General features: G+C 57.5%; 41 protein-coding genes and 3 tRNA genes. 25 read left to right on the plus strand and 19 right to left on the minus strand.

The annotated features are described in order from the left end of the window. Positions 1-107: 107 nt before the first annotated feature. Entirely contained in the window at positions 108-854 is a 747-nt protein-coding gene (gene lpxH, locus ALO80_RS08055; protein ID WP_055008598.1) for a UDP-2,3-diacylglucosamine diphosphatase, read from the minus strand. Beyond that, positions 851-1,354 carry a peptidylprolyl isomerase gene (locus ALO80_RS08060; protein ID WP_055008599.1) on the minus strand — a complete coding sequence of 168 codons (504 nt, stop codon included), beginning with the start codon at positions 1,352-1,354 and terminating at the stop codon, positions 851-853. Before ALO80_RS08060 ends, lpxH begins: the two co-directional genes overlap by 4 nt. A gap of 208 nt (positions 1,355-1,562) precedes the next feature. Between ALO80_RS08060 and ALO80_RS08065 the strand changes: the two genes are divergently transcribed. Both ALO80_RS08065 and cysS read left to right on the plus strand, forming a co-directional pair. After that, complete coding sequence (locus tag ALO80_RS08065; RefSeq protein ID WP_055008600.1) at positions 1,563-3,257, plus strand: glutamine--tRNA ligase/YqeY domain fusion protein; 1,695 nt, start codon at positions 1,563-1,565, stop codon at positions 3,255-3,257. 19 nt (positions 3,258-3,276) lie between these two features. After that, positions 3,277-4,659 carry a cysteine--tRNA ligase gene (cysS, locus tag ALO80_RS08070; protein ID WP_055008616.1) on the plus strand — a complete coding sequence of 461 codons (1,383 nt, stop codon included), beginning with the start codon at positions 3,277-3,279 and terminating at the stop codon, positions 4,657-4,659. Between the two features lie 106 nt (positions 4,660-4,765). Here the strand turns inward: cysS and ALO80_RS08075 are convergent, their stop codons facing one another. Further along, entirely contained in the window at positions 4,766-6,619 is a 1,854-nt protein-coding gene (locus ALO80_RS08075; protein WP_055008601.1) for a sigma-54-dependent Fis family transcriptional regulator, read from the minus strand. A 300-nt stretch (positions 6,620-6,919) separates the two neighbouring features. Between ALO80_RS08075 and ALO80_RS08080 the strand changes: the two genes are divergently transcribed. Genes ALO80_RS08080 through ALO80_RS08090 form a run of 3 tightly spaced genes read left to right on the plus strand, consistent with a single transcriptional unit; the run spans position 6,920 to position 9,988 of the window. Next, complete coding sequence (locus ALO80_RS08080) at positions 6,920-8,014, plus strand: ABC transporter ATP-binding protein (RefSeq protein ID WP_055007074.1); 1,095 nt, start codon at positions 6,920-6,922, stop codon at positions 8,012-8,014. After that, the gene (locus tag ALO80_RS08085; protein WP_055008602.1) at positions 8,014-9,129 is read left to right on the plus strand and encodes an ABC transporter ATP-binding protein; all 1,116 of its coding nucleotides are present in this window, start codon (positions 8,014-8,016) and stop codon (positions 9,127-9,129) included. The genes ALO80_RS08080 and ALO80_RS08085 overlap by 1 nt, the downstream gene beginning before the upstream one ends. Further along, the gene (locus ALO80_RS08090) at positions 9,122-9,988 is read left to right on the plus strand and encodes a carbohydrate ABC transporter permease (protein ID WP_024644953.1); all 867 of its coding nucleotides are present in this window, start codon (positions 9,122-9,124) and stop codon (positions 9,986-9,988) included. Before ALO80_RS08085 ends, ALO80_RS08090 begins: the two co-directional genes overlap by 8 nt. Here ALO80_RS08090 and ALO80_RS32475 read toward each other — a convergent pair. Continuing rightward, entirely contained in the window at positions 9,930-10,358 is a 429-nt protein-coding gene (locus tag ALO80_RS32475; protein ID WP_223813484.1) for a multiheme c-type cytochrome, read from the minus strand. The two genes, ALO80_RS08090 and ALO80_RS32475, sit on opposite strands and share 59 nt — an antisense overlap. On the opposite strand from ALO80_RS32475, the gene ALO80_RS08095 reads away from it, so the two are divergent. The 3 genes from ALO80_RS08095 (at position 10,242) to ALO80_RS08105 (ending at position 12,941) form a co-directional block, all read left to right on the plus strand. After that, positions 10,242-10,799: a carbohydrate ABC transporter permease gene (locus ALO80_RS08095; protein WP_223813483.1), complete on the plus strand. Its 558-nt coding sequence runs from the start codon at positions 10,242-10,244 to the stop codon at positions 10,797-10,799. The genes ALO80_RS32475 and ALO80_RS08095 overlap by 117 nt on opposite strands. A gap of 11 nt (positions 10,800-10,810) precedes the next feature. After that, complete coding sequence (locus ALO80_RS08100) at positions 10,811-11,083, plus strand: DUF2160 domain-containing protein (protein WP_010437138.1); 273 nt, start codon at positions 10,811-10,813, stop codon at positions 11,081-11,083. Between the two features lie 85 nt (positions 11,084-11,168). Continuing rightward, positions 11,169-12,941, plus strand: coding sequence for an ABC transporter substrate-binding protein (locus tag ALO80_RS08105; RefSeq protein WP_055007072.1), 1,773 nt, complete (start codon positions 11,169-11,171; stop codon positions 12,939-12,941). Positions 12,942-13,001: 60 nt separating this feature from the next. Here the strand turns inward: ALO80_RS08105 and folD are convergent, their stop codons facing one another. Further along, positions 13,002-13,856: a bifunctional methylenetetrahydrofolate dehydrogenase/methenyltetrahydrofolate cyclohydrolase FolD gene (gene folD / locus ALO80_RS08110; RefSeq protein ID WP_054987158.1), complete on the minus strand. Its 855-nt coding sequence runs from the start codon at positions 13,854-13,856 to the stop codon at positions 13,002-13,004. Positions 13,857-14,148: 292 nt separating this feature from the next. Between folD and ALO80_RS08115 the strand changes: the two genes are divergently transcribed. The 8 genes from ALO80_RS08115 (at position 14,149) to ALO80_RS08150 (ending at position 21,335) form a co-directional block, all read left to right on the plus strand. Next, positions 14,149-14,225 (plus strand) — tRNA-Arg (locus ALO80_RS08115). Between the two features lie 51 nt (positions 14,226-14,276). Further along, positions 14,277-14,352: transfer RNA gene (locus ALO80_RS08120), tRNA-His, on the plus strand. 56 nt (positions 14,353-14,408) lie between these two features. Further along, positions 14,409-14,493, plus strand: a tRNA-Leu gene (locus ALO80_RS08125). 382 nt (positions 14,494-14,875) lie between these two features. Continuing rightward, positions 14,876-16,186, plus strand: a complete 1,311-nt coding sequence (gene tig, locus ALO80_RS08130) for a trigger factor (RefSeq protein ID WP_054987159.1) — start codon at positions 14,876-14,878, stop codon at positions 16,184-16,186. A gap of 91 nt (positions 16,187-16,277) precedes the next feature. Beyond that, positions 16,278-16,919, plus strand: coding sequence for an ATP-dependent Clp endopeptidase proteolytic subunit ClpP (clpP, locus tag ALO80_RS08135; RefSeq protein WP_002552734.1), 642 nt, complete (start codon positions 16,278-16,280; stop codon positions 16,917-16,919). A 106-nt stretch (positions 16,920-17,025) separates the two neighbouring features. Continuing rightward, positions 17,026-18,309: an ATP-dependent Clp protease ATP-binding subunit ClpX gene (gene clpX, locus ALO80_RS08140; protein ID WP_002552735.1), complete on the plus strand. Its 1,284-nt coding sequence runs from the start codon at positions 17,026-17,028 to the stop codon at positions 18,307-18,309. 210 nt (positions 18,310-18,519) lie between these two features. Next, positions 18,520-20,916, plus strand: a complete 2,397-nt coding sequence (gene lon, locus ALO80_RS08145; protein ID WP_055008603.1) for an endopeptidase La — start codon at positions 18,520-18,522, stop codon at positions 20,914-20,916. 146 nt (positions 20,917-21,062) lie between these two features. After that, positions 21,063-21,335, plus strand: a complete 273-nt coding sequence (locus ALO80_RS08150; protein WP_002552737.1) for an HU family DNA-binding protein — start codon at positions 21,063-21,065, stop codon at positions 21,333-21,335. Here the strand turns inward: ALO80_RS08150 and ALO80_RS32175 are convergent. After that, positions 21,328-21,459 (minus strand): hypothetical protein, encoded by a 132-nt coding sequence (locus ALO80_RS32175; RefSeq protein ID WP_259641120.1) that lies wholly within the window; start codon positions 21,457-21,459, stop codon positions 21,328-21,330. The two genes, ALO80_RS08150 and ALO80_RS32175, sit on opposite strands and share 8 nt — an antisense overlap. Before the next feature lie 81 nt (positions 21,460-21,540). Between ALO80_RS32175 and ALO80_RS08155 the strand changes: the two genes are divergently transcribed. After that, on the plus strand, positions 21,541-23,424 hold the full coding sequence (locus ALO80_RS08155) for a SurA N-terminal domain-containing protein (protein ID WP_054987161.1): 1,884 nt from the start codon (positions 21,541-21,543) through the stop codon (positions 23,422-23,424). A 106-nt stretch (positions 23,425-23,530) separates the two neighbouring features. Here the strand turns inward: ALO80_RS08155 and fabI are convergent, their stop codons facing one another. From fabI to gloB, 8 genes are all read right to left on the minus strand, one after another. Further along, on the minus strand, positions 23,531-24,325 hold the full coding sequence (fabI, locus tag ALO80_RS08160) for an enoyl-ACP reductase FabI (RefSeq protein ID WP_054987162.1): 795 nt from the start codon (positions 24,323-24,325) through the stop codon (positions 23,531-23,533). An 18-nt stretch (positions 24,326-24,343) separates the two neighbouring features. After that, on the minus strand, positions 24,344-25,954 hold the full coding sequence (locus ALO80_RS08165) for an ABC transporter ATP-binding protein (protein WP_055008604.1): 1,611 nt from the start codon (positions 25,952-25,954) through the stop codon (positions 24,344-24,346). A gap of 1 nt (position 25,955) precedes the next feature. Then, entirely contained in the window at positions 25,956-26,975 is a 1,020-nt protein-coding gene (locus ALO80_RS08170) for an ABC transporter permease (protein WP_002552741.1), read from the minus strand. 1 nt (position 26,976) lies between these two features. Further along, a complete protein-coding gene (locus tag ALO80_RS08175; RefSeq protein ID WP_054987165.1) occupies positions 26,977-28,050 on the minus strand; it encodes a microcin C ABC transporter permease YejB in 1,074 nt (357 codons plus the stop codon). 1 nt (position 28,051) lies between these two features. Then, a complete protein-coding gene (locus tag ALO80_RS08180; protein WP_055008605.1) occupies positions 28,052-29,908 on the minus strand; it encodes an extracellular solute-binding protein in 1,857 nt (618 codons plus the stop codon). Further along, complete coding sequence (locus ALO80_RS08185) at positions 29,905-31,734, minus strand: extracellular solute-binding protein (protein WP_055008617.1); 1,830 nt, start codon at positions 31,732-31,734, stop codon at positions 29,905-29,907. The genes ALO80_RS08180 and ALO80_RS08185 overlap by 4 nt, the downstream gene beginning before the upstream one ends. Before the next feature lie 137 nt (positions 31,735-31,871). Continuing rightward, on the minus strand, positions 31,872-33,476 hold the full coding sequence (locus ALO80_RS08190; protein WP_054987167.1) for a LysM peptidoglycan-binding domain-containing protein: 1,605 nt from the start codon (positions 33,474-33,476) through the stop codon (positions 31,872-31,874). Between the two features lie 99 nt (positions 33,477-33,575). After that, entirely contained in the window at positions 33,576-34,355 is a 780-nt protein-coding gene (gene gloB, locus ALO80_RS08195) for a hydroxyacylglutathione hydrolase (protein ID WP_054987168.1), read from the minus strand. Positions 34,356-34,436: 81 nt separating this feature from the next. Between gloB and ALO80_RS08200 the strand changes: the two genes are divergently transcribed. Both ALO80_RS08200 and rnhA read left to right on the plus strand, forming a co-directional pair. Then, positions 34,437-35,198, plus strand: a complete 762-nt coding sequence (locus ALO80_RS08200; protein WP_055008606.1) for a methyltransferase domain-containing protein — start codon at positions 34,437-34,439, stop codon at positions 35,196-35,198. A 46-nt stretch (positions 35,199-35,244) separates the two neighbouring features. Beyond that, positions 35,245-35,697 (plus strand): ribonuclease HI, encoded by a 453-nt coding sequence (gene rnhA / locus ALO80_RS08205; protein ID WP_055008607.1) that lies wholly within the window; start codon positions 35,245-35,247, stop codon positions 35,695-35,697. A gap of 88 nt (positions 35,698-35,785) precedes the next feature. Here rnhA and ALO80_RS08210 read toward each other — a convergent pair whose 3' ends face one another. Both ALO80_RS08210 and epsC read right to left on the minus strand, forming a co-directional pair. Then, a complete protein-coding gene (locus ALO80_RS08210; protein ID WP_055008608.1) occupies positions 35,786-36,676 on the minus strand; it encodes a VOC family protein in 891 nt (296 codons plus the stop codon). Between the two features lie 15 nt (positions 36,677-36,691). Beyond that, complete coding sequence (gene epsC, locus ALO80_RS08215; RefSeq protein WP_055008609.1) at positions 36,692-37,456, minus strand: serine O-acetyltransferase EpsC; 765 nt, start codon at positions 37,454-37,456, stop codon at positions 36,692-36,694. A gap of 248 nt (positions 37,457-37,704) precedes the next feature. Here epsC and dnaQ point away from each other — a divergent pair, with 248 nt between their 5' ends. Further along, complete coding sequence (dnaQ, locus tag ALO80_RS08220; protein ID WP_054987173.1) at positions 37,705-38,484, plus strand: DNA polymerase III subunit epsilon; 780 nt, start codon at positions 37,705-37,707, stop codon at positions 38,482-38,484. Positions 38,485-38,505: 21 nt separating this feature from the next. Further along, positions 38,506-39,060, plus strand: a complete 555-nt coding sequence (locus ALO80_RS08225) for a GNAT family N-acetyltransferase (RefSeq protein ID WP_055008610.1) — start codon at positions 38,506-38,508, stop codon at positions 39,058-39,060. A gap of 46 nt (positions 39,061-39,106) precedes the next feature. Here ALO80_RS08225 and ALO80_RS08230 read toward each other — a convergent pair whose 3' ends face one another. Next, on the minus strand, positions 39,107-39,322 hold the full coding sequence (locus ALO80_RS08230; protein ID WP_054987175.1) for a hypothetical protein: 216 nt from the start codon (positions 39,320-39,322) through the stop codon (positions 39,107-39,109). A 210-nt stretch (positions 39,323-39,532) separates the two neighbouring features. Between ALO80_RS08230 and ALO80_RS08235 the strand changes: the two genes are divergently transcribed. Both ALO80_RS08235 and ALO80_RS08240 read left to right on the plus strand, forming a co-directional pair. Further along, the gene (locus ALO80_RS08235; RefSeq protein ID WP_055006623.1) at positions 39,533-40,102 is read left to right on the plus strand and encodes an NADPH-dependent FMN reductase; all 570 of its coding nucleotides are present in this window, start codon (positions 39,533-39,535) and stop codon (positions 40,100-40,102) included. 137 nt (positions 40,103-40,239) lie between these two features. After that, positions 40,240-45,474, plus strand: coding sequence for a dermonecrotic toxin domain-containing protein (locus ALO80_RS08240; protein WP_055008611.1), 5,235 nt, complete (start codon positions 40,240-40,242; stop codon positions 45,472-45,474). Positions 45,475-45,517: 43 nt separating this feature from the next. Here the strand turns inward: ALO80_RS08240 and ALO80_RS08245 are convergent, their stop codons facing one another. Together ALO80_RS08245 and ALO80_RS08250 are read right to left on the minus strand one after the other, a co-directional pair. Next, a complete protein-coding gene (locus ALO80_RS08245) occupies positions 45,518-46,669 on the minus strand; it encodes an acyl-CoA dehydrogenase family protein (protein WP_055008612.1) in 1,152 nt (383 codons plus the stop codon). Between the two features lie 3 nt (positions 46,670-46,672). After that, on the minus strand, positions 46,673-47,770 hold the full coding sequence (locus ALO80_RS08250) for an enoyl-CoA hydratase/isomerase family protein (RefSeq protein ID WP_055008613.1): 1,098 nt from the start codon (positions 47,768-47,770) through the stop codon (positions 46,673-46,675). 278 nt (positions 47,771-48,048) lie between these two features. Here ALO80_RS08250 and ALO80_RS08255 point away from each other — a divergent pair, with 278 nt between their 5' ends. Both ALO80_RS08255 and ALO80_RS08260 read left to right on the plus strand, forming a co-directional pair. After that, entirely contained in the window at positions 48,049-49,728 is a 1,680-nt protein-coding gene (locus ALO80_RS08255; protein WP_055008614.1) for an MFS transporter, read from the plus strand. Continuing rightward, on the plus strand, positions 49,725-50,882 hold the full coding sequence (locus ALO80_RS08260) for an HlyD family secretion protein (RefSeq protein WP_055008615.1): 1,158 nt from the start codon (positions 49,725-49,727) through the stop codon (positions 50,880-50,882). The genes ALO80_RS08255 and ALO80_RS08260 overlap by 4 nt, the downstream gene beginning before the upstream one ends. Positions 50,883-51,145: the final 263 nt, after the last annotated feature.

The raw sequence follows: 51,145 nt of genomic DNA on the forward strand, positions 1-51,145 counted from the left end.
GTCACGAACTGCATTACCACGCGTAGCGTAGGAACGAGAGTCTGTGTAGAACCACAACCTACCTGAAGTCGCAGAACAGCCACGCGCTCAGCAGCGTTCCCGCACCATCAATTCAACAGCGCAGTCGTCTCGGGTACAAAGTCAAACGCGCTCAGATTGAAACCCTGCTCATCCACCTGCAGCACCCAGCCCTGACGATCCCAGTCACCCAGCACGATACGCCTGGACGCCTGATCGCCAATCTGCAACTTATGAATCGCCGGACGATGAGTGTGGCCGTGGACCAGCGTGCGCACACCGAACTGCTGCATGATCCGCGGCACTTCTTCCGGGGTCACGTCGACAATATCGTTGGCCTTGAGGCTGGTCTTGGCGCGGCTTTCGTTGCGTAATTTGCGCGCCAGCTTATGGCGGGTGCCCAACGGCAGGTGACGCAATATGAACAACGTCAGCGGATGGCGCAGATAGCGGCGCATCCGGATATAACCTTCGTCGCGGGTGCACAGGCTATCGCCATGCATCAACAGCACGGGCTCACCGTTCAACTGCACGACACTCGGGTCGCTCAACAGCGTGCAACCCGCTGCCTTGCAGAAACCCTTGCCGAGCATGAAATCACGGTTGCCGTGCATCAGAAAAATTCGTGTGCCACTGTCGCTCAATTCGCGCAGGGCCTGGCAGATCGAAAGCTGGAACGGCGACATGGCATCGTCACCGATCCAGACTTCAAAGAAATCCCCGAGGATATACAGCGACTCGGCTTCGCGAGCGCGTCCTGCGAGCAGATCCAGGAACGCCCGGGTAATGTCCGGGCGCTCCTGTTCAAGGTGCAGGTCGGAGATCAGCAGTATCACTCAACGATCTCGGCTTTCTCGATGATCACGTCTTCTACCGGAACGTCCTGATGGCCGGCCTTGCTGGAAGTCGCCACGCCTTTGATCTTGTCGACCACGTCTGTGCCTTCGACCACTTCACCGAATACAGCGTAACCCCAGCCCTGAACGGTCTTGGCGCTGTGGTTCAGGAAGGCGTTGTCAGCAACGTTGATGAAGAACTGCGCAGAGGCCGAATGCGGTTCCATGGTACGGGCCATGGCCACGCTGTACTTCTTGTTCGACAGACCGTTGTCGGCCTCGTTCTGGATGCTCGGGCGCTTGTCTTTCTTTTCTTTCATGCCAGGCTCGAAACCGCCGCCCTGAACCATGAAATTGCCGATCACACGGTGGAAAACAGTGTTTTCGTAGTGGCCGGCTTTAACGTATTCGATGAAGTTGGCAACGGTCAGCGGCGCTTTTTCTTCGTTCAGTTGCAGCACGATGTCGCCGTGGTTGGTAGTCAGCTTTACATTAGGCATTTGGGAAGTCGCTCTCTAGTCATGCATGAATGGGCAGATTATGACCCTGACGCGCAGTTTACAGGCGAGGTTACATTTTTCAGCGCTTTTGCAGCTTTTATGCCCTCAAATACGCAGTCTGTTGTCAGGGACTTGACAGCTTCGGCTATGATAAGCGCTTTGATTTAGTCGGCCTACCCTGGCCGCGCACGTATTGTCCAAGGATCCTATGAGCAAGCCCACTCCAGAACCCACTGCCCATTCAAAGGCAGGCCCGGCCGTACCGACCAATTTCCTGCGTCCTGTCGTGCAGGCAGACCTGGACTCGGGCAAGCACAGTAAAATCGTGACCCGTTTTCCGCCTGAGCCCAACGGCTATCTGCATATCGGTCATGCCAAATCGATCTGCGTGAACTTCGGTCTGGCCGAGGAATTTGGTGGCGATACGCACCTGCGTTTCGACGACACCAATCCGGCCAAGGAAGACCAGGAATACATCGACGCCATCATGAGTGACGTCAAGTGGCTGGGCTTTGAATGGGCGGGTGAGGTGCGCTACGCCTCACAGTATTTCGACCAGTTGCACGACTGGGCGGTCGAGCTGATCAAGTCGGGCAAGGCCTATGTAGACGATCTGACCCCCGAGCAGGCCCGCGAGTACCGCGGCACCCTGACCGAGCCGGGCAAGAACAGTCCGTTCCGTGAGCGTGGCGTCGAGGAAAACCTGGACCTGTTCGCGCGTATGAAAGCCGGGGAGTTCGAGGATGGCGCTCGCGTACTGCGTGCCAAAATCGACATGGCCTCGCCGAACATGAACCTGCGTGACCCGATCATCTATCGCATTCGTCATGCGCATCACCATCAGACCGGCGACAAGTGGTGCATCTACCCGATCTACGACTTCACCCACGGTCAGTCGGATGCGCTCGAAGGCATCACCCACTCGATCTGCACCCTGGAGTTCGAAAGCCATCGTCCGCTGTACGACTGGTTCCTCGACAACCTGCCGGTGCCATGCAAGCCGCGCCAGTACGAGTTCTCGCGGCTGAACCTGAATTACACCATCACCAGCAAGCGCAAGCTCAAGCAACTGGTTGACGAAAAGCACGTCAACGGCTGGGACGACCCGCGCATGTCGACGCTGTCGGGTTTCCGTCGTCGTGGTTACACGCCGAAATCGATCCGCAACTTCTGCGAAATGATCGGCACCAACCGTTCCGACGGCGTGGTCGATTTCGGCATGCTCGAATTCAGTATTCGCGATGACCTGGATCACAGTGCTCCACGTGCCATGTGCGTGCTGCGACCGTTGAAAGTGGTCATCACCAACTACCCGGAAGGTCAGGTCGAGAAGCTGGAACTGCCGCGCCATCCGAAAGAAGACCTGGGCATGCGCGAGCTGCCGTTCTCGCGGGAGATCTACATCGATCGCGACGATTACATGGAAGAGCCGCCCAAAGGCTACAAGCGTCTTGAGCCCAATGGCGAAGTGCGTTTGCGTGGCAGTTATGTGATTCGCGCTGATGAGGCAATCAAGGACGCAGACGGAAACATCGTCGAACTGCGTTGCTCCTATGATCCGGACACGCTGGGCAAAAACCCTGAAGGCCGCAAGGTCAAGGGTGTTGTGCACTGGGTGCCTGCGGCAGAGAGCGTTGAATGCGAAGTGCGTCTTTATGACCGCCTGTTCCGTTCCGCCAACCCGGAAAAAGCCGAAGATGGCGCAAGCTTTCTGGACAACATCAACCCGGACTCCCTGCAAGTGCTGACCGGTTGTCGTGCTGAGCCGTCATTGGGACACGCGCAACCGGAAGACCGTTTCCAGTTCGAACGCGAAGGTTACTTCTGCGCGGACATCAAGGACTCGAAACCCGGTCAACCAGTTTTCAACCGCACGGTAACGTTGCGGGATTCCTGGACCTGAGATGTCCGAGGGGCAGATAGTGCTTTCTATTTACAACACGCTCACCAAGAGCAAAGAAGTTTTCAAGCCGCTGGATGGCAACAAGGTGCGCATGTACGTCTGCGGGATGACCGTATACGACTACTGCCACCTTGGTCATGGCCGCAGCATGGTGGCGTTCGACCTGGTGACCCGCTGGTTGCGCTTCAGTGGTTATGAACTGACCTATGTGCGCAATATCACCGACATCGACGACAAGATCATCAATCGTGCCCGTGACAACGGCGAGTCGTTCGACGCGCTCACGGCGCGCATGATCGACGCCATGCACGAGGACGAGGCTCGCCTCAATATCCTCAAACCGGACATGGAGCCGCGTGCCACCGATCACATCGCGGGCATGCACGCCATGATCCAGACCCTGATCGATAAGGGCTATGCCTACGCGCCGGGTAACGGCGACGTGTATTACCGTGTGGGCAAGTTTCAGGGTTACGGCAAACTGTCGCGCAAGAAGATCGAAGACCTGCGTATCGGCGCACGTATCGAAGTGGACGAGTCCAAGGAAGATCCGCTGGACTTCGTGCTCTGGAAAGGCGTCAAGCCGGGCGAGCCGAGCTGGGAATCGCCTTGGGGTGCCGGGCGTCCAGGCTGGCATATCGAATGCTCGGTGATGTCGACCTGCTGCCTGGGCGAGACCTTCGACATTCATGGCGGCGGCAGCGATCTGGAGTTTCCGCACCACGAAAACGAAATCGCCCAGAGCGAAGCCGCAACCGGCAAGACCTACGCCAATGCCTGGCTGCACTGCGGCATGATTCGCATCAATGGCGAGAAGATGTCCAAGTCCCTGAACAACTTCTTCACCATTCGCGACGTCCTGGAGAAATACCACCCGGAAGTAGTGCGTTACCTGCTGGTATCAAGCCATTACCGCAGCGCGATCAACTATTCCGAAGACAGCCTGCGCGAGTCCAAGGCAGCGCTTGAGCGTTTCTATCACGCGCTCAAGGGCTTGCCGGTTGCCGAGTCCGCTGGTGGCGAAGCATTCGTCGAGCGTTTCAGCGCTGCAATGAATGACGACTTCGGTACGCCTGAAGCGTGTGCGGTCCTGTTCGAGATGGTCCGCGAGATCAATCGTCTGCGCGAATCCGATGTCGCAGCAGCGGCGGGGCTGGCGGCGCGCTTGAAGCAACTGGCCAGCGTATTGGGTGTTCTGCAACTGGAAGCCGACGACTTCCTGCGCGCAGGCGCGGAAGGGCGCGTCGACGCGGCAGAAGTGGAAGCGCTGATTCAGGCTCGCCTGGCTGCTCGCGCGGCGAAAGACTGGGCTGAGTCCGACCGGATCCGCGACCGGATCACCGCGATGGGTGTGGTTCTGGAAGACGGCAAGGGCGGTACGACCTGGCGCCTTGCGGACTGATCAAGAACTATCCCTGAAACACTGGAATGCCCATGCTGCGCATGGGCGTTCTGTTCTGGACGCTTCGCGTCCGATCCTCAATGTGCAGCCTGCCAGGCGTCATACGCTAGACAATCCGCTGTTCCCGCAACCGCTTGTACAGCGTATTGCGACTGACCCCCAGACGTTTCGCCAGTTGTGAAATATTCCCGCCTGCCGCTTGAAACAGTTGGCCGAGGTCTTCAGTCGGGTGCAAGCGTAAGGCTGATTCCTGGGGCCTCGCCGGATCACGGCATTCTTCATCCACGTGCGTATCGAGCAGAAAGTCGTCTGGCAGATGTTCGGTGCCGATCGACTGTTCGTCGGCCAGCGCAAGTGCCACCTGGATCACGCTGTTGAGCTGACGAAGGTTGCCCGGCCAGGGGTGATGCTCGAATAGCTCGAGCACTTCTCTGGAAAAACCTGCACGTTGATGAGCATCGCGGTGCCGCTCCCATATACGCTGGATGAGCGCATGTTTGTCAGTGCGCTCGCGCAGTGGCGGGAGTTCGATGCTCAGGCCGCTGATCCGGTAATAAAGGTCCTGGCGAAAATGCCCGGTCTGGACCTGCTCGCGCAAGCCGCGATTAGTGGCCGAAATCAGGCGTATGTCCACCGGGTACAACTCGCTGCTGCCCAATGGTTGAACACAGCGTTCCTGCAGCACGCGTAGCAGTCGCGCCTGCACCGGCAGGGGCATGTCGCCGACCTCGTCCAGAAACAGCGTACCTTTGTCGGCTTTACGAATCAGGCCGATGCTGCCCTTTTGACTGGCCCCGGTAAACGCCCCTCTTTCATAGCCAAATAGCTCAGCCTCGACCAGTTCGGCCGGGATTGCGGCGCAGTTGACGGCGATCAGCGGCAGGCCAGCGCGCGCACTGGCCTGATGCAGTGCTTTGACAAACACTTCCTTGCCGACCCCGGTTTCGCCGTGAATCAGCAGCGGGATGTCTTTTTCCAGAAGCCGTTGTGCCTGATGTACAGCCTTCTCGATCCTGGGATCGCCCAGGCTGATCGCATCGAGGTCCAGGTTTCGCGGTGCTGCAGGCGTGTGCAGCGGCTGGACGCTATGCAGCTTCAGCGGCTTGCGGGTCGGGCGCTTGAGCAGGCATTGAAAGCGATTGTTGCCGAATGCATGCAGCGCAAATGGCCGCGCTTCGGTTTCGCTGAGCAGTTGCAGGATCGGACACTTGAACAGCGTCTCGATACTGACTCCGGACGGCGTTGTCCCCAGCAAGTTGTCAGCTCGCCGATTGGCACACAGGATCTGACCGCTTTCGTCGAAAATCAGCAGACCTGCCCATTGGCTGTCCAGGTTGTTCAGGCCTGTATTGAAGATCAACTGGTAGTGAGAGTCGCGAAACTGATCAAGAATCAGCCGGTTTTCTACTGACTGGCTCATCATCTTGACCATGCCAAGCGTGTGCGAGGGCGGCAGAAAGCTGTCACTGGACACATCCAGCACGGCAATGATGCGTCGATTGGCGTCGAAGATCGGTGAAGCTGACCCGGTCATGAAGCGATTGGCCTTGAGGAAGTGCTCGTCGGGCTCGATATGAATAGCCTGCTCGCAGGCCAGCGCTGTGCCAATGGCATTGGTGCCTGTGCCCCGTTCGCTCCAGCTGGCACCTGCCATGAAGCCCTGAGCCTGGGAAGACTCGACGAAGCGTTGTGCTCCCCACGATTTGAGCAACTGGCCTTGAGGATCGGCCAGCAGAATCAGACAGTTGGAGTTGCTCAGAATATTTTCGTAGACCGGCAGGACTTCCTGATGAGTGGTCTGCACCAGGCCGTGATGACGCTCCAGCAGTCTGGCAACCTCTGCACCGGGCAATTGGCCGAAGGAAGGACGCGTCTGATGGCTGAGGCCGAAGTCCCGGCAGCGCCTCCATGAATCCTGAATGATGATGTCGTGAGCAAGCGAAGCGCTGGGTTGAGACATGAGGATGCCTGCGAATGTGACGTGTTGTTTTTGTTTTTAGGTCCCGTCGGCGTGACCATCCTTGCCCGCAACGTCCGTCCAGTGTCGTTCAGTTTTGTTCAAAGTCAATGTTCATTTTGTTCAAGTGTTCAGTTTTTTCTGTTCATTATTGTTCAGCTGCGAAAGCCGTTTGGCCCCCTGAATACGGGAGAGTGCTCTGTTTCGGGCTTTTGGCAGCGATCTGGCCGAGCTGGCATGAATGTCGCTATCTGCAGACAGTCACGCAATCACCCTTAAGAAAAAAACAACAAAGGGCACGCCATGTCACTCACGCTGGAGCATGTCAGTCGCGCAGTCGATGGTCAGGTCTGGATCGACGACGCTTCCCTGAGCTTTGAGCCGGGATCATTCAACGTTCTGCTGGGACGAACCCTGTCCGGCAAAACCAGCCTGATGCGCCTGATGGCCGGGCTGGACAAGCCTGACAGCGGACGGGTGCTGATGAACGGGGTCGATGTCACCAACCGCCCCGTTCGTTTGCGCAACGTCTCGATGGTTTATCAGCAGTTCATCAATTACCCAAGCATGACGGTGTTTGAAAACATCGCCTCGCCGCTGCGCCAAGCGGGGTTGTCCAGGGAGGTGATCGATAGCCGCGTGCAGGAAACCGCGAAGATGCTGCGCATCGAAAAATTCCTGCAGCGTCACCCCCTCGAATTGTCCGGTGGACAGCAACAGCGCACCGCGATGGCCAGGGCGCTGGTCAAAGATGCCGAACTGATCCTGTTCGACGAGCCGCTGGTCAACCTCGATTACAAGCTGCGCGAAGAGCTGCGTCAGGAAATGCGCGAGCTGTTTGCCGCTCGCCATACTATCGCCATCTACGCCACCACCGAGCCCAATGAGGCGCTGGCTCTGGGCGGCACTACCACCATTCTGCATGAGGGGCGAGTGGTGCAGAGTGGCAAGACTCCAGAGGTTTACCACCGGCCGAGCACTGTATTGGCCGCCGAGCTGTTTTCCGAACCGCCGATCAACCTGATGCCGGGTCGGATAGACGGCAATGAAGTCAGCTTCGCCAACTTCGTGCACTTTCCGCTCAATGTCGACCTGCGTGCCGTCGGCGATGGAGAGTATCGCTTCGGAGTACGCCCGAGTCATCTGAGCCTGGTGCCGTCCAACGATGATGACCTGGAACTGGCCGTCACCGTCGAGCTGGCGGAAATAAGCGGCTCGGAAACCTTCCTGCATGTGCGCAACGAGCTGTTCTCGCTGGTCCTGCATCTACCGGGCGTTCACGCCTACGACGTAGATGCAGCGATTCGGGTGTACATCCCGACCCACAAATTGTTTGTATTCGATCAGCAGGGCGGCCTGATTCAGGCACCGGGCCTGCGTATGGCGAGGGTTGCCTGATGGCCGAGATCCGCTTGCAGAACCTGGCGCACAGTTATAGCGCCAAGCCCGGTCCTGACGATTACGCGATACGGGAAATGAGCCATATCTGGGAGCAGGGTGGCGCCTACGCGCTACTTGGACCCTCCGGCTGTGGCAAGTCGACCTTGCTCAATATCATTTCGGGATTGCTCAGTCCTTCACAGGGCCAGGTATTGTTTGATTCAAAAGTGGTCAACGAGCTGCCGCCGGAGCGCCGCAATATTGCTCAGGTTTTCCAGTTTCCGGTGATCTACGACACCATGACCGTGTTCGATAACCTGGCCTTTCCTTTGCGTAATCAGGGCATGGACGAGGCGCGGATTCTCATCAAGGTCAACGAAATAGCCGATGTTCTGGACTTGCAGCCGCTGCTGAAAAAGAAGGCGCGCAACCTGAGCGCAGACGAGAAACAAAAGGTCTCCATGGGTCGCGGGCTGGTGCGCGATGACGTTTCAGCGATCCTTTTCGATGAGCCGCTGACGGTCATCGACCCGCACCTGAAATGGAAACTGCGGCGCAAGCTCAAGCAGATCCACGAGCAGTTCAATATCACCATGGTCTACGTGACCCACGATCAGCTCGAGGCTTCGACCTTCGCCGACAAGATCGCGGTGATGTACGGCGGACAGATTGTGCAGTTCGGTACACCGCGGGAGCTTTTTGAAAAGCCTTCCCACACCTTTGTCGGCTATTTCATCGGCAGCCCCGGCATGAATCTCATTGACGTCACGCCTCAAACAGGCGGAGTCGGTTTTGCCGACATTCATCTGCCGCTGCCTGAAGCGTTGCAGCAAAAGCTCGCCGATACACCCTGGAAAAGTCTGAAAGTGGGCATTCGTCCAGAGTTCGTGCACGTCTGGGACGGGCCTTACGACGATGCCATGTGCGCCGACGTGACCTACGTGGAAGACCTCGGCACCTACAAGATCATCACCCTGAAACTGGCCGGGCAGTTGCTCAAGGTTCGGCTGCAGGAAGACAAGCCGGTGCCGCAAGGCCAAGCGTGGATCAGTTTTCCGGGGCAATGGCTGATGCTGTACGCAGATGATTACCTGCTCGAAACCGGCCCTGCCAGTGAGGTGTCCCATGCGTAAGGTTCAGAACAACAAGGCCTGGTGGCTGGTGATGCCAGTGTTTCTGCTGGTGGCATTCAGCGCCATCATCCCGATGATGACGGTGGTCAACTACTCGGTGCAGGACATCTTCGACCAGTCCAGCCGCTATTTCGTCGGCACCGACTGGTTCAGGCAAGTCCTGCAGGACCCGCGTCTGCACGATTCGCTGCTGCGTCAGTTCATTTACTCGGGCTGTGTGCTGCTGATCGAGATCCCGTTGGGCATCGCGATTGCCCTGACCATGCCTACGAAGGGCCGCTGGTCGTCGTTGTGCCTGATCGTGATGACCATTCCATTGCTGATTCCGTGGAATGTGGTCGGCACCATCTGGCAGATTTTCGGCCGTGGGGATATCGGCTTGCTCGGCTACACGCTGAACAACGTGCTGGGCATCAACTACAACTACGCCGCTAATGCGTCGGATGCCTGGGTGACGGTACTGGTCATCGACGTCTGGCACTGGACCTCGCTGGTCGCTTTGCTCTGCTATTCAGGGCTGCGAGCCATTCCGGACGTGTATTACCAGGCAGCACGGATTGATCGGGCGTCCGGTTGGGCCATCTTCCGGCATATTCAGTTGCCGAAGATGAAAAGCGTACTGCTGATTGCGGTGATGCTGCGCTTCATGGACAGCTTCATGATCTACACCGAGCCGTTCGTTCTGACCGGCGGCGGTCCGGGCAACTCCACCACCTTCCTCAGTCAGACCCTGACGACCATGGCGCTCGGGCAGTTCGACCTGGGGCCGGCGGCAGCGTTCTCGCTGGTGTATTTCCTGATCATTCTGTTGGTGTCATGGGTGTTCTATACCGCCATGACCCACGGCGAAAAGAATTGAGGGCCGGGTCATGAGTCTGCGCAAAATCATACCGCTGTGGATTTACCTGTTGTTTCTGCTGGTGCCGATCTACTGGCTGATCAACATGTCGTTCAAGACCAATACCGAGATCCTCAGCGGCCTGACCCTGTGGCCGCAGGATTTTACCCTGGCCAACTACAAGGTGATCTTCACCGACGAGAGCTGGTACAGCGGCTACCTCAACTCGCTGTACTACGTGTGCCTCAACACCGTGATATCGCTGAGCGTGGCACTGCCTGCAGCCTATGCCTTTTCCCGCTATCGTTTTCTCGGCGACAAGCACCTGTTCTTCTGGCTGCTGACCAATCGCATGGCACCACCTGCAGTATTCCTGTTGCCGTTTTTTCAGTTGTATTCGTCCATTGGCCTGTTTGACACGCACATCGCCGTCGCACTGGCGCATTGCCTGTTCAACGTTCCGCTGGCCGTGTGGATTCTGGAGGGCTTCATGTCCGGTGTTCCCAAGGAGATAGATGAGACGGCGTATATCGACGGTTACAGCTTTCCCAGGTTTTTCGTGAAGATCTTCATTCCGCTGATCGGCTCGGGCATTGGTGTAACGGCGTTTTTCTGCTTCATGTTCTCCTGGGTCGAACTGCTCCTGGCGCGCACGTTGACCTCGGTCAACGCCAAGCCGATAGCGGCAGTGATGACCCGCACGGTCTCGGCATCGGGTATCGATTGGGGGGTGCTGGCGGCCGCCGGGGTGTTGACCATCCTGCCGGGCATGCTGGTGATCTGGTTCGTTCGCAACCATGTGGTCAAGGGCTTCGCTCTTGGTCGCGTCTGAGGAGTCGAGAAATGGAGTGGATGTCCTGGACACTGCCCACTGCTGCCTTTTTCATCAGCATCGCTGTGCTGCTGGCGGGAATGACAGTATGGGAATTGCGCTCGGCAAGCATCGAGCGTCGTGGTTTTCTGCCGATTGCCACCACCCGTGGCGACCGTCTTTTCATTGGGCTTCTGGGCAGCGCTTACCTGCATCTGCTGGTGATCGGCGCGACTGACTGGAGTATCTGGATCGCTTCAGGGGCTTCCCTGGTGTGGTTGTTGGTGGTGATGCGTTGGGGTTAGGGAGCGGTCGGGTGCGATTGTATGACTGAATCGGCCGACGGTATTCGAAGAGCAGGACTACATAAAGGCAATCGTGGAGATGACTATGTTCAATAAGAAAAACAAGCTGCAACATAGCGTGACGCTGGCAACCATGATCATGCTCAGTGGGTTGAGTGTGTCGGCATGGGCAGATCAGTACGAGGATGCGGCGAAGAAATGGGCGGCAAGCGAATTCAAGCCGAGTACGCTTTCCGATGCCGAGCAGTTGAAAGAACTGGAGTGGTTCATCAAGGCCGCCGAGCCGTTCCGTGGCATGGACATCAAGGTGGTGTCGGAAACCCTGACCACCCACGAGTACGAATCGAAAACCCTGGCCAGGGCATTCACTGAAATCACCGGTATCAAAGTCACCCACGATTTGCTGCAGGAAGGTGACGTCATCGAAAAGCTGCAGACCGCCATGCAGTCTGACAAGAGCATCTACGACGGCTGGGTTAACGATTCGGACCTGATCGGCACGCACTTTCGCTATGGCAAGGCGCTTTCTCTGACGGATCTGATGGCCAGTCCGGAAGGCAGTAAGGTCACATCGCCGACGCTGGACCTGAAAGACTTTATCGGTACTTCGTTTACCACGGCTCCAGACGGCAAGCTTTATCAGCTGCCCGATCAGCAGTTCGCCAACCTCTACTGGTTTCGTGCCGACTGGTTCGAGCGTCCTGACCTGAAAAAGAAATTCAAGGACAAGTACGGCTATGAACTGGGCGTCCCGGTCAACTGGTCGGCCTACGAAGACATTGCCAAATTCTTCAGTGAGGACGTCAAGGAAATCGACGGCAAGAAAGTCTTTGGCCACATGGATTACGGCAAAAAGGACCCGTCACTGGGCTGGCGTTTCACCGATGCCTGGTTCTCCATGGCGGGCAGCGGTGACAAGGGCTTGCCGAATGGTTTGCCTGTGGACGAGTGGGGCATCCGTGTAGAAGATTGCCATCCGGTCGGTTCCAGCATTACCCGTGGCGGCGACACCAACGGTCCGGCGGCGGTGTTCGCGACCCAGAAATACATCGACTGGCTGAAGGCCTATGCACCGCCGGAAGCGGCAGGCATGACGTTCTCGGAGTCCGGCCCCGTGCCTTCGCAGGGTAACGTTGCGCAACAGATATTCTGGTACACCGCGTTTACCGCTGACATGACCAAGCCCGGTCTGCCGGTCATGAACGCCGATGGCACGCCGAAATGGCGTATGGCCCCGTCGCCGAAAGGGCCGTACTGGAAGGAAGGCATGAAACTCGGTTATCAGGATGTGGGTTCATGGACTTTCCTGAAATCTTCCGACGAGAAAAAACGTCTGGCGGCGTGGCTGTATGCGCAGTTCGTCACGTCGAAAAGTGTTTCTCTGAAGAAAACCATTGTTGGCCTGACGCCGATCCGCGAGTCGGACATCAACTCCAGGGAAATGACTGAGCTGGCACCGAAACTGGGTGGTCTGGTAGAGTTCTACCGCAGCCCGGCGCGGGTGCAATGGTCGCCTACCGGGACCAACGTGCCTGATTATCCGAAGCTGGCGCAGTTGTGGTGGAGCCATGTTGCCGAAGCGGTCACTGGCGAGAAGACTGCACAGCAGGCGCTGGACGGTCTGGCCAAGGATCAGGATGCAATCATGACGCGCATCGAGCGTTCCAAGGTTCAGGAAGGCAGCAAGTGTGCGCCGAAGATGAATCCGGAAACCACTGCAGAGGCCTGGTACAAGAAGGCCGAAGAGAGCGGTGGCAAGTTCCTTGCGCCACAACGCAAGCTGGCCAACGAGAAGCCGAAGGGGGAAACCATCGCCTACTCAGACTTGCTGAAGAGCTGGGAAGCGGCTAAAAAGTAAGCGTTTGCAGGCATAAAAAAACGGCACCCATGAGGTGCCGTTTTTTTGTGTGCATGCTGATCAGTCGTGCAGTGTTTCCGCAGCGTACAGCGTGTTTTCCAGCAGGCATGCGCGGGTCATGGGGCCGACGCCGCCGGGAACCGGAGTGATCCAGCCGGCGCGGGGCAGGGCGGTGTCGTAAACCACGTCGCCTACCAGCTTGCCGTCTTCCTGGCGATTGATGCCGACATCGATGACGATCGCGCCCTGCTTGATCCATTCGCCTTTGACAAGGCCCGGCTTGCCAGCGGCAACCACCACCAAATCGGCACGGCTCACATGACCTGCCAGATCCTTGGTGAAACGGTGGGTCACGGTCACCGTGCAGCCCGCCAGCAACAACTCCATCGCCATAGGGCGGCCGACGATGTTCGACGCGCCAACCACCACGGCATCCAGACCGTACAAATCGACGCCGGTGCTTTCCAGCAGGGCAATGATCCCTTTGGGTGTACATGGCCGCAGGAGCGGAATGCGCTGCGCCAGACGGCCTACGTTATAAGGGTGGAAACCGTCCACGTCCTTGTCCGGACGAATGCGTTCCAGCAGCAGTGATGCGTCCAGGTGCGCAGGCAGAGGCAATTGCAACAGAATGCCGTCGACAGCGGCGTCTTCATTGAGGCGGTCGATCAAATCGGTCAACGCAACCTGAGTGGTATCGGCGGGCAAGTCATAGGCACGGGAGATAAAGCCGACTTCCTCGCAGTCCTTGCGCTTGTGGGAGACATAGACCTGAGAAGCGGGGTCGCTGCCTACCAGGATCACCGCGAGGCCCGGCGTGCGCAAACCTTGCTGGCTACGTTCGGCGACACGTTTGGCGATCTGCTGGCGCAGGCTGGCGGCGATCGCCTTGCCGTCGATTAGTTTTGCAGTCATGACGCGTGATTAACCATCGAGAGGAAATAAAATGAGCGCGCATTCTCGCATGACATGGCGCGAGGGCAAAGGCGCATGCATTGGATATTCAGCTAACTCCTTTATCTAGCTGAATTTTTTTCAAAAAAAGGTTGACGACCCCAGGGGCCGTCTATAAGATTCGTCGCACTTGCCGGGCAGCGCCCAGCACTGGTTAAGCTAGCACTGGTTGATTATGTCAGGCAGAGTTGCAAATCAGCCGGTGTGATTGAAAGCCTTTTAGTTTGTTATCACAAGAATACAAATTATATAAGTGCCCGTAGCTCAGCTGGATAGAGCATCCGCCTTCTAAGCGGATGGTCGCAGGTTCGAGTCCTGCCGGGTGCGCCATTCAAGGCAGCTTTGGCACAGCAAGCAAGTTGTATCGTCACGCGCAATATGGTGGGCGTAGCTCAGTTGGTAGAGCACAGGATTGTGACTCCTGCGGTCGTGGGTTCGAACCCCATCGTCCACCCCATATTAAGAAGGGCGCCAGATTCATAGTCTGGCGCCTTTGCTTTAAAAGTCTGAAATGCGGATGTGGTGGAATTGGTAGACACACTGGATTTAGGTTCCAGCGCCGCAAGGTGTGAGAGTTCGAGTCTCTCCGTCCGCACCAGGATAAATGCAGTCGAGTGGTTACGCTTCGATTGCAGAATGTACAAAAAGAAAGCCGCCTAGTGCGGCTTTTTTTGTTTTGGCGTATTCGTTCCATCGCCTCGCTGGTCCGACGGCCATGCCGCCGTCGGTCGAGTGGGGCGTGCTATGCAGATGGATTCGGGCATCGTCCGGTGCAGGTGCTTCCTTATATAGGGGGCGTGCCAGACACGTCGCGAGCGATGCGAGGTGTTTTCCTTTCTCCTCCGGCTGTAGTCCGATTCCTTCTTGTTAATCCGCCCTTTTTCAGTAGGGTGACTTCTTGAGTTTGACCCACTAGAATGCATGCCCTTGATTCTGGGGTCGGAAACGGCCGGCTAACGTCTGTGCAACGAGGAATATCCATGCAAGTTTCTGTTGAAAATACTTCCGCTCTTGAGCGCCGCATGACCATTGGCGTGCCTGCCGAACGCATCGAGACTGAAGTCAACAAGCGTCTGCAGCAGACCGCACGCAAAGCCAAGATCCCGGGCTTCCGCCCTGGCAAGGTGCCTATGAGCGTGATCCGTCAGCGTTACGAAGACGGCGCACGTCAGGAAGCACTGGGCGATCTGATTCAGGCTACCTTTTACGAAGCCGTGGTTGAGCAGAAGCTGAACCCGGCCGGCGCTCCAGCTGTAGAACCGAAATCTTTCGAAAAAGGTAAAGACCTGGAATACGTGGCTACTTTCGAAGTATTCCCGGAATTCACCGTCGCCGGTTTCGACACCATCGCTGTTGAGCGCCTGTCTGCCGACGTGGCCGAGAGCGATCTGGACAACATGCTGGAAGTGCTGCGCAAGCAGAACGTTCGTTTTGAAGTAGCCGATCGCGCTGCCCAGAACGAAGATCAGTTGAACATCGATTTCGTGGGCAAGGTCGACGGCGAAGTGTTCGCCGGCGGTTCCGCCACCGCTACCCAGCTGGTATTGGGTTCCGGTCGCATGATTCCTGGTTTCGAAGACGGTCTGGTTGGCGCCAAGGCTGGCGAAGAGCGCGTTCTGAACGTGACCTTCCCCGAGGACTATCAGAACCTCGAGCTGGCCGGCAAGGCTGCCGAGTTCACCGTGACCGTCAATACCGTTTCCGAGCCGAAGCTGCCTGAGCTGAACGAAGAGTTCTTCAAGCAGTTCGGCATCAAGGAAACCGGTATCGAAGGCTTCCGCACCGAGGTTCGCAAGAACATGGAGCGCGAGCTGCGTCAGGCGATCAAGTCCAAGGTCAAGAATCAGGTCATGGACGGTCTGCTGGCTGCCAACCCGATCGAAGTGCCTAAAGCGCTGCTGGAAAACGAAGTCAATCGTCTGCGCGTCCAGGCTGTTCAGCAGTTCGGTGGCAACATCAAGCCTGACCAGTTGCCGGCTGAGCTGTTCGAAGAGCAGGCCAAGCGCCGCGTCGAGCTGGGTCTGATCGTTGCCGAGGTCGTCAAGCAGTTCGACCTCAAGCCTGATGACGCTCGCGTTCGTGAAATGATCCAGGAAATGGCGTCCGCCTATCAGGAACCCGAGCAGGTTGTTGCCTGGTACTACAAGAACGAGCAGCAAATGAACGAGGTACGTTCTGTTGTGCTTGAAGAGCAAGTTGTAGATACTGTTTTGCAGAAAGCTAGCGTGACCGACAAATCGGTCTCCTACGAAGAAGCTGTCAAGCCGGTGGAAGCTCCAAAAGCCGACTGATTTCTCTTTTCGTGCGAAAACACCCACAAGCCAGCCTTCGCGCTGGCTTGTGCGTATTCAAGACTCGACTATTTGGGAGTGAATGCAGGACATGTCCCGCAATTCTTATATTCAGCAGAACTCTGACATCCAGGCCGCTGGCGGCCTGGTCCCGATGGTTATCGAGCAGTCCGCCCGTGGCGAACGCGCCTATGACATCTATTCGCGCCTTCTCAAGGAGCGAGTCATCTTTATGGTTGGTCCGGTAGAGGACTACATGGCCAACCTTATCGCGGCACAGCTGCTTTTCCTTGAAGCGGAAAACCCGGACAAGGATATCCATCTTTACATCAACTCGCCGGGCGGTTCGGTGACTGCAGGCATGTCGATCTACGACACCATGCAGTTCATCAAGCCGGACGTCTCGACGATCTGTATCGGTCAGGCTTGCAGCATGGGTGCATTCCTGCTGGCCGGTGGTGCAGAAGGCAAGCGTCATTGCCTGCCCAACTCGCGGATGATGATTCACCAGCCGCTGGGCGGTTTCCAGGGTCAGGCGTCGGATATCGACATCCATGCCAAGGAAATCCTGCACATTCGTCATCGCCTGAACTCGCTGCTGGCGCATCACACCGGCCAGAGCCTCGAAACCATCGAGCGTGACACCGAGCGTGACAACTTCATGAGCGCAGAGCGTGCGGCTGAATACGGCCTGATCGACTCGGTGATCAACAAGCGTCAAATGCCTGCCTAAGCGACTCAAAATGTAGGGGGTCGGCACAACCGACCGCCTGCGGACTTGAAAAAGCCCGCAATAGCCTTCATCTTGTGTTGCAAGCCTACCGGATTGGATCGATCGAATGACTGACACCCGCAACGGCGAGGACAACGGCAAATTGCTCTATTGCTCCTTCTGTGGCAAAAGCCAGCATGAAGTGCGCAAATTGATTGCCGGCCCCTCGGTCTTTATCTGCGACGAGTGCGTCGACCTGTGCAATGACATCATCCGCGAGGAGGTGCAGGAAGCACAGGCCGAAAGCAGCGCGCATAAATTGCCTTCGCCTAAAGAAATCAGCGGCATCCTTGACCAGTACGTCATCGGTCAGGAGCGTGCCAAAAAAGTTCTCGCAGTAGCGGTGTATAACCACTACAAGCGTCTGAACCAGCGCGACAAGAAAAATGACGATGTTGAACTGGGCAAGAGCAACATCCTGCTTATCGGCCCTACGGGCTCAGGCAAGACGCTGCTGGCCGAAACACTGGCCCGTCTGCTCAATGTACCGTTCACCATCGCTGACGCCACCACTCTGACCGAGGCCGGTTATGTGGGTGAGGACGTCGAAAACATTATTCAGAAGCTGTTGCAGAAATGTGATTACGATGTCGAGAAGGCCCAGATGGGTATTGTCTACATCGACGAAATCGACAAGATTTCGCGCAAATCCGACAACCCTTCGATCACGCGTGACGTTTCCGGTGAAGGCGTGCAGCAAGCCTTGCTGAAACTGATCGAGGGCACTGTGGCTTCCGTTCCTCCTCAGGGTGGCCGAAAGCATCCGCAGCAGGAATTCCTGCAAGTGGACACACGCAATATCCTCTTCATCTGCGGTGGTGCCTTCTCGGGCCTGGAAAAGGTTATTCAGAACCGTTCCACCCGTGGCGGCATCGGCTTCAACGCCGAAGTTCGCAGCAAGGAGGAGGGCAAGAAGGTTGGCGAGTCCCTGCGTGAAGTCGAGCCTGACGATCTGGTCAAGTTCGGTCTGATCCCGGAGTTCGTGGGCCGTCTGCCAGTGCTTGCGACGCTGGACGAGCTGGACGAGGCTGCTTTGATACAGATCCTCACCGAGCCGAAGAATGCGCTGACCAAGCAATATGCCAAGCTGTTCGAGATGGAAGGTGTGGACCTCGAGTTCCGTACCGATGCACTGAAGTCGGTTGCCCGTCGCGCGCTGGAGCGCAAGACCGGTGCCCGTGGCTTGCGCTCCATCCTCGAAGGCGTACTGCTCGACACCATGTACGAGATCCCGTCGCAAAGTGACGTGAGCAAGGTGGTGATAGACGAGAGCGTCATCGATGGCACGTCCAAGCCGCTGCTGATCTACGAAAACAGCGAGCCACCTGCCAAGGTCGCTCCTGACGCGTAACGCATGCAGGTGTCTGTGCGTGTGAAGTAATACGGAAGGGGGCCTTTTTGGTCCCCTTTTGCATTTTTCAGCCGTTCATTCGTTTTGTATGAAGAAATTGATCTTGGCGGGTCGTGGCTTCAGAGCTTGTTTTTTTTGGACGCTACCCCCATCTTGGCTTCAAGCTAATTCCATCTGTCCCGGCCGATTGGCCGCCGTAGAGGCGAAATCATGAAGACCACTATTGAATTGCCTCTCTTGCCATTGCGTGATGTTGTGGTTTATCCGCACATGGTTATCCCGCTGTTCGTGGGGCGCGAGAAGTCTATCGAAGCCCTTGAAGCGGCAATGACAGGCGACAAGCAGATCCTGCTGCTCGCGCAAAGAAACCCTGCTGACGACGATCCTGATGAAAAGGCTCTGTACAGCGTCGGCACCATTGCCACCGTGCTGCAGTTGCTGAAACTGCCTGACGGCACCGTCAAGGTGCTGGTCGAAGGTGAACAGCGCGGGTCGGTAGAGCGCTTCATCGAAGTCGATGGTCATTACCGTGCAGACGTTGCGCTGATCGACGAAGTCGATGCGCCGGATCGTGAGTCTGAAGTGTTTGTGCGCAGCCTGCTGGCTCAGTTCGAGCAGTATGTGCAATTGGGCAAGAAAGTCCCTGCAGAGGTGCTCTCGTCGCTTAACAGCATCGACGAGCCCGGTCGCCTGGTTGACACCATGGCAGCGCACATGGCGCTCAAGATCGAGCAGAAGCAGGAAATCCTCGAGATTATCGACCTCTCAGCGCGTGTCGAGCACGTGCTGGCCTTGCTGGATGCCGAAATAGACCTGCTGCAGGTTGAAAAGCGCATTCGCGGTCGCGTTAAGAAGCAAATGGAGCGCAGCCAGCGCGAGTACTATCTGAATGAGCAGATGAAGGCCATTCAGAAAGAACTGGGCGATGGCGACGAAGGCCATAACGAAATCGAAGAGCTGAAAAAGCGTATCGACGCTGCCGGCCTGCCCAAGGATGCGCTGACCAAGGCGACTGCCGAGCTGAACAAGCTCAAGCAAATGTCGCCGATGTCGGCTGAGGCGACGGTAGTACGTTCCTACATCGACTGGCTGGTTCAGGTGCCGTGGAAGGCGCAGAGCAAAGTACGTCTTGATCTTGCGCGCGCCGAGGCGATTCTCGATGCCGATCATTATGGTCTGGACGAGGTCAAGGAACGCATTCTTGAATACCTCGCCGTACAGAAGCGTGTGAAGAAGATTCGTGGACCTGTGCTGTGTCTGGTAGGTCCTCCTGGTGTGGGTAAAACCTCTCTGGCAGAGTCCATCGCCAATGCAACCAATCGCAAGTTTGTGCGTATGGCGCTGGGCGGAGTGCGTGATGAAGCCGAAATTCGTGGTCACCGTCGAACTTATATCGGGTCGATGCCAGGAAGATTGATACAAAAGATGACAAAGGTGGGTGTCCGCAACCCGCTGTTCCTGCTCGACGAAATCGATAAGATGGGCAGTGACATGCGTGGCGATCCTGCCTCGGCATTGCTCGAGGTTCTGGACCCTGAACAGAACCACAATTTCAACGATCACTACCTTGAGGTCGATTACGATCTTTCCGATGTGATGTTCCTGTGCACGTCGAACTCGATGAACATCCCGCCAGCCTTGCTGGACCGGATGGAAGTCATCCGTCTGCCGGGTTACACCGAAGACGAAAAGATCAACATTGCCGTCAAATACCTTTCGCCAAAACAGATTCAGGCCAATGGTCTCAAGAAAGGCGAGATAAGCTTCGACGAGGAAGCGATCCGCGACATCATCCGCTATTACACCCGTGAAGCCGGTGTGCGCGGGCTCGAACGTCAGATTGCCAAGGTCTGCCGCAAGGCAGTCAAAGAGCACGCGATGGAAAAGCGCTTCGCTGTGCAGGTCACCGCAGAGATGCTTGAACACTTCCTTGGCGTGCGCAAGTTCCGCTACGGTCTGGCAGAGCAGCAGGACCAGATCGGTCAGGTTACCGGCCTGGCCTGGACTCAGGTGGGCGGTGAGTTGCTGACCATCGAGGCTGCGGTTGTATCGGGCAAGGGGCAGTTGATCAAGACCGGTTCGCTGGGCGATGTGATGGTCGAATCCATTACCGCAGCTCAGACCGTGGTACGCAGTCGTGCCCGTAGCCTGGGCATTCCAGCGGATTTCCACGAGAAGCACGACACGCATATCCACATGCCTGAAGGCGCTACGCCGAAGGATGGACCAAGCGCTGGCGTCGGTATGTGCACTGCGCTTGTATCGGCGCTTACGCAGATACCGGTGCGTGCGGATGTGGCGATGACGGGCGAAATTACTCTGCGCGGGCAGGTACTGGCGATTGGTGGTCTGAAGGAAAAACTTCTGGCTGCGCATCGCGGCGGAATCAAGACAGTGATCATTCCGGAAGAAAACGTGCGTGATTTGAAGGAGATTCCTGACAATATCAAGCAGGATCTGCAGATCAAGCCCGTTAAATGGATTGACGAAGTCCTGCAAATTGCGCTGCAATACGCGCCGGAGCCGTTGCCGGACGTGGCTACAGATCTGGTCGCAAAGGAAGAAAAACGCGAGTCTGACTCTAAGGACAGAATTAGCACGCATTAAGACTGGACAGGCTTCCTTGACAGCTTTTTAGAGCCCTTGTTATAAAGCGGCTCTTTAAAGCAAGCTCCAGCAAGCCTTCCAGCGCTCGTTTTGCTTAACACCTAAAACTTAGAAACATACTCAATATAGAGATAAGGGGACTTAGAGTGAACAAGTCGGAACTGATTGATGCTATCGCTGCATCTGCTGATATCCCGAAAGCTGCTGCTGGCCGTGCGCTGGACGCAGTGATCGAATCCGTCACTGGCGCTCTGAAGGCTGGCGACTCGGTTGTTTTGGTTGGCTTTGGTACGTTCTCCGTGACTGATCGTCCTGCTCGCATCGGTCGCAACCCGCAGACCGGTAAGACGCTGGAAATTGCTGCTGCTAAAAAACCAGGTTTCAAAGCCGGTAAAGCCCTCAAAGAAGCTGTCAACTAAGCGTCTTGATGCCTTTGCCCGCTGGACCAGGTCTGTCCTGATCCAGTAGCGGAGCGGTGGTGCATTCGGTTGCGACACCGAAGGGTTCGAGCCCTACCGCTTCGTCAGTTACGAGAAGGCGCATCCTCGGATGCGCCTTTCTTCTATCCGCTTTCTACCCACGCTCCGCGGTTGGTTAGTCAGTACAACCGTTTTGGGGGACGCAATGCTGCAGAACATCAGGGACAATTCACAAGGCTGGATTGCCAAGACAATCATCGGAATCATCATCGCGTTGATGGCTTTCACCGGCATCGAGGCGATGTTTACCGCTACCAGCAACAAGCAGAATGCTGCAGAAGTCAACGGCGAGGACATTTCTCAGAATGAGTTGAGTCAGGCCGTGGACATGCAGCGCCGCCAGTTGGCTCAGCAGCTTGCACAGCAGTTGGGCAAGGATTTCGATCCTGCCATGCTGGATGAAAAGCTGTTGCGTGAGTCGGCTCTCAAAGGCTTGATCGACCGCAAACTGCTGCTCCAGGGCGCGACGGATGCGAAGTTCTCGTTTTCCGACGCGGCACTCGATCAGCAGCTTCTGCAGACGCCCGAGTTTCAGGTCGATGGCAAGTTCAGTGCAGACCGTTTCGATCAGGTCATTCGCCAGCTGGGTTACAGCCGTCTGCAGTTCCGCCAGATGCTTGGGCAGGAAATGCTCATCGGCCAGGTGCGTGCAGGTGTTGCGGGCAGTGCGTTTGTAACCGACGCACAGGTTGACGCTTTCGCTCGTCTGGAAAAGCAGACGCGTGACTTCGCTTCGCTGACGCTGCCTGCCGATACCTCGGCAGTCAAAGTGACCGACGACGAAGTCAAGGCGCATTACGACCAGCATGCCAAGGAGTTCATGAGTCCTGAGCAGGTCGTACTTGATTACATCGAACTGAAGAAGTCGTCTTTCTTCGACAAGGTGCAGGTCAAGGATGAGGACTTGCAGGCGGCTTATCAGAAAGAAATCGCCAACTTGTCCGAACAGCGTCGTGCTGCTCACATCCTGATCGAAGTGAACGACAAGCTGAACGATGAGCAGGCCAAGGCGAAGATTGAAGAAATTCAACAGCGTCTGGCCAAAGGTGAGGATTTTGCGGCACTGGCCAAGGAGTACTCGCAGGACCCTGGTTCTTCCAGCAAGGGCGGTGATCTTGGCTTTGCGGGCAAGGGTGTTTACGACCCTGCTTTCGAAGACGCGTTGTACGCCTTGAACAAGGATCAGGTTTCCCAGCCAGTGCGTACCGACTTCGGCTGGCATCTGATCAAGCTGCTGGGCGTCGAGGCCCCTTCGGTACCGACTTTCGCCAGTCTGAAAGACAAGCTGACCACCGATCTGAAATCGCAGCTGGTTGAACAGAAGTTTGTCGAAGTGACCAAGCAGCTGGAAGACTCTGCATTCGAGTCATCCGACCTGTCCCAGCCGGCACAGGACCTGGGCCTGAAGGTTCAGACCACTGCGCCATTCGGTCGTGAAGGCGGCGAAGGTCTGACAGCCAATCGCGCCGTCATCCAGGCTGCGTTCAGTCCGGAAGTGCTGGAGGAGGGTTCCAACAGCAATACGCTTGAGCTGGATCCTGAGACCGTTGTGGTGGTGCGCTCCAAAGAGCATCTGCAACCGCAACAGCTGCCCCTTGAAAGCGTTGCCGGCTCGATTCGCGCGCAACTTGTCAAAGAGCACGCTACCGCTGCGGTGAAGGCCAAGGGTGAGGCGCTGCTGGCGGGCCTGCGTGATGGCAAGATCCCTCTGGCTGCGAAACAGGACGGACGTGAGTGGAAAGTAATGGAAGCGGTGACTCGCAGTCAGGAGGGTGTTGATCCTCAGGTACTGCAGACGCTATTCCGCATGCCCAAGCCGCATGGCAAGGACAAACCGGAATTCGCCAGCATTACCGCAACCGATGGCAGTTTTGTGATCGTGCGCCTCAATGGCGTGAATCAGGCTGCTGCACCGACTGATGCGGAAAAGGCGCAATACCGTCGCTTCCTCGCGTCGCGTGCGGGTCAGCAGGATTTCGCTGCCTACCGTGCACAGCTGGAAAGCAAAGCGAAGATCGAGAAGTTCTAAGCATTTCGAGACTCGCACAAAAAAGGCCGCTCATTGAGCGGCCTTCTTTTTGAGTGCAGGAAAGTCGTCTGCGGGAAATGCCGCTCAAGGAGCGGCGCTTGCCGTCTTACTCTTCCATGCTGCCCATCGCGGTAGTGTTGAAGCCGCCGTCAACGTACATGATCTCACCGCTGATGCCCGATGCCAGGTCCGAACACAGGAACGCGCCGGCATTGCCGACTTCGTCGATGGTCACGTTGCGGCGCAGAGGCGTCTGCGCTTCGTTGGCGGCCAGCATCTTGCGGAAGTTCTTGATGCCTGACGCTGCCAGGGTGCGGATCGGGCCAGCCGATACCGCATTGACGCGTGTACCTTCCGGGCCGAGGCTGCCGGCCAGGTAACGAACGCCGGCTTCCAGACTGGCCTTGGCCATGCCCATGACGTTGTAGTTAGGCATGGTGCGTTCTGCGCCCAGATAGGACAGGGTCAGCAGGCTGCCATTGCGGCCTTTCATCATTTCACGACCGGCCTTGGCCAGCGCTACGAAGCTGTAGGCGCTGATGTCGTGAGCAATGCGGAAACCTTCACGAGTGGTAGCCTCGGTGAAGTCGCCATCAAGCTGATCGCCCGGCGCAAAGCCGACCGAGTGAACGATCACGTCCAGGCCGTCCCACTTCTTGCTCAGCTCTTCAAAGACCTTGTTGATCTCTTCGTCGCTGGCTACATCGCAAGGGAAGCACAATTCAGGACCTGAGCCCCAGCCTGCGGCGAACTCTTCGACACGGCCCTTGAGCTTGTCGTTCTGGTAGGTGAAAGCAAGCTCTGCACCTTCACGATGCATGGCGGCAGCAATGCCGGATGCGATGGACAGTTTACTGGCGACACCGACGATCAGGACGCGCTTACCGGCGAGAAAACCCATGTGTTGTTCCTCTTCAGGTTAATCGACAGCTACCGGTGCCAAAAAGGCGGCTTCCAGCAGCTGTTGTGTATAAGGATGTTGCGGTGCGGCGAAGATATCCTGCGCTGCACCCTGTTCGACCACTTGGCCTTGCTTGACCACCATCAACTGGTGGCTCAGCGCTTTGACGACAGCCAGGTCATGGCTGATGAACAAATACGTCAGATTGTACTTGGCTTGCAGCGTGCGAAGCAGCTCGACGACCTGACGCTGCACGGTCCGGTCGAGTGCCGACGTCGGCTCGTCCAGCAAAATCAGCGCCGGTTTCAACACCAGCGCACGTGCAATGGCGATCCGCTGTCGTTGCCCCCCGGAGAACTCATGAGGGTAGCGGTGCCGGGTATCCGGATCCAGCCCAACCTCCCTGAGTGCTTCGACGATCGCCGCCTGTTGCTCGGCGGCCGTGCCCATGCCGTGGATTCGCAAGCCTTCGCCAACGATTTCACCCACCGACATGCGTGGGCTCAAACTGCCGAACGGATCCTGGAACACCACCTGCATCTGCCTGCGCAGCGGACGGATCTGCTGTTGCGACAGGGATTCTAGCGCGTTGCCCTTGAACCGTATGGTGCCCTGACTGCCAATCAGTCGAAGAATCGCCAGCCCCAATGTCGATTTGCCCGATCCGCTTTCACCCACAATACCCAGCGTTTGCCCTTGCGGCAGGCTGAAACGTATGCCATCCACCGCCTTGACGTGGTCGACTGTACGTTTGAGCAGGCCTTTTTTGATCGGGAACCAGACTTTCAGGTCCTCGACTTCAAGCAGCGGTGCACCGGCCGGATTGGTCGAGGGGCCGCCGCTGGGTTCTGCACTGAGCAACACTTTGGTGTAGGGGTGTTGCGGTGAACGGAACAATTCTTCACACGATGCCTGTTCGACGATGCAACCGCGCTGCATGACACATACGCGGTTGGCTATTTGCCTCACCACGTTCAGGTCGTGGCTGATAAGCAGCAACGCCATCCCCAGCCGAGCCTGCAATTGCTTGAGCAATTCGAGGATTTTCAGCTGGACCGTAACATCCAGTGCCGTGGTCGGTTCGTCTGCAATCAGCAATTCAGGTTCATTGGCGAGGGCCATCGCAATCATCACGCGCTGGCGCTGCCCGCCTGACAGCTCGTGTGGCAGGGCTTTGAGGCGTTTGTGTGGCTCAGGAATGCCCACCAGCTCAAGAAGCTCCAGCGTGCGCTGTGTGGCGGCCTTGCCGGTCAGGCCCTTGTGCAGTCCCAGTACCTCGTTGATCTGTTTTTCGACCGAGTGCAGCGGGTTCAGCGACGTCATCGGTTCCTGGAAGATCATGGCGATGCGGTTGCCACGGATCGAGCGCAGTTTTTTCTCTTCCACTTTCAGCAGGTCTTCACCGGCGTAGCGAATAGTGCCGCTCGGATGGCTGGCGATAGGGTAGGGCAGCAGGCGCAGGATCGAATGCGCGGTAACTGATTTTCCCGAGCCGCTTTCGCCTACCAGCGCCAGGGTTTCACCCCGACGGATGTCGAAGTTGATGTTCTCGACCACTCGTTGCCGTGAGTCGCCCGTCACGAACTCGACCGCCAGATCGCGGATTTCGATCAGATTGTCATTGCTCATCTTATTTCCTTGGGTCGAAAGCATCGCGGGCGGATTCGCCGATGAACACCAGCAAGCTCAGCATGATGGCCAGTACCGCGAACGCGCTGATGCCCAGCCAGGGTGCCTGCAGGTTGGATTTGCCCTGCGCCACCAGTTCGCCCAGTGAGGGCGACCCTGCGGGCAGGCCAAAGCCCAGGAAGTCGAGCGCCGTCAATGTGCCGATGGCCCCGGTGAGGATGAACGGCATGAAGGTCATGGTCGAGACCATCGCATTGGGCAGGATATGACGGAACATGATTGCGCCGTTTTCCATGCCCAGTGCCCGCGCGGCTCGCACGTATTCAAGATTTCGGCCACGCAGAAATTCTGCGCGCACCACATCCACCAGGTTCATCCAGGAGAACAGCAGCATGATGCCCAGCAGCCACCAGAAGTTGGGCTGCACGAAGCTGGCAAGGATGATCAGCAGGTACAGCACGGGCAGGCCCGACCAGACTTCCAGAAAGCGCTGGCCGAGCAAGTCGACCCAGCCGCCATAAAAGCCCTGCAAAGCACCTGCGATGACGCCGATGATCGAACTGAGGATGGTCAGGGTCAGGGCGAACAGCACGGAAATCCTGAAGCCATAGATCACTCGCGCCAATACATCACGGCCCTGATCGTCGGTACCCAACAGGTTTTCCCGGGACGGTGGCGCAGGGGCAGGCACTTTCAGGTCGTAGTTGATGCTCTGGTAGCTGAACGGGATGGGGGCCCAGAGGGTCCAGCCGTCTTTCGCCGCAAGCAGCTCCTTGATGTACGGGCTCTTGTAGTTGGCTTCCAGCGGGAACTCGCCCCCGAAGGTGGTTTCCGGGTAACGCTCCAGCACGGGGAAATACCAGTGGCCATCGTAGCGTACGGCCAGCGGCTTATCGTTGGCGATCAGTTCGGCACCCAGGCTCAGGCCGAACAGAATCAGGAACAGCCACAACGACCACCAGCCACGCCTGTTGGCTTTGAAGCGTTCGAAGCGACGGCGATTGAGAGGAGACAGCTTCATATCAATGCTTCCTGCTTTCGAAGTCGATGCGCGGGTCTACCAGGGTGTAGGTGATGTCACCGATCAGCTTCACCACCAGCCCCAGCAGAGTGAAGATGAACAAGGTGCCGAACACGACCGGGTAATCGCGGTTGATAGCGGCTTCAAAGCTCATCAGGCCCAGCCCATCCAGCGAAAAGATCACCTCTACCAGTAACGAGCCGGTGAAGAAGATGCCGATGAACGCAGACGGGAAACCGGCAATCACCAGCAACATTGCGTTGCGAAACACATGGCCGTAGAGCACCTTGTGGTTGCTCAGGCCCTTGGCCTTGGCTGTGGTCACGTATTGCTTGCTGATCTCGTCCAGAAAGCTGTTTTTGGTCAGCAGCGTCATGGTGGCGAAGTTGCCGATTACCAGCGCAGTGACTGGTAGTACCAGGTGCCAGAAATAATCGAAGATCTTGCCCGGCGTGCTCAGTTCGTCGTAGTTGTTAGAGGTCAGCCCCCGCAACGGGAACCAGTTGAAATAGCTGCCCCCGGCAAACACCACGATCAGCAGAATCGCAAACAGAAACGCGGGGATGGCATAGCCGACGATGATCGCCGAGCTGGTCCAGACGTCGAACTGGCTGCCGTGGCGCGTGGCCTTGGCGATCCCCAGCGGGATCGACACCAAGTACATGATCAGGGTGCTCCATAAGCCCAGTGAGATGGAGACCGGCATTTTCTCGATGATCAGGTCGATCACTTTGGCATCACGAAAGAAGCTGTCGCCGAAATCCAGCGTGGCGTAGTTCTTGATCATGATCCACAGGCGCTCCGGTGCCGATTTATCGAAACCGTACATGCGTTCGATTTCCTTGATCAGCGCGGGGTCCAGGCCTTGCGCACCACGGTAGTTGGAGCCCGCCACCGACACTTCGGCACCGCCACCGGCAATCCGGCTGGTGGCCCCATCGAAGCCTTCGATCTTGGCGATCATTTGTTCGACCGGGCCACCCGGCGCGGCCTGAATGATGACGAAGTTGATGATCAGGATGCCGAGCAGGGTAGGGATGATCAACAGCAGCCGTCGCAGAATATAAGCCAGCATATTATTGCTCCGCGTTCGCAGGACTGGCCTGATCAGTGGCTGACGGGGTCGCGGTGACCGGACGGACGTCTGGCTTCGCCCACCAGGTCATCAGGCCGATATCGGAAAGCGCCTTGGCTTTCGGGTGATCGATGTGGTTCCAGTAAGCCACCCGCCAGGTTTTGATGTGCCAGTTGGGAACAACATAGAAGCCCCACAGCAGTACGCGGTCCAGCGCTTTGGTATGGGTGACAAGGCTCTCACGGGAGTCGGCGTTGATCAGGCCGGCGACCAGCGAGTCGATAGCCGGGTCCTTGAGCCCCATGAAATTGCGACTGCCCGGATTATCGGCGCTGGATGAATCGAAGTACACGCGCTGCTCGTTGCCGGGAGAGCTGGACTGCGGATAGCCGCTGACAATCATGTCGTAGTCCCGTGAACGCAAACGGTTGATGTATTGCGATACGTCAGCCCGACGAATCACCAGGTCAATGCCCAGGTCGCTCAGGTTGCGTTTGTAAGGCAGCAGGATGCGCTCGAATTCGGTCTGGGCAATCAGAAACTCCAGCTTCACCGGGTTGCCCTGGGCGTCGACCATCTTGTCGTCGACGATCTTCCAGCCCGCTTCCTGTAACAACTGGAAGGCCCTGCGTTGCTGTGGGCGAATCATGCCGCTGCCATCGGTTACCGGCAGCGTAAAGGGTTCGGTGAACACTCGATCCGGAATCTTGCCGCGCAATGGTTCAAGAATTTTGAGTTCTGCGGCAGACGGCAGGCCGCTGGAGGCCATTTCCGAGTTGTCGAAATAACTTTTAGTACGACTGTAGGAGCCGTTGAACAGCTGTTTGTTGGTCCACTCGAAATCCAGTAGCAGTGTCAGTGCTTCACGTACTCTGGCATCTTGAAACACGGGTTTGCGCAGGTTGAAGACAAAACCCTGCATGCCGGTCGGATTGCCGTTGGGCAGCTCCTCCTTGATCAGTCTGCCGTCCCTGACAGCTGGCGTGTCATACGCGGTCGCCCAGTTCTTGGCACTGGTTTCCACCCAATAATCGAATTGCCCGGCCTTGCCAGCTTCCAGTGCAACCGTGTTGTCACGGTAATAGTCGGTGGTCAGCACATCGAAGTTGTAGAAACCCTTGTTGATCGGCAGATCCCTGGCCCAGTAATCCTTGACCCGTTCATAGCGCACCGAACGTCCGGCCTTCACATCGGCCACCTTGTAAGGTCCGCTGCCCAGCGGGAACTCCAGATTGCCCTTGCTGAAATCGCGGTCTGCCCAGAAATGTTTGGGCAGTACGGGCAACTGGCCAAGAATCAGCGGCATTTCGCGGCTGCCCTTGTGCTTGAATTTGAACAGGACGCGCAACGGGTCTTCGACGACAACCTGATCGACGTCAGCGTAATAGCCCTTGTACATGGGCGACCCATGCTCCATCAGCGTCTTGAAGCTGAACTCCACATCTTCGGCACGGATCGGGTGACCGTCGTGAAAGCGTGCTTCCGGGCGCAGGTAGAAACGTACCCAGCTGTTGTCCGGAGCTTTCTCGATTTTGCCGGCAACCAGCCCGTATTCACTGAACGGTTCATCCAGGCTTGCACGGGCCAGGGTGTCGTAGATCAGGCCGATGTCATCTGCCGGCACGCCTTTGTTGATAAACGGGTTGAGGCTGTCAAAGCCGCCGAAGCCGGCCTGACGGAACGTGCCACCCTTGGGAGCGTCCGGGTTCACGTAATCGAAATGCTTGAAATCAGCCGGGTACTTGGGGGCTTCGTCGTACAGCGTCACACCATGCTGAGGCGCTGCCTGTACCGTGCAAGCGAGGCCGGCCAGCAGCAGACCGGCTGCCTGTTGGCGCAGGGAATGCAGAGGGTTCATCGGGGCTTCTCCAGAGTCTTGAGCCACCACGCACGCAGACCCAGGGTATAGGGCGGGGTGGTGACCATGGCGAATCGGTTGCGATAGGCAAGCCGATGATTGTTCAGATACCAGTTGGGAATGCTGTAATGCTGAGCCAGTAGCACGCGGTCGAGGGCTCGTGCAGCCGCCACCTGTTCGTCACGGGTTTGCGCAGCCAGCAGTTTGTTCAGCAGGGCATCGACCACCGGGTTGGCAATACCTGCGTAGTTCTTGCTGCCGTTGATGGCGGCCTGGCTGGAATGGAAGTATTGCCACTGCTCAAGACCCGGGCTCAACGTTTGCTGCAGGGTCATGAGAATCATGTCGAAATCGAACCGGTCAAGGCGCTGTTTATACTGGGCACGGTCAACGGTGCGCAGCCCGGCGTCGATCCCCAGGCGTCGCAGGTCTTCGATGTAGGGTTGCAGGATGCGTTCAAGGTTGGGGTTGACCAGCAGTATCTCGAAACGCAACGGTTGTCTGTCGGCGTTGAGCAAACCCTGGTTCGACAATGTCCAGCCTGCGTCGGCGAGCAGTTTCAGGGCCTTGCGCAAGGTTTCGCGCGGGATGCCACCGCCATCGGTTTTCGAGGGCGTGAACGGCTGGGTGAACAGGCTGGCGGGCAACTGATCACGATAGGGGCTCAAGAGTAGCCATTCTGCTCCGGTTGGCAGTCCCCTGGCGGAAAATTCGCTGTTGGGATAGTAGCTGGTCGACCGCTCATAAGCGTCGCTGAAGAGAGTACGGTTGGTCCATTCAAAATTGAAAAGCAGCCCCAGTGCCTCGCGTACGCGGATATCCGCGAAGGCAGCGCGCCGGGTGTTCATGAACAGACCCTGGGTCTGGGTCGGTATGCGGTGTGGAATCTGTGCCTTGATCACCTGACCATTGGCTACCGCCGGGAAGTTGTAACCGTTGGCCCAGTTCTTGGCCTGATGCTCGATGTAGATATCGAATTCGCCCGCCTTGAAGGCTTCGAACGCCACATCACTATCACGGTAGAACTCGACGTCGACCCGGTCGAAATTATATTTGCCACGGTTGACCGGCAGGTCCTTGCCCCAGTAATCCTTGACTCGTTCGAACACCAGTTGCCGTCCGGGCTGCACGCGCGTGATGCGATAGGGGCCGCTGCCCAGCGGCGGCTCGAAGGTAGTCGCCTTGAAGTCTCTGTCCTTCCAGTAATGCTGGGGCAGCACCGGCAGCTCCCCCAGGCGCAGGATCAGCAGAGGGTTGCCGGAACGCTTGAAGACAAAGCGGATGCGATGGCGATTTAGGATGTCGACGCGCTGCACTTCCTGCAAGGCGGTGCGGTATTGAGGATGACCGTCCTTGAGCAGTGTCCGGTAGGAAAAAGCCACATCGTAGGCGGTGATCGGCTTACCGTCATGGAAGCGCGCCTGTGGGCGCAGATTGAATACCACCCAGCTACGGTCCTCGCTGTATTCGACCGACTGGGCGATCAGCCCGTAACTGGAGGTCGGTTCATCGCCGGAGGGGTCATACTGCCCCGTGCCAACCATCAACGGCTCGTTCAGTTCGTTGACGCCGTACTGCAGGAAATTTCCGGTAGAGACCGGGCTGCTGCCCTTGAATGTGTAGGGGTTGAGCGTGTCGAACGTGCCAAACGCCATCATTCTCAAGGTGCCACCTTTCGGCGCCTCGGGATTGACCCAGTCGAAATGAGTGAAGCTGGCCGGGTACTTGAGAACACCAAACTGCGCGTAGCCATGACTTTCAGTGATGGCTGCGTTGGCGCAGAAGCTCAAGGCCAGGCTGACGGTTAGCAGGAAGGGACGTATCACGATCCAGGCGACTTGGGCTTTCGGGTCGCTAACAGTAACAGCTTGTTCCAGCTGGAAAAAGACTGCAGGTGATGGCGTGGTCAGGACTGTGCTGGCCACCCGCCCCAAGGTTATTGAAGGGCAAGTGGCCGCGGTCATCAGTGCGGCAGGTAAACGGTCAGGGTCTGGCCGGGTTTGAGGGCCTGCCCGCTACGTGGATTCCAGCGCTTGAGATGCTGCATCTCGACGTTGAAGCGCTTGGCGACCAGGTACATGGAGTCGCCTTTCTGGATCTTGTACTGCATGGATTTCTTTTCGCCGTCCTTCGCACTGGCGCTGGCGACCGCCTTGCTGCTGACTTTGCCCGTGGCCTTGCTGTTGTCCTGCATCACCAGTGCCTGCCCAACCTTGAGCTTTTTGCCGGTCAGCTTGTTCCAGCGTTGCAAATCTTCGACATCGACCTTGTTGGCCTGCGCGATGGTGGTCAGGTTGTCGCCGCTTTTGACCTTGTAGGTGCGGGTGCGGGCCGGTTTTTCATTGCTGGCCAGGGCTTCGAACACCGGCTGTGACGTCTGCATTCCCGGCTTGACCGGGATACTCAGCGATTGACCGACTTTCAGCCGGTTGCCCGCCAGCTTGTTGTTGCCCTTGAGCGAGCTGACTGTCACCTGATAGCGGCTAGCCAGGCTTTCGAGCGTGTCGCCCTTGCGGACGCGGTAAGGCTGCCAGGCAACCAGTTCTTCCTGCTTCATGGTAAGCAGGCTGGCCGTCAGCAGTTGCGCCTTGGACGTGGGCACCAGCAGGTGCTGGGGGCCATCGACGGTCAGGCGCTTCTTGTAGGCGGGGTTGAGCTGGATAAGCTCGTCCTCGTCAATGTCGGCAGCGCTGGCGACCTTGGACAGATCGACGCGCTTGTTGAGCTCGACGACTTCGAAATAGGGCTGATTGGCGATCGGGTTGAGGTTGACACCGTAGGCTTCCGGCGACAGCACGACCTGAGACAGCGCCAGCAGCTTGGGCACGTAATCCCGGGTTTCCTGTGGCAGTGGCAGGTTCCAGTAGTCGGTCGGCAGGTTCAGCTTGTCATTGCGTTCGATGGCACGGCTCACCGTGCCTTCCCCAGCATTGTAGGCTGCCAGGGCCAGTAACCAGTCACCGTTGAACATGTCGTGCAGGCGGGTCAGGTAATCCAGTGCGGCAACGGTCGATGCCTGGATATCGCGACGTCCGTCATAAAAGCTGGTCTGACGCAGGTTGAAGTAACGCCCGGTCGACGGGATGAACTGCCACAGGCCTACAGCCTGGCTACGCGAAACGGCCATCGGGTTGTAGGCGCTTTCGATGACCGGAAGCAGGGCCAGCTCCAGCGGCATGTTGCGCTCTTCAAGGCGCTCGACGATGTAGTGCATGTACAGGCTGCCACGCTCGCCAGCGTTTTCCAGGAAGGAAGGGTTGTTGGCGAACCACAGACGCTGTTGATCGATGCGAGGGTTCTGATCGTTGCCTTGTTGCAGTTGAAAGCCCTGACGCATGCGCTCCCAGACATCCTGTGGCGGGGCGAGCGGGGTGGTGGGCTTGTGAGACAGGAAAATCGGTTTTTGCTTGATGCCGGCGGCCAGATTAGGCGCTCGGTGGCTGCTGACGGGATCGACGCTGGCGGTGCTCTGGCAACCGGCCAGAAGCGCACTCGCGGTGACAGCCATGGCCTGAGCCAACCGAGTCAATGCGTCCGAATGTGAAGGCTTGCTGATAGATGACGACATTGTTCGGGGGGTACATCCAGACGAAAATGTCGGGCGATTCTAGGAAGCAGCCTGCCGTCGGTCAACCTTTCAGAATTTTATTGCGGTTTTACGGTCACGTCAGAACTTATCTTTCCATGCCCTCAAGCTGGCAAAGACCGCACTCTGCGAGGTGTTTTGTCCTCCGCTCCGTTCGTCCGCTTTTTCTTTAACAGATGTTTCCCGTGTGCGCAGGAAAGGATTGGTACGCTTCTCCAGCGCCAGATTAGAAGGAAGGCTGATGCGATTTTCACTACGCCAGCGGGTCACTTCCGCGAGGCGCTCGGCAATGTCCAGATTGTCGGGCTCCACGGCCTGGGCGAAGCGCAGGTTGCTCAGGGTGTATTCGTGGGCGCAGTAAATCAGGGTGCTGTCCGGCAGTTCGGCCAGACGGCAGAGGGAGTCATGCATCTGCTGCGGTGTGCCCTCGAAAAGACGTCCACAGCCTGCTGCGAACAGTGTGTCGCCGCTAAACAGCAAGGGACTCGTGGCGTCTTCATGATAGAAGGCGATATGCCCCAGCGTATGACCGGGAACCGCGTGCACTACAAACTCAAGGCCGAGTACGGTCAGCCGGTCATGGTCGGCCAGCGCGATGTCGCGTGCCGGGATGCTCTCCGCTGCGGGACCGAGTACGCGTGCCCGGGTTGCCTGTTTGAGTTCCGCAACACCGCCGACATGATCGTTATGGTGGTGGGTGATCAGGATATCGGTAAGCCGATAGTCGGGATTTTGCGCCAGCCAGCCCATTACCGGCTTTGCGTCACCCGGATCGACCACGGCGCACTGCCGGCTGGAAAGGTCTTGTAACAACCATATGTAGTTGTCATTGAAAGCAGGAAGGGCATGGATCTGTATCATGGCGCAGTTCGCATAGCGGCGGACAATGGTGCATCTTAGAGTCTGTTGCCGCTGTACGCGAGCACCTCTGGAGGAGAACTCATGACCGATGAAGCGTTCGCTCAGGCCGATCCTGAGTGGCTTGCATTGATCCGCGCTGCCCGTGAATGGCTTTCGGGGCCGTTGGGGCAGCTTCTGCTCGAAGAGGAACGGCGTGTTCTCGACGAAGAACTGGGGCGGTATTTCGGCGGTTATCTGGTGCATTACGGCCCCTCGGCGGAAACCCCGCCGGTCGCGCCGCAAGTGCAGCGCAATGTGCGGCTCGGAGCGCCGTTGCCGGGTGTCGAGATCGTTTGCGAGGAGCAGGCCTGGCCACTGAGCGAGCACGCGGCCGATGTCGTGGTGCTGCAACATGGGCTGGATTTCTGTCTGTCGCCCCACGGTCTGCTGCGCGAAGCGGCCAGCAGTGTGCGCCCGGGCGGACACCTGCTGATCATCGGCATCAATCCGTGGAGCACCTGGGGTTTGCGCCACGTATTCGCTCGCGATGCACTGCGCAAGGCGCGCTGTATCTCGTCGTCGCGGGTGGCCGACTGGCTCAACCTGCTGGGCTTCGCGCTGGAGAAACGGCGCTTCGGATGCTATCGTCCGCCCCTTGCTTCAGCGGCATGGCAGTCGCGCCTGGCAGGGCTCGAAAGCCTGGGCGAGGGGCGTCAGAGCCTCGGTGGCGGCTTCTATCTCCTGGTAGCGCGCAAGTTGGTGGTAGGCCTCAGGCCCGTGCGTCAGGTACGCCGCGACCCTATCGGCAAGCTGATCCCCATGCCGATGGCCAAGGTCAGTCGCAATACTCAGGATCATTCCTGAGCGATGCCCTGCTGCGCATGAAGCCCATCATTCTGGAAAGGTCGTAATGAGCGATAGCGTTGAACTCTTCACCGACGGTGCCTGCAAGGGTAATCCTGGCCCCGGCGGATGGGGCGCCTTGCTGGTGTGCAAAGGCGTCGAGAAAGAGCTGTGGGGTGGCGAAGCCAATACCACCAATAACCGGATGGAGCTGACTGGTGCGATTCGCGGGCTTGAAGAGCTCAAGCGTCCCTGCGAAGTGACGCTGGTGACCGACTCTCAGTACGTGATGAAAGGCATTACAGAGTGGATGGCCAACTGGAAGAAGCGCGGCTGGAAAACCGCGGCCAAGGAGCCGGTCAAAAATGCCGATCTTTGGCAATTGCTGGATGAGCAGGTCAGTCGGCACAACGTGAAATGGCAGTGGGTACGTGGCCATATCGGCCATCCCGGCAACGAGCGTGCCGACCAGCTTGCCAACCGCGGCGTTGACGAAGTGCGGGGCATCAAGCGCGGATAACCCCGGCAGGCGTGCACGCGCTGGTGTTTCTTCGGCCGCTGGCACGCTGAATTTACCACCAGTGGCAGGTCGGCACTGAATGTGTCGGTCAAACGCTCTGTACGAAATCCAGGATGACGTTGCCTGCCGCGTGTGGCGCCACAAAGACACGCCCCGGGACTTCGCGATGCGGGACATCGTTGCTTTCCAGGATTGCGCGCAACGCAGTGAGGCTCGTGGTGTGCACTCGAATGGCTATGGCATGGGGGCGTTCGCTTGCGACCTTGGGCAGTTCGATGCCCGGAAATTCCACAGCAGCTTTCGCTGCATCGATAGCGCGTAACAGGCCGCAGCGGGTATCCGCCTCCAGAACAGCACCGTTGTACCTTACGGTATCGCCGTAGATGGCTCGCCAGCGAGGTTCAAGCAGCCTGGGGTCTGCCAGATAAGTGATCGTGAGGATCCCGTCTGCGCCATTTGGGTGGTTTTGCCATTCGCGAACCCAGATCAACTCCGGACGGTGCTGGTGGCAGATGAAGTTGGAGGCGTCGGGAAGTTCCGGATCGATAAACAGCGCCAGTGAAACAACGGCCTCACCGTCTCGGCCGTCGGGAAGTGTCATTTTTCGGCGAAAATCGATACGGCCCTGGCTTTCAAGCCCTGCCCGCGTCATTCGCGCGTGGTCAGCATCGGCATCCTTGCTGTGCAGCGCCACCAGCGAAACGCCTTCCTCGCCTCGGTCCAGGAATTGTCCCAGCTGACGTCCGAAGCAGAAGCCGTTTACCGAGTGTGTGCCAAACTTTGCAGGGTCTTCGACGCCGATCAATTCTATGAAATTGCTGGGGAACATCATCAGCGATGTCACGCTTCCCCACGGGTGGTAACTGACCGGAGAAGGGGCGAAGCCCATTTTCCGGTAGAGCTTCAGGGCTTCGGCGTGATTACGCACAGTGACAAGAGGATGATCGATACCCTGAGGAAATTGCGCGGCTGCTGTCATGATCATGGCTCCTGATCAGCCTTTGGACTTGGTTGTGAAGGTGGCAAGAGAGTCCGGAGCATCGCCGACCACCTTTGCCGGTACACCGGCGACGACCGCTCCTGCGGCAACGGCCTTCAGCACTACCGAGTTGGCTGCCACGATGGCCCTGGCACCCACTTCGATGTTTCCGAGCACAGTGGCTCCGGCGCAAATCAGCGCGCCTCTGCGGATTTTCGGATGGCGATCGCCTGCTTCGCTGAGTGTGCTGCCCAGCGTGACACCGTGCCAGAGACTGACTTCATCTTCGACTACGGCGGTTTCCCCAATGACAAGGCCAATGCCGTGATCGACAAACAGGGATTTTCCAAGGCGCGCCGCCGGGTGGATGTCGATGCTCCAGGTAGTGGCCGCCCAGTTCTGTACAAGTACCGCGCTTTGCACATCGCCCTCCGTCCACAATACATGGGCTATGCGGTACGCCTGAACTGCCTGTATGCCACGAAACGTCAGAAAGGCGGTGAGGTGATCCGGGCAGGCAGGGTTGACTGTCTGTAGATGCTCGATGTCGGCGGCCGCTGCCTGCGCAATGGAGGGGCTGGACTTTATGATCGCCTTGAACCAGTTCTCCAGTGGCACATTGCTCGCTTGAGCCTGCATCTGTCGGGCAAGGTTCGCGGCGAGCGCATCCTCGAACGTCGAGTAGGCCAACAGATGGCTTGTCGCGTAATCGCTGAGTACCGGGTTGCGCTCGGTCAGCTGCCGGGCTTGATCGCGAAGGCGCTGCCAGAGAGGGCACATATCGATCTCCTGTTACCGATGGTTCGAGTATGGGCACGTGGCAGGCGCACCAGCAATAATCGAAAACTCACAACTTCGTTGCCTTATTCGCAACTCAGAGGCTGTACGAGTCTGGCGCAGAATCGTCGAACTTCTTATGTTGTGAAAGCGCCTGCTGACGTTCATCCCTTTCGCTCCTGGATAGATCCGACAGGCTTCCAGCGGCTGCGGCGTGTTAGAATCGCGGTCTGTACATGAGGCAACAGTCAATGGCAATGCAAAACCTGGATAACAGATCGATCGTTCTCGATACCGAAACCACCGGTATGCCGGTGACAGATGGTCACCGCATCATCGAAATCGGTTGTGTCGAGTTGATTGGCCGCCGTCTGACCGGTCGGCATTTTCATGTGTACCTGCAACCTGATCGCGAAAGTGACGAAGGCGCGATTGGTGTTCACGGTATCACCAACGAATTTCTGGTCGGCAAACCCCGGTTTGCCGAAGTCGCCGATGAATTTTTCGAATTCATCAAAGGCGCGCAGTTGATCATTCACAACGCGGCGTTCGACGTCGGCTTCATCAACAACGAATTTGCGTTGATGGGCGCGCAGGACAGGGCGGATATCACCCGTCACTGTTCGATCCTCGACACCCTGATGATGGCCCGCGAGCGTCATCCGGGTCAGCGCAACAGTCTGGATGCCCTCTGCAAACGCTATGGCGTCGACAACTCGGGCCGTGAGCTGCACGGCGCATTGCTCGACTCCGAGATTCTGGCCGACGTCTATCTGGCAATGACCGGCGGACAGACCAGTCTGTCGCTGGCTGGCAATGCCTCCGATGGCAACGGGTCCGGTGAAGGCTCCGGCAACCGTGGCAGCGAAATTCGCCGCTTGCCTGCCGATCGCACACCTTGCCGCGTCATTCGCGCTTCGGAAAGTGAACTGGCCGAGCACGAAGTACGTATGAGCACCATCGCCAAGGCTTCCGGTGCACCTGCCCTGTGGGTACAAATGCTGGAAGCAGCGGCGCAGGCGTCTTCCTGACAGAAACCGGCGAGTGGTGACATGAACGTGGCAAATCCTGCCTTGAGCATTCGGGTTGCAGACGAATGCTTCGAGGACTACATCCTCAACAGCGAATTCACGTTTACAGTGCTTGGCTATGCCCAACCGCGTATCGGCGAAAGCGTTGACTCATGGCAGGTCGAACTGGTCGAGCCGTATAGCAAGAATTACGGTATCGATTCTCAGGAGTTTGCCGATCATCGTGACGCCAGTACGAGTTCGGTGATGGTTGCCTGGCTGGGCGACCGCCCGGTTGGCCATATCGTGATGAGCACTCACTGGAGCGGATTCGCCTACATTGATGAACTTGCTGTCGACGAGTCGGCACGTCGTCACGGGGTAGCCCGCTCATTGCTCGATGTCGCTCGATTCTGGAGTCTCAAGCGCAATCTGCCCGGTATCGTTCTGGAAACCCAGAACAATAATCTTGGTGCCTGCAGGTTATATGAGCGGTGTGGATACGTGGTAGGCGGGGTGGATAACATGCGCTATCGAGGCATAGATCCGAACACCCGTGAGACGGCTATCTTCTGGTATCTGATCTTCCAGGACTGACGACTTCCCGCTGGCTGCGGCAGCTTGAGCGGGAGTTCTGCCGGTATTACGTGGGTGTGCGGGTGATTTTCACGCCCGATTGCACCAGTTGAAAGTCTTCGCCACCCAAATGCTTGACCCGATCACCGATTGCCAGCCTGTAGGTGATCACCGGCTGCCCGCCGTGCAACTCATCCGGCTGCGATTCCTGGAATTCATGCACCGGGTAAACGCGACCTTCGGCGTCTCTGGCATGAAATTGTCCGACGAGAACTGAAGCCATTTGCTCTGTAACCTCTGAAACTGAATATAACTGCTGGTTTACGAATCTATCGACGCTAGTAGACCACTGATCTATAGGTGAGTTTGCCAGTCGGTAAAAAATAATCCGCGCTGTTCGGGGGGATCGGGGAATTGACCGGGGCAACAGTCGTCTAACCCCGGCTGCTGTTGTATACCTGATCCTCCCTTTAATCAGATGACGGATATTTTCATGAGCCAGGTTCATTCCATTGCCGTATTGGTCGGCAGTCTTCGAAAAGACTCCATCAACCGCAAGATCGCGCTTGCTCTCGCGGAGCTTGCGCCTGCCAGCCTCAAGCTGAATATTGTCGAAATTGGCGATTTGCCACTGTATAACGAAGACATCGATGGCACCTCACCGCCCCCTGCGTACACCACCTTCCGCGAACAACTGGGTGCCGCCGATGGCGTGCTGTTCGTGACTCCGGAATACAACCGCTCAGTGCCGGGGGCGCTGAAAAACGCCATTGATGTGGGCTCGCGCCCTTATGGAAAAAGCGCTTTCAGCGGCAAGCCGGGCGCGGTCATAAGCGCTTCGCCGGGTGCCGTTGGTGGTTTTGGCGCCAACCATCATCTGCGTCAATCACTGGTGTTCCTGGATGTGCTGTGTCTTCAGCAGCCCGAGGCTTATCTGGGCGGTGCCGCGAGTTTCTTCGATGAGGCCGGCACGCTCTCCGAAAAAACCAGGCCTTTCTTGCAAACCTTCATCAATGCCTTTGCTGCCTGGGTTGAAAAGAACGCCAGGCCGTCTGCCAACTGATTCAAGTGGCGCGCGCCTGTTGATCAATTGCTTTATGTAACGCAGGCGCGTCGCGCTACCTCAATAAGCTGTTTCCTTTACCTCGCCATGCGCCCGCACGGAGTGCGCGATGAGGCTTTATCCGAAGGAAACAGTACATGTCAGCAGCACTTCCATATTTTTTCAGCGACTCTCTGCGCGCACGATTCACACAAGACATTCAGGACGCAATCGACAGCTCTCGCATCAGCCTGGATGAGGGCAATTGGCTACGGCTGTTGAATGCCGCGAACAGTGAGTCGACTGCTGATGAACGCGTTCCGAGAGCCGACCGGCTGATCATAGGCGACGGTTCACCTGACAACGCCGAACTGGCAGGGGCCTTGTTCATCAGTGACCCTGCCAGAACTGCAGCGCCTGTTTTTTTGAGTACGCTGGCCTTCGGGATCGAGCGATTCGAGAGTCGCAGCTCGCTGCTCGGCACGTTACAGCAGCGTTTCAATGAGGTTAGCGCGATATCGACGCTCGAGGCAGAGCGCATTGATGGCTCGCTTTTCGAAGCACGTACGCTGGCTGTGATGCGTGAGCAGGCCGGGCATCTGGAAAATCTGTCGGTGCAGTTGCAGAACCTGCCTGACATGCGAGCTGCGGCAGGCAAGGCCTTGCAGACAGTTTTATCGCAGAAGGGCCTAGGCAGTATCGATGTTTTCAGCCAGCTATTGCAGCTTGTCGATACCGAGGCCGGGACTGACCCAAGGGGCTCGGTCGTCGGCACTCAGTATCTGGCCGATGCGGCTGTACAGGCATTTTCCGCGGAACCACGCCCGGGAAGCCTGATACGAAAATTTCTGGACGCCAAGGGACTGGCCTTGTCTCAGGCACAGACGAGCCTGTTCGAGCAGGCGCTGGCTGACTGTGTTTCCGAAGTCAGCGTTGCTTACGAACAACTGCTGTCTGACTACTGGATGTCCAGACGGCAGGACGGGCATTCAGTTCGAGACTTTGTCAGCCATGCGCTCGCGGAGTGTTTTCGTCAGCATCTTCTATCGAGCAGGGCACATGGCACGATGACTGAGGCTGAGTATCGTTGTTTGCTCAGCCTGTTGCCTTCGAACCCTGACACTGTTGATGCATCGTCGATACGTGTCCGACGTCTGTCAGTCGCAGTGGCCGACCAGGAACCGGTAAAACTGGTGGGCATGTTCCTGATCGATTTTGCCGCAAGAGAGTCGTCGAGCGTGTTTCTTTATTCCTCGCTACAGGGCGTTTTGCGCTTTGGCGATTCAGCCTTGGCAACTGCGTACTTAGTGAGCGATCCCTCGCGTGCAAAGCTGTTGGCTTATTCATCCTTGAACGACCACCTTGCCGTCAGGGAGCAGGGAGAGGTCGAGCTGCATCAGGATGCGCTCAGCGCAGCATTTTTCAGTGAGTTCGTTGATTCGGTCATTGCTTTGCAAAAGCGTAATTTGCGTTATGTGCTGGAACTGCCCGCCCTTCATTCCGAAGAAAATCCGGTGCGGGTCGATGATGCGCTGGATATTCGCAGGCTACTGGACGGTCGGCTGCCGAACCTGCATGACGCAGGGCGCTGGCACCCGGAGCCGCTGGCCTTCGATCAGGTCTGGGGAACGTCCGCACTGGCTGACACGCGGCAACAGCCGGACTTGGCTTCCGAGCGTTCCTACAACTGGATTGCCAAGCTGAAGAAGCTCGATGGGTTGCTGGAGCGCATTGATGTTCTACATGCCGGGGTGGATGGCTGCATGCGCCACGCGCTGAACCGATACCTGGCTGTGCTTGGAGGAGCGTCGCTGGATGCACGGAGGCTTTGGGTCTTGCCAGCTGCAGCAGACGCAGTGCCCGTGCGCCTGCTTTCGCTGGCGCTTGACCGGGTTTGCGGCTACACGCAGGCGTCGCTGTCAGACGGCGTTGTGGTTGCAGGACTGGTTTCTCCGGTTATGGAACAGCCGGTGCACCGTCTGCCATTGGCATTGCTCGAACACATACTGGTCTGTGTGCAGGCAGATTTCGCGCACCGCTTTGAGGAGCAGATCAGCGAATTTTATTCACGGTCGATTCGTCCCTTGAATCGCTGCGTGCGCACCGGTGCTCTGTCTGCGCTGGTTCGGGATGACATACTGCGCCTGGAAATGCTTGTCGAAAAGCGCATTGCCGTACTTCCCGAATCAGTCATCGAAAACGTTCAGCAGCTACTTGACCGGCCGTTACCACACCTCAGGGAGGCGCTGAGTGAGGCGCGTGTTGACGCGTTTGCCGTTTCAGTTCAACACACCCCTGAGTCAGAAGCGATTCAGGTGCCCAACCTATTCGTGGTCAATAAAACGCGTGCTGACAGCCAGCCAGCTCTATGGATGTTGAGCAAAGGGCTCATACTTTTCGAAACGCTGCAGGCACTGAAGGAGTATGTAGCCGCGCGATTGGCAGGCAGCGAACTGGTTTCCCACTTATCCGGTGTTTTTGCCGAGTCGGACAGGCAGATGCTGCTTGATCAGCGTGCCAAAGAAGGCAAGCTTGATCTTGAGGTAGGTCTGAAGCGCATTGACGGGCATTTCATCGAGGCCTTGCAAAAGGGGGAGGTGGAGCGTCAGCGAAACACTGCGGCCTATCTTTACCAGCAGGCAGTGGACTGGCGGCTGCCGTCAGAACTTTTTGTCAATGTGCTGGGGGCTATAGAGCGCGACGACCGCAATCGCCAGGCGCTCAGCTATCTGGGCGTTGCGATTCAGTTCATCATTTACAAAGCCATCGTGCCCTCATGGATCAGCCATGCATCGAGGACCGATCAGATTATTCTGGTGGATGCCTTGCAGCGGTTCTATGTGACCTGTGTCGGCAAAAAAGATTTTCTGTTTGATATCCCCAGCCTTTATGAATACTCCTGCGAGCAATTGAAAAGCAGGTTTGAAATCGATTTCACCGAGCCTCGTCCTGACCCTGAAAATGTCCGGGTTACGCTGACCCATTATGTTCCTGCCCCGGTTGCGCAGGGGCAAACGCCTCAATTGATACCTGCGGCCACGCAAACCGTAAGCGAAAACCTTGCCGAATATGCTATCAACCGTTTCCTGTCCAGACAGGACGGAGTCATTCTTCTTTCGTCATGGGACGATCAGCCGCTCAATGCGTCACTGACGCCTGCTTATGTTCGTGATGTAGTCAGGTCACTGGACCTCGCGGCGGGTTATCGCAGCATGCTGAACTCCGCGCTGGCCGTGGCGACGTCGGATTACCCCGAGCGACGCAAACTGTTCGTCGAACAGGTGCCCTCGCTGGATATTCTTCGAGCGCTTGCGCTCAGGCTGAAGAACGAACTGTCCGAGCAAGCCTATCGGGTCATCGAAAACGTATTGAATATGCCCGATGCCCTTGCACGTTTACCTGTCGACGGCTGCAAGATAGGGGTGAGCCCCTTGCAGCTGCTTGCTGCGACGGAAGGTTGGGAGCCGACCGTGGTCCTGAATACGTACCTGATAGGCCCGTTGGACAATCAACCGGGGCCTTGGGTGCTGTACGCACCGCTGCACGAAGACTTTGTTTTCAAGGAATACCCGGACAAGGTAGCGCTGCTGCAGGACATACACACCTCTGCAAGTCTTCAGACTTACATGCTGGACCGTATTGATCCCGATTTGCGCAAGGTCTACGACAACGGCGGCTTCGCGGAGCCGCACCTGCCTTTCAGCGCAGAATCGTCTTTTGATATGCCCTTTGAGAAACCCGCTCCGGTAACCGTAAAGATAAATCCTTATGAGGGCAATTGCCTGTTGCTGATGTTCAAGGGCGCTCTGGATATCCTGACATTACAAGTGCAACAGCACAGTGTCACTAACGTCGAACATCGCAGTGCTTCGTCCCGCTACCTGTTCACGCTGGGTGCCGAGCAAGTCATGGCGCTGATGCCTGGCCGTCTGGGTGCGCTGATTGGAATCATTCAGGGGCAGACGTTGTTGAATCTGTCGGTCATCTCTGCCGGGGATCAGAACTGGGGCAAGGCTCTCTCGGAATTCATGGCTGCGTTGAGCGTGATGATTTCTTCCAGACAGACTCCCTCGGCATTTACATCACGGATAACTGACGAAGCGGGCGTCTTATCCGAGGAGACTGGCCTGTCTGATGCGCTTGTACAGCTGGACGGCGGGACGGATGTGCCTGATGTGACCGAGTTTTCCTGGAGCAACAGCTCACTGACGCAGCAGATACGAGACCGCCTGCGCGAATTCGAAGTCCGTGACATTGCCTTGTCCGCGCTGCAAAAGGACGAATTGTTGAGTGTTTACCGCCATCCGGTCACGGGCAAAAAGTATGCAGCCATCGATGGGAAAACCTATGAGTTGCAATCCGATGAGGACGGCTGGTTCATTATCGCAGGTAACAAGATCGGTCCTTCTGTGGTACTGGATGCCAATCAGCAATGGATACTTGACATCCGGGGTGGGCTGAAAGGCGGGGGTGGTGCGCTCAGCCGCTTTGACGGCAGCCTCGTGGATGATCTGGTTGACGAAACCATGGTCGTCAACGCTCGCGGCATGCCTGAGATTCGACGTTCCTACCGGGAAATGGCCCAGTCTATCGAAGATGGACACGCTCAGGCTCAGCGCTATCTGGAAAACTGTCTGGCCAACCTGACCTGGCGATTGCCGAACGGTAAGGTAAACCCGAGAACGGAAAAAATACTCGTCGATTTTTTTGCTCATAAAGACCCGGATGAGCGACTTTACGATGTTACCAAAAAGGCTGTTATCGACCTTTATCAAGAGTTGATGGATCCTTCGCTGTCGCCCATCGATTCTGCGCGCTATGTCGTCGGGGTCAATCGAACAGGTTACGAGTCTTCCAATGCGTTCATTTTCAAGGAAGATCCATCAAGACGGATTTTTCTGACCGAGCAGTTCTTTCGCCTGCCCACCTACCGACTGAAGCTCAGCGCGATACGTTCAGGGCATTTCAAGTTTGGCCCTCACTATCGTGCTGCAATCCTGATTCATGAGTTATCTCATCTGGTGCTCAATGCCAACGACATTGCGTACGTCGACTCTCAAGCACCATTTATCGATGTGCTTGAAGATGCGCCGATTTATCGACTGCATGTGAGGAACGAGCTGATTTATCAGCAGCAGAAAACCCTCTCCTTTCAGACTGACCGCGACAAACTGTTCAAGCAGCTGGATGAAGACGCATGGCGAGACTTGAGACGAAGGGACGGTAACGGCAAGCAGACCATTCTGAGTATCACCGGCAAGAGAACCCTGGAAGAGGCGCGTGATGTGTTTTATAGCGACGTCCACAAGCGCACCGACATCATGCTTAAAAACGCCGATTCGGTCGCATTGCTGGTGACTCTGCTTGGGCGGGAACGATTCACTGCGCGATGACGGCATGCCCCGACGACGGCAGTCGCCGGGGCAATCAGTGTGGTCAGACCAGATAATGACGCAGTTCGCGCGCAATCAGCAGGCGCTGGATTTCGCTGGAACCTTCATAAATCTGGGTTATGCGCGCGTCCCGGTAATAGCGTTCGACAGGGTAGTCTTCAAGGTAACCGTAGCCGCCATGAATCTGAATTGCCTTGGAGCACACCCATTCGGCCATTTCCGAGGCAAACAGCTTGGCTTGTGATGCTTCGGACAGGCAGGGCTGGCTGGCGCTGCGCAGACGCGCAGCATGCAGAATCAACAATCGCGAGGCATTGATGCGGGTGTGCATGTCGGCCAGCAGGTTGGCGATGCTCTGATGCTCGATGATCGGTTTATCGAACTGCACACGCTCACGCGCGTAGGCCAGCGCGGCCTCGAATGCGGCTCGGGCGATGCCCAGCGCCTGTGCCGCGATACCGATACGACCCCCTTCCAGATTGGAGAGGGCAATGGCAAGGCCCTTGCCTCGCTCACCCAGCAGATTGGCAGCCGGGATTCTGCAATTGTTCAGTGTCACCGCACAGGTGTCAGACGCCCGGATACCCATCTTGTGCTCGCTGCGGTCGACTGCGAAGCCGGGGTTCTCGGTAGGTACCAGAAACGCTGAAAGGCCCTTTTTGCCGAGTTCAGGGTCGGTCACGGCAAACACGATGGCCAGTTTTGCCCGTTTGCCATTACTGACGAACTGTTTGGCACCGTTTATGACCCACTCATCACCTTGTAATTCGGCGCGAGTCCTCAGGTTATGTGCTTCAGAGCCGGCATGGGGTTCGGTCAGACAGAAGCAGCCGATTGCGCGGCCAGTGGCAAGCTGTTCCAGCCAGGTGTGTTTCTGCTCATCTGTCCCGTAATTGAGGACGGGACCGCAGCCGACTGAGCTGTGTACGCTCATCAGCGTTCCAGTGGCAGCGTCAGCGGCGGAGATTTCTTCAACCGCCAGAGCGTAGGCGACGTAATCGAGGTAGGTGCCACCCCATTGTTCCGGGACCACCATGCCCAGCAAGCCCAGCTCACCTAGCCTGGCGACCAGCGCATCATCGATCCAGCCGGCCTTTTCCCAGGCCTGGGCGTGCGGCGCGATTTCATTGCGGGCAAAGTCGCGCGCCATGTCGCGAATCATTACCTGCTCTTCACTCAGTTCAAGGTCGTGCACGGTTCAATTCTCCAGACCGCTGAAGAAACTGTGCACATGCGCGCTGCTGACGTCCTGCGCGCTGGCGTGTTTCCATTGCGGCTTCTTGTCTTTATCGATGATGAGGGCACGTATGCCTTCGATCAGATCACCGCGCTCGAACCATTGACGGTCAAGGTGCAGTTCCATGGCGAAGCAAGCCTGCAACGGCAAGTGACGGCCGCGACGCAGCATTTCAAGTGTCACGGCCATTGCCAGCGGCGAATGGCGTTTCATCCGCTCGACGGTGTCCAGCGCCCATTCGCGGGTATCGCCGATGACCACCTCTTGCAGTTGCTCAAGCATGCTGGGAATGTCCGGCAGGGCGAAAAAGTGATCGATGGCGGGTCGCAGGATTTCCAGAGGCGGGTAGGGCAGGCGCTGGGTCGCCAGCTTGGCCAAGGCTCCCTGCAGGTCCTTGAGCGGCGTCGACTTCCATTTAAGGTGGTCGAGCATATGATCGAGGCGCGGCAGCATTTCGCTGTCCATGGACCAGTTGGCAAGGCCGCAATACAGCGCATCGGCTGCGCCTATCTGTGACCCGGTTACGCCCAGCCAGGTGCCCAGTTCGCCTGGCAGTCGCGACAGAAAATGGCTGCCGCCCACATCCGGAAAGTAGCCAATGGCAACTTCCGGCATGCCGAGCCGACTGCGTTCGGTGACTACGCGCAGGTCGGCACCCTGAACCAAACCCATGCCGCCACCCAGCACCAGACCGTCCATCAGGGCCAGTACCGGTTTGCGGTAACGGTGAATCGTCAGGTCCAGTTCATATTCTTCGGCAAAGAATGTGTGATGAAGGTCCTGGCCGCTCTGATGACTTTCATACAGTGAACGGATATCGCCGCCGGCGCAGAACGCCTTACCACCTGCGCCGCGCAGAACCACGGCATGAACAGACGGGTCATCAGCCCAGCGATCAAGTTGCAGGCGAAGCAGGCGGACCATGTCCAGATCGATTGCGTTCAGGCCTTCCGGGCGGTTGAGGGTCAGGTGACCGATGTGGTTACGCACGTCGACAACGATCGAATCCCGGCTGGTGGGCTGTCGAACCGGGCGGGCCGATGAAACCTGTGAACTCATTCTGAACTCCTTGTTCGGTTGCGCTTTCTTCTTGTTCGAGTTTTGTTGGAGCTTCGCAGAAGATCCTAGCAGCGCAAATGTGCAAAGCAAAACTGCGTTTAAGCATAGCCTGAAGTTTCAGAAAACCACCATTTAGAGCGTTTGCGGGGGAACTAAGCGTTGCTGCACTTGAAGGACCGAGGCGAATCGTTGTCTGCTGATGAGTATTATGACTGTCATTAATGTCACAGAAGGGAATTCTTCGGGTAGACCCATGAAAGCCTCCATGACTGTCCTGTATGAGCGATAAATATGCTCCGCGCGAGTGGGCTGCCCACGAGCGTCCGACCATGCCCGGCTCGCCGTCGACGCCGCTGCATTCTGACGCGCGGCGCTGGGCATTTGCTCTGGTGGGAGTGATCGTCGCGCTGACCGGCGGGCTCGGTAACGCGCTGGTGGTGGCCAACCTGCCGTACCTGCAAGGTGCGCTGGGGGCAACGTCGCAGGACATTGCCTGGCTGCCGGCCGCCTACATCATGACCAACGTGTCGATGAACCTGTTGCTGGTGAAGTTTCGTCAGCAATTCGGCTTGCGCGCGTTCACCGAACTGTTTCTGGTGCTCTATGCACTGGTGACGCTGGCGCACCTTTTCGTCAACGACATTGACTCGGCGATCGCGGTGCGAGCGGCGCACGGTATGGTCGGCGCCGCGCTCAGTACCCTTGGGCTGTACTACATGATTCAGGCTTTCCCGCAGAAGTGGAGGCTCAAGGCCTTGGTTCTAGGGCTTGGCACGGCTCAGTTGGCGACGCCGCTGGCTCGTCTGGTGTCCGAAGACCTGTTGCAGATTGCCCAATGGCGCGGCCTGTATCTGTTCGAACTGGGTATGGCGCTGCTCTCGCTGGGTTGCGTGCTGATGCTCAAGCTGCCACCGGGGGATCGTTTCAAGGCATTCGAAAAGCTGGATTTTCTGACCTTCGGTTTGCTGGCTACCGGCTTTGCACTGCTGTGCGCGGTGCTGTCGCTGGGGCGTATTGAATGGTGGCTGGAGGCGCAGTGGATAGGTCTGGCTTCAGCCGCCTCCATTGTGCTGATCTGTGCAGGACTGGCCATCGAGCATAACCGCAGCAATCCGTTGCTGATCACGCGCTGGCTCGGCAGCGGGGCGATCCTGCGCCTCGGCCTGGCCGTTATCCTGTTTCGAGTAGTGCTGTCCGAGCAGTCAGTGGGGGCCGTAGGTTTTCTTCAGGCGCTCAACATGGGCAGTCAGCAACTGCACACGCTGTATCTGGTGATGTTGCTGGGCAGCGTGGCCGGGTTGGCGACCAGTGCGCTGACCATCAACCCTGCGCACCTGATCAAGCCGTTGCTGATCTCCCTGGCGATGATGGCCATCGGTGCATGGATGGACAGTCACTCGACCAATCTGACCCGGCAATCGAACATGTACCTCAGCCAGTTTCTGCTGGCGTTCGGTGGCACGTTTTTTCTCGGTCCGACATTGGTGCTGGGGATCAGCGGGGTGCTCGCCAACCCGCGCAACATGGTGAGTTTTTCGGTGTTGTTCGGGATTACCCAAAACATCGGTGGTCTTATCGGGTCTGCTGCACTGGGCACTTTTCAGATCGTGCGCGAGAAGTTTCACTCCAGTCACATTGTCGAGCATCTGACCCTGATCGACCCGCTGGTTCAGGCGCGATTGCAAAGTTACAGCGCCAGTTACGGTTCGGTTATCGCTGATCCGTCGCTGCGCAACAGCCAAGGCATGCGCGCAATGGCTACGGCCGCGACACGGGAAGCCAACGTGCTGGCCTATAACGATGTGTTCATGCTGATCGCCCTGATTGCCGTGCTGATCATGGTCTGGATTTCAGCCCGGGTCCTGTGGCTGAAAATGACGACTCAACCGTTGGCGCTGGCACCTGTGGCACCTGGCGCTTCGACTCCCGTATCCAATTCCGGCGTTAAATCTTCATGACCCAATCCACTACTTCAGATACAGAAGCAACCCGCAGCGCGCCGCCTCCGGCACCGTTGACTTCTCCGGTCACCAGCAAGCCGCGCTCGACCCGCAAGCGAGTGGTGTCTTCAGTGATCTTCGGGGCCGTCGCGCTGGCCGGAGTGCTGGTGGTGCTGTATGCCTGGCAACTGCCACCGTTCGCGAGTCCGATCGAGAGTACCGAGAACGCACAGGTCAAGGGCCAGACCACGCTGATCGGGCCGCAGTTGAGCGGATATGTGTACGAAGTGCCGGTACAGGACTTCCAGTTCGTCAAGGCTGGCGACTTGCTAGTGCGTCTGGACGACCGTATTTATCGCCAGCGCCTGGACCAGGCCATTGCGCAACTGGCGGTGCAGAAGGCCTCGCTGGCCAATAACCTGCAACAGCGGCGCAGCGCCGAAGCGACTATCGGCCAGCGCCAGGCCGAATTGCAGAACAGCATCGCACAGAGTCGCAAAAGCGCTGCCGATCTGCGCCGCAATCAGGCTTTGGTGACCGATGGTTCGGTGTCGAAAAGCGAGCTTGACGTGACCCGTGCTGCAGATGCGCAGGCAAACGCTGCGGTTGCAGAAGCCAAGGCAGTATTGCAGATCGCCCGTGAGGACCTGCAGACAGTGATCGTCAACCGTGGCTCACTGGAAGCGTCGGTTGCCAACGCTCAGGCGGCTATCGAGCTGGCGCGCATCGACCTGGACAACACTCGTATCGTCGCTCCGCGTGACGGCCAGTTGGGGCAGATTGGCGTGCGTCTTGGTGCCTACGTCAACTCGGGCGCGCAATTGATGGCACTGGTGCCTGCGCAGCGCTGGATCGTGGCCAATATGAAAGAAACCCAGATGGCCAACGTGCGTCTGGGCCAGCCGGTGAGCTTTACCGTCGATGCGCTCGACGGCCACAAGATGCATGGGCACGTTCAAAGAATTTCGCCTGCTGCGGGTTCGGAGTTCAGCCTGCTGCCCGCCGACAACGCGACCGGCAACTTTGTGAAGATTTCCCAGCGTATTCCGGTGCGCATCGTGGTCGATGCCGATCAGCCCATGCTGGAGCGTTTGCGACCAGGCATGTCGGTGGTTGTAAGCATCGACACCAGCGCAGACGGCGATGTACCGCCTGATGCTGATGTACGCTGAGCCTCTGAATGATCGTGAAAGCTGGGACGTTGCTCACTTTGGTCCTTCAAAGTAACTCGCCGAGGGCGAAAAGTTGACCTGAGTCGAACCCCAATCCCTCTGACATCACAGAACCGCCGTGTGACGCAGAGCATCACGCACTGCATGCCGACGCGGAGCGTCGGTGCGATAATCAAAACAAGGTCATGCTTTGTACGCAGCCGTTGGCAACGCAGTGCTTTTCAATCGCGATAGTACTGACAACGCAGAGTGCGACGTAAGTG

It is taken from the genome of Pseudomonas caricapapayae (assembly GCF_001400735.1).
In the GTDB taxonomy this organism is placed as follows: Bacteria; Pseudomonadota; Gammaproteobacteria; order Pseudomonadales; family Pseudomonadaceae; genus Aquipseudomonas; species Aquipseudomonas caricapapayae.

Excerpts from the sequence above, each read along its gene's own strand:
- ALO80_RS08060 (WP_055008599.1), bottom strand. The coding sequence starts at position 1,354 with ATGCCTAATGTAAAGCTGACTACCAACCACGGCGACATCGTGCTGCAA.
- ALO80_RS08065 (WP_055008600.1), top strand. The coding sequence starts at position 1,563 with ATGAGCAAGCCCACTCCAGAACCCACTGCCCATTCAAAGGCAGGCCCG.
- ALO80_RS08075 (WP_055008601.1), bottom strand. The coding sequence starts at position 6,619 with ATGTCTCAACCCAGCGCTTCGCTTGCTCACGACATCATCATTCAGGAT.
- ALO80_RS08080 (WP_055007074.1), top strand. The coding sequence starts at position 6,920 with ATGTCACTCACGCTGGAGCATGTCAGTCGCGCAGTCGATGGTCAGGTC.
- ALO80_RS08085 (WP_055008602.1), top strand. The coding sequence starts at position 8,014 with ATGGCCGAGATCCGCTTGCAGAACCTGGCGCACAGTTATAGCGCCAAG.
- ALO80_RS08090 (WP_024644953.1), top strand. The coding sequence starts at position 9,122 with ATGCGTAAGGTTCAGAACAACAAGGCCTGGTGGCTGGTGATGCCAGTG.
- ALO80_RS08100 (WP_010437138.1), top strand. The coding sequence starts at position 10,811 with ATGGAGTGGATGTCCTGGACACTGCCCACTGCTGCCTTTTTCATCAGC.
- ALO80_RS08105 (WP_055007072.1), top strand. The coding sequence starts at position 11,169 with ATGTTCAATAAGAAAAACAAGCTGCAACATAGCGTGACGCTGGCAACC.
- folD (WP_054987158.1), bottom strand. The coding sequence starts at position 13,856 with ATGACTGCAAAACTAATCGACGGCAAGGCGATCGCCGCCAGCCTGCGC.
- tig (WP_054987159.1), top strand. The coding sequence starts at position 14,876 with ATGCAAGTTTCTGTTGAAAATACTTCCGCTCTTGAGCGCCGCATGACC.
- clpP (WP_002552734.1), top strand. The coding sequence starts at position 16,278 with ATGTCCCGCAATTCTTATATTCAGCAGAACTCTGACATCCAGGCCGCT.
- clpX (WP_002552735.1), top strand. The coding sequence starts at position 17,026 with ATGACTGACACCCGCAACGGCGAGGACAACGGCAAATTGCTCTATTGC.
- lon (WP_055008603.1), top strand. The coding sequence starts at position 18,520 with ATGAAGACCACTATTGAATTGCCTCTCTTGCCATTGCGTGATGTTGTG.
- ALO80_RS32175 (WP_259641120.1), bottom strand. The coding sequence starts at position 21,459 with ATGCGCCTTCTCGTAACTGACGAAGCGGTAGGGCTCGAACCCTTCGGT.
- ALO80_RS08155 (WP_054987161.1), top strand. The coding sequence starts at position 21,541 with ATGCTGCAGAACATCAGGGACAATTCACAAGGCTGGATTGCCAAGACA.
- fabI (WP_054987162.1), bottom strand. The coding sequence starts at position 24,325 with ATGGGTTTTCTCGCCGGTAAGCGCGTCCTGATCGTCGGTGTCGCCAGT.
- ALO80_RS08165 (WP_055008604.1), bottom strand. The coding sequence starts at position 25,954 with ATGAGCAATGACAATCTGATCGAAATCCGCGATCTGGCGGTCGAGTTC.
- ALO80_RS08170 (WP_002552741.1), bottom strand. The coding sequence starts at position 26,975 with ATGAAGCTGTCTCCTCTCAATCGCCGTCGCTTCGAACGCTTCAAAGCC.
- ALO80_RS08175 (WP_054987165.1), bottom strand. The coding sequence starts at position 28,050 with ATGCTGGCTTATATTCTGCGACGGCTGCTGTTGATCATCCCTACCCTG.
- ALO80_RS08180 (WP_055008605.1), bottom strand. The coding sequence starts at position 29,908 with ATGAACCCTCTGCATTCCCTGCGCCAACAGGCAGCCGGTCTGCTGCTG.
- ALO80_RS08190 (WP_054987167.1), bottom strand. The coding sequence starts at position 33,476 with ATGTCGTCATCTATCAGCAAGCCTTCACATTCGGACGCATTGACTCGG.
- gloB (WP_054987168.1), bottom strand. The coding sequence starts at position 34,355 with ATGATACAGATCCATGCCCTTCCTGCTTTCAATGACAACTACATATGG.
- ALO80_RS08200 (WP_055008606.1), top strand. The coding sequence starts at position 34,437 with ATGACCGATGAAGCGTTCGCTCAGGCCGATCCTGAGTGGCTTGCATTG.
- rnhA (WP_055008607.1), top strand. The coding sequence starts at position 35,245 with ATGAGCGATAGCGTTGAACTCTTCACCGACGGTGCCTGCAAGGGTAAT.
- ALO80_RS08210 (WP_055008608.1), bottom strand. The coding sequence starts at position 36,676 with ATGACAGCAGCCGCGCAATTTCCTCAGGGTATCGATCATCCTCTTGTC.
- epsC (WP_055008609.1), bottom strand. The coding sequence starts at position 37,456 with ATGTGCCCTCTCTGGCAGCGCCTTCGCGATCAAGCCCGGCAGCTGACC.
- dnaQ (WP_054987173.1), top strand. The coding sequence starts at position 37,705 with ATGGCAATGCAAAACCTGGATAACAGATCGATCGTTCTCGATACCGAA.
- ALO80_RS08225 (WP_055008610.1), top strand. The coding sequence starts at position 38,506 with ATGAACGTGGCAAATCCTGCCTTGAGCATTCGGGTTGCAGACGAATGC.
- ALO80_RS08230 (WP_054987175.1), bottom strand. The coding sequence starts at position 39,322 with ATGGCTTCAGTTCTCGTCGGACAATTTCATGCCAGAGACGCCGAAGGT.
- ALO80_RS08235 (WP_055006623.1), top strand. The coding sequence starts at position 39,533 with ATGAGCCAGGTTCATTCCATTGCCGTATTGGTCGGCAGTCTTCGAAAA.
- ALO80_RS08240 (WP_055008611.1), top strand. The coding sequence starts at position 40,240 with ATGTCAGCAGCACTTCCATATTTTTTCAGCGACTCTCTGCGCGCACGA.
- ALO80_RS08250 (WP_055008613.1), bottom strand. The coding sequence starts at position 47,770 with ATGAGTTCACAGGTTTCATCGGCCCGCCCGGTTCGACAGCCCACCAGC.
- ALO80_RS08255 (WP_055008614.1), top strand. The coding sequence starts at position 48,049 with ATGAGCGATAAATATGCTCCGCGCGAGTGGGCTGCCCACGAGCGTCCG.
- ALO80_RS08260 (WP_055008615.1), top strand. The coding sequence starts at position 49,725 with ATGACCCAATCCACTACTTCAGATACAGAAGCAACCCGCAGCGCGCCG.